This window comes from Acinetobacter sp. 231_lipA (assembly GCF_058243005.1).
This window is the reverse complement of the sequence record NZ_JBZAYU010000001.1, coordinates 1325751-1383421: the sequence shown is the minus strand read 5'-3', so window position 1 is coordinate 1383421 and position 57671 is coordinate 1325751. Positions and strand designations below refer to the sequence as shown.

Below are 57671 nucleotides of genomic sequence, written 5' to 3'. Positions count from 1 at the left end.
CTCGAAGCCTCTGTTGCACAGTGGCATTGGATTGAACAGGTCGAAAATATTGCAAACCGTGATCAGTTCAATAGCATTCATGAAAAGCTGATTGAGCGGTGGAAACAGCTCCATCCTGCGCGTAGCCGTGTCCATTTCGCAGCCTGCCAAGAAGCAGGACGTGAAGATTGGGGCAATTTAGAATACCTCATGGATACTGCTTTTCAGGCAGGCTTAAATGTCAGCGAACTGTCGATGGAAAACATCGGTTGGAATGGCACCGCCTTTGTCGATTTGCATCAGCAACAGATTCAGCATTTATTTAAGCTGTATCCGTGGGAATGGATTTGGGAAGAAAATTTTTCACAGTTTCTCAAACCTGAAACTGAATGGATTGAACCGTGTTGGAAAATGTTGCTCTCCAATAAAGCCCTATTGATCGAGCTATGGAAACGCTTTCCGAATCATCCATTGTTGTTAGAAACCCATGCTTATGATGCGCACGCCCACTATGCAGGGAAATGGTTGCGTAAGCCAATCTTAGCGCGCGAAGGCGCAAATATTCATATCTTACAAAACAATGTCGATTGCGGTGCAGCCTCAGGTAGTTTTTACTTCGATGACTACGACAAATATGGTTATGTCATGCAGCGCTGGGTAAAAACTCCGTTGCATGAAGGCATGCTGCCCACCTTGGGACTTTGGATGGTTGGAGATGAATGTGCGGGGATGTCACTGCGTGAAGATGTATTTGATGTGATCGGCAATGATGCGCATTTTGCTGCGCATTATTTTGTGGAATAAAGTGGCGCTCTAAATCGCCTATTTAAAATAAGTGTCCAAAGATTAATGCGGGTCTGTTCAGGCGTTTTAGTAGAAGCACTATCACTTTTAGGTTATTCACGGCGAAGTCTTATCTTTTTTAAGTTCGATACTGGGAGCTCAGTTATTCTTTTGTTTCGCCAAATGAGAAGTGAAGTTTCGTAAGAAAAGCATTTGTCCTCCGCAAAACCTGTTCACTTTCTATAATTAAAAAATTTGTGTTGCAAGAACAATCTATTCCAAACAATACGCAGATTGCGGATGACGCTTCCGTGTATCAAATAAAGTTTAAATTGAAAAAGAAAATGCCTGTCGACTCTAAAACTGACAGGCATACATTCGAAGACAATATTTTTTTTCAAGCTTAAATGGTATGCGCTTTAACCCGCTTCATATAAGACACCAAACGCGTGAAAAACAAGATTTGCAGGAAAATGGTAAACAGCGAAATAGTCCATTCATACCAATCATCAAACGCCGTGCCTTCTAGATTAAAAGCAAAATAAAGCCCCAATAACACTGCACCAAAGACAACACCAGCCACAGTGGTTTGTACCAAAATGGGAAAAGACAACGCTGTAATTCGACCTAAGAAATGCTCGCCATCATCGCCGCCATTGGCTTTGTAAGCGCTTTGAATCCCGATAAACATAATCAATAAAGTCAGAAGTCCCTCAACACCAATCACACGAACATCACCATAGGGCGAATACATGCCGTAGTAATACACCACTGAAACCAGTAAGGCGGTGACTAAGTAATAATTTTTATAATGCTTTTTATCGAGGGTGTTGCTAGATAATTCATGTGCTAATGCTTTGGTATTCCAAAAATACATGCCGGTCATTGTCTCTTATTTTATCAATGTCGACACTGTACTGACTCAGCATTTAAAGATAAAGACTTTCTCAACAAAATTTTGCGAATAGATTGAATCATTTAAGCTCAAAGCTTGTGCGTATGTATGACATAAAAAATCACGATCTTATCGATGGCACAGGTACATGTCTGGCCTTAAAACAGTTCAATTTTTAAGAAAATACTGCTCCAGTCTTTCATTTAAAATGTAGTGTTCACAACCCAAATAAAAACTTCAGTAAATAGCCGTGAAAAAAATCCAGTTTACGGTACAATCAATCGAAAAAAAGTCAAAACGCAGGTTTAAAATGTCTTCTGTAGTTGCAACGACGGCGGTTCGCGGTCGCTTCCTAGATATTCAGAATACGGTTGCCCAAGCGCGTGAAATTCACGACCAAGTGCGTTACGTAGAAGATGGTTTACTGATTAGCCAAAATGGCAAAATCCAATGGTTTGGATCTTGGCAGGAGGGGCAACAGCACCTTCCTGTTGGCGTCGAGGTTCAGCACTATCCTGAACAATTGATTGTGCCGGGCTTTATCGACACCCACATTCATTTTCCACAAACAGAAATGGTGGGGGCCTATGGTGAACAGCTACTTGAATGGCTCAATACCTATACCTTCCCAACTGAATTACAATTTTCAGATAAAGCCTATGCCGACCGGATTGCCCAATTCTTTGTGCAAGAACTGCTAAAAAATGGCACCACCACAGCCTTGGTCTTCTGTACTGTACATACCGAATCGGTAGATGCACTATTTGAAGCGGCAGGGCAGCACCAGATGCGTCTGATCGCAGGTAAAGTCATGATGGACCGTCATGCACCTGAAGATCTGTGCGACACACCTGACAGTGCTTATGCAGACTCTAAGGCACTGATTGAAAAATGGCATGGCAAAGGCCGTAACTTGTATGCGATTACGCCACGTTTTGCTCCAACCTCAACACCAGAGCAACTGGCTAAAGCAGGGCAGCTCAAAGCTGAATACCCAGATGTGTATGTGCATACGCATTTAAGTGAAAATAAAAATGAAATCGCTTGGGTGAAAGACTTATTCCCTGAGCAGCAAGGTTATCTGGATGTTTATCATCACTTTGGCTTAACCGGTTCGCATTCGGTCTTTGCCCACTGCGTGCATTTAGAAGAGGCTGAGTGGGACTGCATGCATCAGACTGACTCTGCCATTGCTTTCTGTCCGACCTCCAACCTATTTTTAGGCAGTGGTTTATTTCCATTGAATAAGACTTGGGACAAGCAGGTAAAAGTTGGGCTGGGTACAGACATTGGTGCAGGGACCTCTTTTAACCAACTACAAACCCTGAATGAAGCCTATAAAGTGCAGCAGCTTCAGGGCGATAAATTGTCTGCGTTTGAATCGCTCTACCACGCTACGCTGGGCGGTGCCAAAGCACTGAGCTTGGATGATAAACTCGGTAACTTTAATTTGGGCAAAGAAGCCGACTTTGTGGTGCTCGATCTCAAAGCAACCGCGCTGCAAGCATTACGTCAGCAACGTGCAAAAGGGATTGAAGATGCGTTATTTGCCCTAATGACCATGGGTGATGACCGTAATATTCATGCGACTTATATTTTTGGTCAGAAAGCCTATGTGCAAAACTAAGTAGCAAATAGCGAGAATTTAAGCAGCTAATCGAGTTTTGAAACAACTTTGATTTTCGCCTCTAAGCCAAGCTGCATCCCGTCTGCAATGAAATGATTACATTTTCAGCGGGCAAAAGGGGGTGCATCTCGTTTAGAGATATATTAAAATTAATGCATATATAGAGGTGTTGCAGGTCAACGCCTTTTTTATTTTTGATTTTTTTTAATTTTTAGGTATCTACCCATGACCGTTCAAATGAGCGTAATGATTTCTACTGAAGAGATTCAAGCGAAAGTAAAAGAGCTTGGTGCACAAATCGATGCGCATTATGCAAACAGTGATAAGGAACTCGTACTGATTGGTTTATTACGTGGTTCAGTCATTTTCATGGCAGACTTATGTCGTACCATTTCAAAACCCCATGAACTCGATTTCATGACGGTTTCGAGCTACGGTGGCGGTACGGTATCTTCACGTGATGTAAAAATTTTAAAAGATTTAGACGGTGAAATTCGCGGTAAAGATGTCTTGGTCATTGAAGACATCATCGACTCAGGCAACACCTTGAGCAAAGTATTAGAAATTTTAGAAACACGCTCTCCCAACTCAATTGAACTATGTACCTTAGTCAGCAAACCTTCACGCCGTGAAATTGAACTCGATGTGAAGTTTTTAGGCTTTAATGTCGAAGATCGATTCATTGTGGGTTATGGCCTAGACTACGACCAAAAGTACCGTCATTTGCCATTTATTGGTGAAATTGGTCTTTAAGATCAATCGATAAAAGAGTGGGCGAAGGCCACTTTTTTTATTTTTATCATAAGCTAAGTACATAAAACATACAGTTTTTAGCAGATTTGCTCTACTGCACAGCAGCATTATGCCCGATGATATTTTTGCACATGATGTAAAAACAAAGACATGATAAAAAAAGGAGCTGGCTCATGTGGTCACTTATCGTTGCAATCGTGATTGGTTTTATTGCAGGTCTCATCGCACGTGCTATCCATCCTGGCGATGACAAAGCAGGATTTATTGTCACCACTTTACTGGGGATTGCAGGTTCTCTCGTAGCCACTTATGGTGGTCGTTTACTTGGTCTCTATAGTGAAGGCTCTGCCGCAGGCTTTATTGCTTCAGTTATTGGGGCTATCGTTATTCTATTCATTTACAACATGGTCACCAAAAAAACCTAAACTCAGCCATTAAAAAAAGCACCGTTTCAGGTGCTTTTTTTATGCATCTTTGAACTCTTATAAGCCCAGTTCACGCCACATATTTTCAATGGTGGTTGAAGGCACAGCACCATTCACTTTAAAGCCATTTGAGAAAATAACCACAGGCGTCCCTTGTAAACCTAGACTACGACCGAGTTCAATGTTGCGCTCAATTGGATTGGCACACGGTTTTTTCGACGTTGGCTGAGTCCCTTTTGCAATCAAATTTTTCCATGCGAGGGCAGGATCTGCTTCACAAAACACTTGTTTCGACGGTGCAATCGATTGCGCCTTAATGGCATAAATAAAGGTGTAGATGGTCACATCATTTAGTTTATTCAGCTCAGCCTCTAACTGCTTACAGTAAGGACAGTTTGGGTCTGAAAAAACCGCCAATTGGCGTTTACCGTTGCCTTTAACGCTTTTAATGGCATCTTTTAGCGGCAACTTGTTCCAATCGAGCGAATTCTGTTGCACATATAAGGCAGCACTTAAATTTTTCTGATCTTTTAAGCGTACCATCGAACCAGCAATCACATGCTCAGCAGCTTCGCCTAAATACACAATTTCACCATCTAAAGATCCGCTATAAATGCCCGACATTTCTGTTTTTTGAATATTTTGAACATTAATATTTGGATAATTCTTTTTTAAGTTGGCTTGAACACTTTCTACGCTGGCCATACTCATGCTTGCAATTGCACTTGTGAGTAGTGCCAAACCCAGTTTTTTTATCATCACTTTTTGCTCTTTCAATCGGAGAACCACGGCGCTAGTGTAGAGCGTATTATTCAAGCATTGAATCATTTTTTCCACGGCTTTACCGAAACCCAACACGCCTAGCTTATGAACTGGCCAAAGTTTCACGTGGAACAGTTAGAGCCTTGCTATTAATTTCCACCGAGAGATGAACAATTTCCTCATGAATCGAGAGCATTGCCCGCACGCGATCCGCAGTTAAGTCTACCGTCGTTTCTAAAGCCAAAATGCAGGAAAACTTGCCTTTGCCTACTTTCCAAACATGTAAATCGGTCAAGGTCGTATGCGGTAGTTCTGCCAATACTTCGCGAATTTCATCCACCACATGATGATCCATTTCAGCATCTAACAAGGTTTTTCCCGTTTCTTGCATTAAGCTTAATGCCCATTTGGCTACCAATATTGATCCCACGATTCCAAGGGCAGCATCGAGAAAATCCCAGCCCAAATATTTACCAAAAATCAGTGCGATAATGGCAAAAATGGAAGTCACGGCATCTGCCACCACATGCATAAATGCAGCTTTCTGATTTAAATCATGATGATGGCTATGTACTTCTGATGCATGATCATGAGCGTGATGGTGATGGTGATGGTGATGGTCACCATCGTGCAGCAACCATGCACAGATTAAATTCACCAATAAGCCTAAAATCGCAATTGGAATCGCTTCGTTATAATGAATTTGTACAGGCGAGAATAGACGCTGAATCGAGTGAAAAGCCATAAAACCCGCCACCACCATCAGCAAAATAGCACTGCTGTAACCTGCAAGAATTTCAATTTTCCATGTGCCGAAACTAAAGCGCTGATCATGGGCATAATGCCGTGCAGCACGATAAGCAAAATAAGCCAAACCCAGTGCCAACATATGCGAACTCATATGCCAACCATCCGCCAGCAAAGCCATTGATTGGAAAATCCATCCACCAATCACTTCTAATAACATCATGACTGCCGTTAAAATGGTCGCCATTAAAATCCGTTTTTGTGCCAGTGGATTACCGTCATCAAAATGATGCGTATGCTGACGTGATGGGGTATTTTGCATTTAAAATCATTCACCAATATACTCCCCTTGAGTATATTTATTTTTGGAGCAAAGTGTTGAGCCATTTGCATGAAGATAAAAAAATTTTAAACCGTGTGAAACGCTTACAAGGGCAGGTCAACGCAGTTGAACTCTCGATCACACATCCCGATGCCAGTTGTATCGATGTTTTACAACAAGTCGCTGCTATTAAAGGCGCGGTCAATGGGCTGATGAATGAACTCGTTGAAGCACACTTACGCCATCATGTATTAGCACAAGCTGAACAGGTTAATGAAGAGGAGTTGGCTGAGTTCTTAAAACTGCTGAAACGCTATGGCTAAGTTTTATTGCGTTCTTTTTCAAGTTTTTAGTTGACCATTTTTTCCACAAACCGATACACTGTTGCTCTCTATCCTTTTTCTCTTGGGCATCAAAATATTCTTGTTTTGACCGAGAGAGCCGCATGGCATTTGCATGACAACAACCACTTCTTGGCGTCCATTTTGTATGGTCAGCCTCGCCTTAATGATGGGAACCATGGGGACTGCCTTAGCCAGTCCAATTTACCCGCTGTATCAAGCCTTATGGCATCTGGTGCCGAGTCAGATCACCTATATTTTTGTGGCTTATATGTTTGGTTGTCTCGCTACTTTACTGTTTCTTGGTCGAACCAGTAATAGCATTGGCTATTTACGCACCTTACAAGTGGGTTTGGTGTTTATTAGCATCGGGTTGGTGATTTCCGCTTATGCTTCTGATGCTCTCATTTTATCTTTGGGGCGCTTTATTATTGGTATTGCATCTGGTTTGATGACCACTTCTGCCTTACTGGGACTGATGTATACTGTGCCCAAAAGCCATCAACAGATTGCACCACAACTCAGTTCGATTATTACAGCAGTAGGCTTTGGCTTAGGCCCGCTGATTGGTGGCCTGATAGCTCAATTTTCAGAATACCCTTTGGTCAGCCCTTATCTACCGGTCATTCTTGGTGCTGTACTGTGTTTCTTTGGTTTATTTTGGGTTGAGTCCCCCACGTTTACCTCACAGCCCTTTAGTATCGCCCCAAAGCTACTCCGACCAGAAGTGCAATATCATCAGTTGTTTTTCATTGTTGGATTTACCGCATTTAGTGCCTTTGCCGCGTTTAGCTTGTTTGCATCCTTATCTCCTTCATTTGTGCGGGATATTTTGCCGTGGCACGGCCCCCTCATTAGCGGTTCTGCCATTACCAGTATTCTAATTGTCTCTGCCGTGGTGCAGTATTTTGCCAGAAGTATTCCTGCTTATAAGTGCCTCAACTATGGCTTAATTACCTTGATTGCAAGCTTAGGCATTTTGGCGCTGTGTATGCTATTTCAACTGAGTGCATTTTTCTTTATCAGTGATTTTCTCGTTGGTGTCGGACATGGCCTGACCTTGATTGGTTCCTTTGGTCTCATTCATGCTATGACCAGCTTAGAGAATCGTGCTGCAGTGATGTCAACTTATCTTTTTATTGGTTATTTGGGCACAATTGTGCCCATTGTAGCTGTGGGTTATCTGGCGGATCACTTTGGATTAAGTTTCGGGGTCATTAGCTTTTGCATTGTCATCGCTTTATTGTGTTTTTATCTGTGGTTTGCGCATAAGGGCAGTATACGTCTGGCTTAAAGATCAAAAGCCCTGATCAGAGGGCTTTTTTATCAATAGCAGTGTTATTTTCCAATACAGAAGGATCCAAAAATTTTCCCAAGCAAATCATCCGCACTAAAATCCCCTGTAATTTCACCGAGGGCATTTTGCGCCAAACGTAGCGACTCTGCGACCAACTCACCTGCGTTATACACCACCAATTGTTCACGCGCTTCAGCAAGGTAAAGCTGAGTGCGTTTCATTGCGTCTAAATGGCGTGTACGCGCAATAAAGGTATCTTCTTCAGGCTGGAAGCCTGCATGCGCTGTAATCGCTTCTATGAGCGCTTTAACTCCAGTTTCTTGCTTTGCCGAAACCATAATATGACGGAAGCCGTTAAAGTCTTCGATATGCGATGTCGTTGCCATCAAATCACACTTATTGCCTATCAGCATCAAACGTTTCGGTTCAATATGCTCAGCAAAATATTCTTGCGCCAGTTTAAGTGGGTCTTCGCCTTGGCTTAAGTCATAAACCAAAAGTAACAGATCGGCTTGCTCAATTTCTTTAATGGCACGACGAATCCCTTCTTTTTCTACAATATCGCCGGTTTCATGTAAACCCGCGGTATCGGTTAAGGTAATGGGTAAGCCATTCAGGGTAATTTTTTCATGTAAGACATCCCGCGTCGTACCTGCAATATCCGTCACAATGGCGCGTTCAATGCCCGCTAATGCATTGAGCAGTGATGACTTACCCGCATTCGGTTTTCCTGCAATTACCACTTGTAAACCTTCACGCAGCAACTGTCCTTGACGAGCCGATTGTTGCACTTGGTTCACAGCAGCAGTAACACCATCTAAAAGATTTAAAATTTTCCCGTCCGCGAGAAAATCAATTTCTTCTTCAGGAAAATCAATCGCAGCTTCCACATGCAAACGTAGATGAATCAATTGCTCCAACACACGATTCACTTTGGTTGAAAATGCGCCTTGTAGTGAACGTACCGCAGAACGTGCAGCGGCTTGAGACGTCGCATCAATCAAATCGGCGATCGCTTCAGCCTGTACCAAATCCAGTTTGCCATTTTCAAAAGCACGCATGGAAAACTCACCGGCTTTTGCTGCAATCGCTCCGAGCTCCAACAAACGGCCCAGTAAAGCATTTTGAATGACAGGGCCACCATGACCTTGCAATTCAACCACATCTTCACCAGTGAACGAGTTTGGGTTCGGAAAACAAATCGCTAAGCCCTCATCCATCACTTCGCCAGATGCATCATAAAACTGGCGAAAACCTGCAAAACGAGCTTTAGGTAAATCTTTTTGGGTCAAGGCCTGTGCAATCTCATAAGACTTGGGACCAGATAGGCGAATGACCCCCACACCACCACGCCCAGGTGGTGTTGCAATGGCAGCAATCGTGGTTCGGTTGTACATAACATTCACCTAAAATCTTAAAAGTCACACAATGAAAAATCCGCCTAAGATTACCATCTTAAGCGGATTTATTCAGCTTTTCGCGAAAAGTTGCTTCGATTAACTCGACGCACTTTCCTTATTCAAGCGGTCTTTTTCAACAGATTTGTTGATCAAGGTCTGCTGAATAATCGTGATACTGTTGTTGACAATCCAGTACAACACGAGACCCGCAGGGAAGAACAACATAAAGACTGTGAAAACAATCGGCATGATTTTGAAAACTTTCGCTTGCATTGGATCAGCAGGTTGGGGGTTTAAAGACTGCTGAATGAACATCGTTGCGCCCATTAACAGCGGTAAAATAAACCACGGATCCATCGCTGACAAATCTTGAATCCAAAGTAACCATGGCGCATGACGAAGCTCAACTGACTCCATCAACACCCAGTACAACGCAAGGAAGATTGGCATTTGTAATAACAATGGCAAACAACCCGCAAGCGGATTGACTTGTTCACGTTTATACAGTGCCATCATTTCTTGAGAGAAGCGCATGCGGTCTTCACCGAACTCTTCTTTCATACGCTGCATTTCAGGTGCAATGACACGCATTTTCGCCATTGAGCGATAGCTCTTAGACGACAATGGCCAAAGAATCAGTTTCACCAAGACCGTTAACAAAATAATTGCCCAGCCCCAGTTGCCCACTAAACCGTGGAAGAACTCAAGACCCAAGAACAATAATTTCGCAATTGGCCATAACCAACCATAATCAACAGTTTGGTTTAAACCTGTTGCGAGCTCTTTTAACTCAGATTGAACTTTAGGACCTGAATAGAAGGTCGCGTCAATCTCAGCCACTGTACCAGCAGGCACAGTAATCGTCGGTGAAGTAAAACCAATGATATTCATATCATCCGTTGACTTACGCGACTCTAATTTTGCAACATAAGGTTGACCATTGGCTTGCGTCAATTTTAAGTCACCTGGAATCCAAGCACTCACAAAGTAGTGCTGAACCATAGCAACCCAGCCGCCTTTCGCTTCAACATTCAATTTTTCTTCATTGAAGTTAGCAAATTTAAGCTTGTTATAATGTTCTTCAGGCGAACCCCAAGCACCACCTAAGAAAGTGCCCAGCGTGAAAATACCTTGATCCGATTTGCCTGGATCATCAGAGTTGTCACGTTTGAGTTGACCAAACATTTGACCCTGCCAGTTTTGACCACTGCGGTTCACCACTTTATGGTTCACAACAACAGGATATTCACCTTGCTTGAAGGTAAAGGTTTTAATGATTTCCACACCATCAGCTGTTTTCAGTACCATCGGTACAGTTAACACTTTGATGCTTTTTCCATCTTCAGTTTGAACCGCTTTGGCATCATTCAATGTATAAGCAGATTTTTCAATCTCATACATTGGGCGACCGCTACGGTTACTGTCTGGACCATTAAGACCAATTAAACCAGACTGCGCCACATAAGTACGTTTTGCATCACTTTCAAGCATGACAAATGCTTCGTTACTGTCTTTGCTCTTGTCATGGTTTAACAATTCAATACGAACAATATCACCACCTTTAGGATTAATCCAAAGATGATAAAGGTCAGTTTGTACTGAAATAAGCTGTTGATTTACAGATGCTTTTGCTTCTGTAGCTGGTTGCTGAGTCGCGATATTTGCTTGTGGCATATCAGACGCTGCTGAAGCCGTTTGGGCATTTGGCAAATCTGCAGATACTTCATGTGAAACTGCTGCAGCCTGTTGTGGCTGTGGCTGAGTCTCAGCATGTCCATAATCTTTTTGCCAAGCCAAAATGAGCAAATAAGCGACAACAAACATGGCCCCGAGAATGGCAAACCTGGCCCATTGTTGCATATCGATTACCCCAAGTGGTTAGAGTGATTTTGGTTCAAGAAACAATCACGAAAGGGTACAGCAACCAGATGCTTTTGAGAATCTATTTGCTGAAAAGAGATAAAACGAATCCTTTTGTTTGGAACAGGGTCATACCCCGATCCACCCCAAGGATGACAACGGCAAATACGTTTAGTAGCCAACCACACACCACGCACAGCACCATGTGTATGGACTGCTTCCAATGAATATTGAGAACATGTAGGGATATAACGACAACGCGGTCCAAGTAAAGGACTAATCGCAATTTGATAAAATCGAATTAACCAATGCAGTAACCGGACCATTGGCCATCTCTACTTTTGCAGGGAGGGAGCTATTTTTTGATGCTTTTTGGCAAGACGTTGTAATTTTTGCCAAGCAAATTGTAATTGCTGGTGCAACTCTGCATTAGGCACTGTTTCTATCCCCATTTTAGGCATAACCACAATATCTAAAGTTAATTGCTGTTGATGCAAGCGAAAACTTTCGCGAGCCAAACGTTTTACTCTATTTCTTTCGTGTGCACGACGCACTTTCTTTTTAGCAACAACAATACCCAAACGACTTTGAGGTTGTTCGGTCAGTTTTGCTAGAAATAAGAAATGGGGCTGATGCACTTTAAAAAGCGCACCATCGAAGACACTCTTATAATCGGCAGCACAGCGAATACGAACCTCTGTGCTGAAGCCATAAAGTGTAGTCATAACACCCAAAATCGTTTAAGCGTTAACTATTGATTAAACAGTTAAGCTGTGACGACCTTTTGCACGACGACGAGCTAATACTTGGCGACCAGCTTTAGTAGCCATACGAGCACGGAAACCATGAACGCGCTTACGCTTTAATTCAGATGGTTGGAATGTACGTTTCATATCGAAACTCCAAAAATGATCATTCAATGAAGGTTCGCGAGTTTAGTGTTCATTGCTTGAGCTGTCAATGGAAAACCGATTTTCTTGTGAAATTAAGCCTTTTTATTTGTAACAGCAGCTTGAGCTTGCTCTTTTCTCGATAACATTTAAACAACTGCACTTTTTTCTTATACACAACCTAGATTATTGTTTATTAAAGTGATATAAGTTACCAACAAGATTACCCACATAATTATCCACAAGTCTTTAAATTCACTTGCTGTGCATGTTTTTAAATTTAAATTCATTTTGGATCTCCAGTTATCCCCAGAAAACAGGTCTCTTATAAATAAATTCAAATTTATAAATTCAAATTTATTACTATTAGGGTGGCCTTTTTCTGTGGAAATGACACTTTTTTTATTATAAAACAATAGAATATGGTGTGGATAAGATTGTTTTTATAAAATTAATAGTTTGTGGATAACTTTGTGCTATATTCTATCCACAGTTTGCGGATAAACTTATCCACACCAGTATTTGAATTTAAATTTATTTTCATAAGCAGGCTTTTTGAGCAATATCTGCAGAATTTTCCATGACAGATGTGGATAACTTGGTTAGAATGGCGACCCGCTTCGGTGGGTACATAGTGTTTTTATTAATTATCGATGGAATGAATAGGGGTTTCACATGCTTTGGACGGACTGCTTAACTCGCTTGCGACAAGAGCTCTCTGGGAATGTCTTTACAATGTGGATACGCCCTTTAGTTGCAGAAGAGTTAAATGACACACTACGTCTTTATGCTCCCAATCCCTATTGGACACGTTACATTCAAGAACATCACCTAGAGTTGATTACAATTTTAGTGGAGCAGCTCTCTGAAGGGCGTGTACGTAAAGTTGAAATTTTAGTCGATTCACGCCCGGGTGCAATTTTATCTGCGAGTGAGCAACCTGCAACGACGACTGCAGCTTTAGAGTCTGCTCCAGCACCTGTTGTGCGTCCGAAAAAAGAAAAAGAAGAAGGGAATTCTAAAAACAGCCGTAAACGCCAGTTAAATCCTTTATTTTCCTTCTCACTTTTTGTGGAAGGTCGTTCCAACCAAATGGCTGCTGAAACGTGTCGTAAGGTTTTAACCCAGTTAGGTGCGTCTCAACACAATCCCTTATTTTTATATGGCCCGACTGGTTTAGGTAAAACACACTTAATGCAAGCAGTGGGCAATGCCTTGTTGCAAGCCAAACCGAATGCACGTGTCATGTATATGACGGCAGAAAGCTTTGTTCAAGACTTTGTCAGTTCTTTACAACAAGGCAAAGTGGAAGAATTTAAGAAAAATTGCCGATCTTTAGATCTATTGTTGGTCGATGATATTCATTTGTTGGCGGGTAAAGAGGCGAGTTTAGTTGAGTTTTTCTATACTTTTAACGCACTTTTAGACGAATCTAAGCAAATTATTCTGACCTCTGATCGTTATCCAAAAGAATTAACGGAATTAGATCCACGTTTGGTTTCACGCTTTTCTTGGGGCTTGTCGGTTGGAGTTGAGCCACCAGATATTGAAACCCGTATTGAAATTTTGCTGAAAAAAGCAGAAAGCAATGATGTGGAATTACCGCGAAACTGTGCGTTATTTATTGCGCAACAAGTGGTTGCAAACGTACGTGAATTGGAAGGTGCGCTGAATAAAGTGGTGGCCATTTCACGCTTTAAGGGTACAGCTATTGATTTGGATGTTGTGCGTGAGTCATTAAAAGACGTCTTGGCCATTCGTGCACGAAACATCAGTACTGAAAATATTCAACGTGTGGTGAGTGAGTACTTTAGAATCCCACTCAAAGAGTTGGTTGGGCCTAAACGGACCCGTATTTATGCTCGTCCACGCCAATTGGCAATGGGCTTAGCACGTGAGTTAACTGGGGACAGTTTCCCTGAAATTGGTATGGCCTTTGGCGGTCGAGATCACAGTACCGTCATGCATGCTTGTGAAAAAGTTTTAAGTCTGCGCGATGAAGATCCGATCTTCAATGAGGACTATAAAAACTTGCAACGCTTGCTGCAAAGTTAAGCAAAATTGCTCAAATTCTATTCTTGCAATGCGGCATGTTCTGACGCATAGTACACTGCTAAAAACACATTTATTTATTATTTTATCTTCAGTTTTTCGAGGAATGTATCGTGCGTTTAAAAATCGCGAAAGAAAGCTTACTTAATGTTCTATCACATGTCGTAGGAGCGGTTGAACGTCGCCATACTTTAAATATTCTCTCAAATGTTAAAGTACAAGTAAGCCAAGCGTCGTTGACGATCACAGGTTCAGACTTAGAAGTCGAATTGGTTGCAAGTACCCCTCTTGCTGAAGGGGCGTGTTTACAAGCGGGTGAAACGACCGTTCCTGCACGTAAGCTGATGGATATTTGCAAATCTTTACCGACTGCAGCACTGATAGACTTACAAATTACTGAAGATCAACGTTGTATTTTAAAGTCTGGTAATAGCCGTTTTGTGTTGGGGACTTTACCGGCTGAAGATTACCCGTTATTGACCACGGAGAACACGCAAGGCACGCAAGTTGCGGTGACACAGCGTGAATTAAAGCGCCTATTTGAAAAAACTGCATTTGCTATGGCAGTGCAGGATGTGCGTTTTTATCTCACGGGAACCTTGCTCGAAATTGATAATAATCAACTGCGTGCAGTGACCACAGACGGCCATCGTTTAGCTCTGTGTGAAACTGTTGCTAGCTCAAATGCCACTCAATTGATTCAAGCGATTGTTCCACGTAAAGCAGTGGGCGAATTACAGCGTTTATTGAGCATTGAAGATGAACAATTGGCGTTGTTGATTGGTCGTGAACTATTGAATGTGACCATTTCTATTGCCAGCCGTGACAAAGAACAAGGGGATACAACGGTTCGTTTCACCACGAAACTGATTGACGGTAAATTCCCTGATTATCGCCGTGTGATTCCACGTGGTGGGGATAAAAATGTCTTAATTGCACATGATGTCTTTAAGCAATCTTTACAACGTGTTTCGATTTTAAGTAATGAAAAACTACGTGGTGTGTTCTTAAACTTTGCCGCAGACACTTTGCAGCTGCGTGCCAATAACCCAGAGCAAGACGAAGCCGTAGAGGATTTGGCGATTCAATATAATAATGCGCCAATGGAAATGTCTTTTAATGCCCAATATATCTTGGAAGTCTTAGGTGCATTGGATGGTGATGATGTGTCAATGACGATGACCGAAGCAAATCAATCGGTTCTAGTGCAAGATCCAGCTCATCAAGATCAGACCTATGTGGTCATGCCAATGCGTGTTTAAGCCCTAGGTTCAGGCATGCAAATCACGCGTTTAAACATCGAACGTGTTCGAAATCTCAGAACGGTTGCTCTCCATGGATTGCAACCGTTTAATGTTTTTTATGGACAAAATGGTTCAGGTAAAACCTCAATTTTAGAAGCCATTCATCTGTTGGCGACAGGACGTTCCTTTCGGACCCATATTCCGAAACACTATATTCAAACCGATACCCACGACGCGATTGTCTTTGCCCAATCCAGTTCTGAAAAAATTGGGATGCAAAAGCTGTTGTCTGGTGAACAGCTCATCAAGGTCAATGGCGACAACATTGCCACTCAAGGTCAGTTGGCTAAGATTCTTCCTTTACAACTGATTGATCCGCAAAGTACCGATATTATTGATCATGGTGCCAAGCCTAGACGGCAACTATTAGATTGGCTGATGTTCCACGTGGAACCTGAGTTTTATCATGCATGGCAATATTATTCACGGGCATTAAAACAGCGTAATAGTTTACTGAAAACACGACGGAATCTAAGTCTGGCAGATTTGGAGCCGTGGAACAAAATGCTTGGTGATTATGGGGAAATGCTGCATTCGCAGCGCGTCAGCATTGTGGAGCAGTGGAAGGGCTTTTTTGAGCAAGATTTAAAACACCTGCTGCCAGATATCGAGGTTCAGTTAGAATATAGCCCTGGCTTTCATACCGAGTTAGGGTTACTGAATGACCTGCAAAGTCATCATCAAAAAGACCTTGAACGGCGCTATACCGAGTATGGTCCACACAAGGCAGATTTGCGTTTAAAAACAAGCCTTGGCGATGCCGATGTCGTGCTGTCACGTGGACAAAAAAAGCTGTTAATCATAGCCTTAAAACTGTCACAGATTGCAATGCTACATGCTTGTAATAAGGAAACTGTGGTATTATTAGATGATCTGACAGCAGAATTAGATTTAACAGCACAACAACGTTTAATTGAGCGATTGAGCCAACTGGGTAGTCAAGTTTTTATTACCACTTTAGAGTATGAATCAGTCAAAAATCACTTACATGATTTATCTATTTCTTATCAATTATTCTGTGTTGAAAACGGTCAAGTTCAAGTTGTCGCACAATGATTTTAGATTTTACCCATCACGGGATAGACCTATTTTTCGCTAGGGAGAAACCATGAGTTCAGAAGATCAACAAGCTGCTTCTCAAACGGAACAAACCACAGAAAAAGCTTATGATTCCTCTAGTATCAAAGTATTACGTGGATTGGACGCAGTACGTAAACGTCCGGGTATGTATATTGGTGATACGGATGATGGTTCAGGCTTACACCATATGGTGTTTGAGGTGGTGGATAATGCGATCGATGAGGCGCTTGCAGGTCACTGTGATGAAATTTTGGTGACGATTCACGAAGATGAATCTGTAAGTGTATCGGACAATGGGCGCGGTATTCCGACCGATATTCACCCTGAAGAAGGGGTTTCTGCCGCAGAAGTGATTTTAACCATTCTGCATGCAGGTGGTAAGTTTGATGACAATAGCTACAAGGTTTCAGGTGGTCTACATGGTGTGGGCGTATCAGTTGTGAATGCCTTGTCACGTAAGTTGGAACTGACCATTCATCGTGCAGGTCATATTCATCAACAAGAATATAAACACGGTGATCCGGTTTACCCACTGACTGTTGTGGGGGATACGGATACCACAGGAACAACTGTCCGTTTTTGGCCAAGTGCTGAAACTTTTAGCCAAACCATTTTCAATGTCGATATTCTAGCGCGTCGTTTACGTGAATTGTCTTTCTTAAACGCGGGCGTGCGCATTGTTTTGCGTGACGAGCGTATTCATGCAGAACATGTGTTTGACTACGAAGGCGGTCTGTCTGAGTTTGTGAAATATATTAACCAAGGCAAAACCCATCTGAACGACATTTTCCATTTCACCGTACAGGCTGAAAATGGCATTGGTGTTGAAGTGGCGTTGCAGTGGAATGATACCTATCAAGAAAACGTACGTTGCTTTACCAACAACATTCCACAAAAAGATGGTGGAACGCATTTAGCGGGTTTCCGTGCGGCATTAACGCGTGGTCTAAACAGCTACATGGAAAATGAAAACTTACTCAAAAAAGAGAAAGTAGCCGTTTCTGGTGATGATGCCCGTGAAGGTTTAACCGCGATTGTTTCAGTGAAAGTGCCTGATCCGAAATTCTCTTCACAAACCAAAGAAAAGTTGGTTTCAAGTGAAGTGAAACCTGCAGTTGAACAGGCAATGAACAAATCATTCTCTGAATATTTGCTTGAAAACCCGCAAGCTGCAAAATCGATTGCAGGCAAAATCATTGATGCGGCTCGTGCTCGTGATGCAGCACGTAAAGCGCGTGAAATGACGCGTCGTAAAAGTGCGTTAGATATTGCAGGCTTACCAGGTAAACTCGCAGATTGCCAAGAAAAAGATCCAGCATTGTCTGAATTGTATCTAGTCGAGGGTGACTCTGCAGGCGGTTCAGCTAAACAAGGTCGTAACCGTAAGATGCAAGCGATTTTACCGTTGAAAGGTAAAATCCTAAACGTGGAACGTGCGCGTTTTGACAAGATGATTTCATCTCAAGAAGTCGGCACGCTAATCACGGCATTGGGTTGTGGTATTGGTCGTGAAGAGTACAATCCGGACAAATTGCGTTATCACAAAATCATCATCATGACCGATGCTGACGTGGATGGTTCGCACATTCGTACCCTATTGTTGACCTTCTTCTTCCGTCAAATGCCTGAGCTGGTGGAGCGTGGGTATATCTATATTGCTCAGCCACCGCTGTATAAGCTTAAAAAAGGTAAACAAGAGCAGTATCTTAAAGATAATGATGCGCTTGAAACCTATTTAATTTCAAACGCGATTGATGAGCTTGAATTGCACATCAGCGATGCTGCACCTGCAATCCGTGGTGAAGCTTTAGCGAATGTGATTGCGGACTATCAAACGTCTCAGAAGAGCTTACAGCGTTTAACTGTACGTTATCCTGCCAGTGTCTTAGATGCGTTGATTTCGGTTGAAGGCTTTAAGCTGGATCAAAACCATGACCGAGCTTATGTTGAGCAGTGGGCTGAGCAAGTGCGCAGTGCTGTGGCAGAGATTCAACCGAGCTTGCGTCCAGAGTTAAGCTTAGAAACGTTTGAAAAAGAACTGGCGGATGGTCAAAAGATCGAGACTTACTTACCTCGTATCACCATCTATGTACACAATCTGCCGCACAGCTATTTATTAGATGCAGGTTTATTGGGTTCTGGTGAATATGCACGTTTGTTGAAAAACTCCAAGAGCTGGTTTACGTTGTTGGAAGACGGTGCTTACCTACAAAAAGGCGATCGCAAGATTGCAGTTACTAACTTCCATCAGGTATGGCAGCATATTTTATCTGATTCCCGTCGTGGCATGATGATTCAACGCTATAAAGGCTTGGGTGAGATGAATGCGGACCAGCTTTGGGAAACGACTATGGATCCTGAAAACCGCAACATGTTGCAAGTTACCATTCAGGATGCGATTGAAGCCGATCGTATGTTCTCTTGTTTGATGGGTGACGATGTGGAACCACGTCGTGCATTCATTGAAGAAAATGCATTGAATGCGGATATTGATGCCTAAGCGCTTTACAAAATAAGCCAAAAAAGCACCCTACGGGGTGCTTTTTTTTACAGCATTTCTTATGATTTTGAATAAAATATAAGCAATGCACACTGTTATTAAACTGACTTATAGCGATGTCATGATGTGAGTATCAAGTCTTTTGCACAGTGCAAAATGTGAGGTCATTATGATGGATAATCAACTAGAACAAGTACGCGACATTTGGGTGAATGCATTTTTTACGGGCAATTATGAAGTTTTAGCTCAATATGAAGATGAGCATTTTAAGGTGGTCTATGAGCAAGCTGATCGTGTGGAGAGTAACTATACGCGCTATGAAAAGATCGCACATGCTGTGAAAAATGGGGTTTGGAAACCTCAAAAACCCGATGTCGAATTTGAAGAATTTGAGTTTAACCGTGACCAAACACGCTGTCAGGTCTTGATCGGTTTGGTTGAAAATCGCCAACAAATCCAAGAAACATGGGTCTTCGATCAGGGATGGAAAATACAAGAATTACGTTTTTTAAAGGCGCAAAGAGCCGTATTAAATTAAGGAAAAAGAGCGCAAAAAAGAGGATGGATTTGCCTAAAACAACTGAATAAATAAACAACATTAGCCTGTGGATAAATAAAAATAGCACTTTATATCAGTTGCTAAAATACGTATAATTTTATCCACAGCTGCTTTAAGTGTGGTTTTAAATTTAAAACCATGCGTTATTTTTTAAATTTAAATCGGATCTTTTAAATTTATTCCCTCTTTTTAAATTCAAAACTTGTTGTGTTGAAAGGTGCGTGTCTGAACATGATGGATATTCGCTGTCTGTTGTGAAGGTTGTATTTGGCTTTAAGCTGTGAAATGCATGGAAATAGGGCTGTATATAGTTGAATATTCAATTAATTAAGCTAAATTAAACAATCTAATTTTTTGCTTTTTAAGAATATCTAAACAATAAGAAACAATCAATTTATTGATTTATTTATTAAGAAATAATTTTAATTTCAATCACTTATGATTTCTTAAAATGCTCAGACTATTTGGGTGCATTTCCTATTGAGTTATATGCATAGACCGAAAAGGCACGTTTTTCGAGATCGATTGGTGTTGCAGCAAAGTAAATCAATCAAAATGGTTAAGACATAAAAATGCCCGCCATGCATAAACAGAGCGGGCAGGGTGTATGAGGAAAGATTATTCGTTTTCGAATGAGCTTTCGAGCTCTTCAAGTTCCATCATCAGCTCTAGCATTTGTTCTTCAGCTTCACTGACTTGGTTTTTAAGTTCGGTTTGCTCATTCATCAGTTTCATGAGTTCATCTTTGCGTGCAGCGTCATATAGGCCAGCATCACCGAGTAAACTTTCAATTTCGAGTAAACGTGGCTGGTGTTTTTCCAGTAGGCTTTCACATTTTTCGATATTTTTACGAATCGGACGCGTTTGTTCACGGCGCTGTGCAGCTAATTTACGCTGCGCTTCTTTATCAACCTTTGAAACGATGGTTTTTTGAGTGCTGACTTTAGACACGATCGGCGCTACGATTCCGCCTTGTTTAATCATCTCTAGGCGCGCTTGGCGTAACCAGTTGGCATAATCGTGTAGATCGCCTTCAAATTCGGTCGATTTTCCAGCATGGACTAAAATGAGGTCATCACATACGCTGGCAATCAGTTGGCGTTCGTGTGAAACCAAGACCACAGCACCTTCATAGTCTTGTAAAGCCATGGTTAAGGCATGGCGCATATCTAAGTCTAAATGGTTGGTCGGTTCATCTAGAATCAAGACATTGGGACGTAACCACACGATTAAAGCCAATGCCAAACGGGCACGTTCACCACCAGAAAAACTCTCGCAAGGGGTATCCATTCGCTCGCCACTAAAGCCGAAACTGCCTAAAAAGGCACGTAAGGTCGCTTCACTGATTTTTTTATCCGCAATGCGTGCCAATTGCAGCATTGGGCTGGCCGACTCATCCAGTGAATCCATTTGATGCTGTGCAAAATAGCCAATATTCAGCAGTTCTGAGGCTTTGCGTTGTCCTGCCAATAAAGGTAAATCACCGACCAAGGATTTGATTAAAGTTGATTTACCTGCACCATTCATCCCCAATAAGCCAATCCGGCTCGTCGGGGTGATTTGTATGTTGATATTGGTGGCAATCAGTTTGTCGCCATAACCAATATCAGCCTGTTCTAGAGTGAGCAGTGGTGAACTCATTTTGGTGGGTTCACGGAAGCTAAAGGTAAATGGGGTATCGACATGTGCAGGAGCAAGCAGCTGCATCCGTTCCAGTTGTTTAATTCGGCTTTGTGCCTGACGCGCTTTAGTGGCTTGGGCTTTAAAGCGATCAATATATTTTTGAATATGCGCCCGTGTTTCGAGCTGCTTTTCATAGGCTTGTTGTTGTTGGGCTAAACGTTCAGCACGAGTGGTTTCAAAGGTGGAATAGTTGCCGCTATAGAGGGTGAGTTCTTGATTTTCGATATGCAAAATACGGTTGGTAATGGCATCTAAGAAATCACGGTCATGCGAAATTAAAATCAGGGTGCCCGTATAGGCATTTAACCAATCTTCTAACCATAAAATAGCATCGAGATCTAAGTGGTTGGTCGGTTCATCCAGTAATAATAGATCTGAACGGCTCATCAAAGTACGCGCTAAGTTTAAACGCATTCGCCATCCACCAGAGAAACTCGAAACCAAGAGTTGGTTTTGATGTTCCATAAAACCCAGACCCGCCATAAGCTGAGCGGCTTTAGCGGGTGCGGAATAACCGTTAATTTCGTCGAATCGGCCATGTAAATCAGCCAGTTCAGTGTCAGTTAACTGTTCAGGATGGTTGAGCTGTTGTTGAATGTTCCAATATTCTTCATCACCGGTCAGGACGAAATCAATTGCAGCCATATCTAAGGCTTTCACTTCCTGTGCCATGTGCGCCACCGTCCATACGGCAGGGCGGCTTAGGGTGCCATCATCAGGACCTATCGAGCCTAAGAGCGCAGCAAACAGGGTTGATTTTCCAGCACCGTTGACACCGGTGAGACCAACTTTCCAACCCGGATGGATTTGCATGGAGGCTTTTTGAAATAACACTCGTCCACCACGGCGCAATGAAACTTGATCAAGCTGAATCATGGAACTATCAAATATCAGAAAAAGGTGCGCCTATTCTAATGGATGCGTCCGCAAAAGACTAAACATTCAAAATTTATCTGAACTGAAATCTCTCAGCGTTTCTTTATAAGGGGGAGGATGAAACCATTTGACCTTTGGTCGGAAAGCTAAAAGTTGACCTTTTTTGACCTATATTGAGGAATAGCACACAGATATATTTCCCCAGTAAAACAAAAAATATGAAGGGATAATAATGAAAAGAAAAGGATTTTTTATTTTATCGACGCTAGCACTATGCGCTTTCTCCAGTATGGTGCAAGCGAAGCAGCAGGTGTGTGTCTTCGACCTATTAGGTAAAGCAGGGGAATCTTATAAATTCTTAGAAGAATGGGCTTTGGTCAGTAAAAAATGGGGTGCACAGGTACAATTGATTTCGTTTCAGGACGAAGACTTGGCCGATAAAGCCTTCCAAAATGATAAATGCGATGCGGTGTATATGACCTCAATGCGCGCGCGTACCTATAACAAGTTCGCAGGTTCGATTGATGCCTTAGGCGGAGTGCCAAGCAATAAAATTGCACAAAAGGCGGTGGAATATGTGTTGGATCTTAGAAATACCAAGCGTATGACCACCACATTACAAGGTGAAAACTATGAAGTGGCAGGTATCGGCTTGATTGGTTCAGCCTATATTTTTGTAAAAGACCGAAGTCTAAATACCATCGAAAAAGCACAAGGTAAAAAATTTGCCATCCTGCATTATGACCGGGCCCAACGGGTGATGGTAGAGCGAGTGGGCGCTGTACCTGTGATGTCGGATATTTCCAACTTTATAAAAAAGTTTAATACAGGCGAAGTCGATGTAGTTGCTGCACCTGCATATGCGTATAAACCCTTAGAAATTGAAAAAGGTCTAGGCTCTAAAGGGGCTATGCTTAACTTTCCCGTGGTCAATGTCACTGCAGATTTAATTGTCAGACCCGAGCGTTTTCCTGCTCAATTTGGCGAGCAATCACGGCAATGGTTTTTGCAAAAAATTCCGCAATCCTTTGCTATGGTGCAGCGACTTGAAGCTGCCATTCCCAGTAAAATCAAAATGCAGCTCAGCAAAGAAGACAAAGAAAAATATCAGCGCTTGCTACGGGAAGGGCGCATTGATTTAACCAAACAAGGGGTCTATGACCCAGGCATGATGCGCGTGCTGAAAAAAGCCCGTTGTACGGTTGAACGCACTAACTTTGAATGTTCATTGGGCGGTGAATAAGGCGAAAATCTGTATTTCTTTGTAATATTAAGCATCATTCATGTAAAACGAATGATGCAGGCTTTTTATTTTAATATAATGAATTTAAAATGTTTTTATAAATCCTTTGAAAATAAAAATGAGAGAAAAGAAAAAAATTTGCCCAATTGACAGTAATTTTTGAGTAAATGCTCTATTTTTTTAATTTTAACTTGCTTAATATTTTGCATGTGTATGGACACCTGTCAAACAACAAAACGAACAAGGACACAAGAATGAAAAAATTAACCCTCGCACTCGCTGCTTTTTCTGCTTTGGGTGTAGCGTCGACAGCACAAGCGGCTAAAGTGGACATCTGTGTATTTGACTTGCTTGGCAAATCTGGTGAGTCGTATCAAATGGCGCAAGAATGGGCTTTGGCGGCAAAAGGCTGGGGGGCTGAAATTAATTTAATCCCTCGTCAAGATGAAGCCGTTGCCGACAACGACTTTAAAGCAGGCAAGTGTGATGGCGTATTTATGACCGCTATGCGTGCGCGCCAGTACAATAAATTTGTCGGTTCTATTGATGCATTGGGCGGTGCCCCAAGCAATGCCATTGCACAACGTGCGATTACTTTTGCATTAGATCAGCGTAATGCGACCAAAATGGTGACCAATCTTGGGGGTAAAAAATATGAAGTGGCAGGGATTGCACCTTTAGGTTCAGCTTTTATTTTTGTACGAGATAAAAGTATTAATTCCATTGAAAAAGCGGCGGGTAAAAAGTTTGCAGTCTTGGGCTATGACGATGCCCAAAAAATCATGGTGCAACGCGTCGGTGCGCAAGCGGTGATTTCCGATGTGTCTAACTTTGTGGCGAAGTTTAATAACGGTCAAGTCGATATGGTCGGGGCACCGGCTTATGCTTATAAACCTTTAGAGATTTATAAAGGTTTAGGCACGAACGGCGCAATGTTTAACTTCCCTGTACTACAAGTGACAGCTGACTTTGTGATTCGCCCAGATCAATTCCCTGCAGGCTTTGGACAAAAATCGCGAGATTGGTTTGTGAAAAACCTACCGAAAAGCATCGCAATGATTGGTCGTTTAGAAGCAGGCATTCCTGCAAAATACAAAATGAATCTTACAGCAGAAGACAAAACTAAATATCAAAAAATGCTGCGCGATGGTCGGATGGATATGACCAAACGAGGCATTTATGATCCAGCAATGATGTCGGTCTTGAAAAAAGCCCGTTGCTCGGTGGATAAAGCCAACTTTGAATGCTCACTGGGCGGTGAGTAATTTGCCGAGTGTGATCAAAGAAAGCTCAGTTTAATTGAGCTTTCTTTTTTGCTTTTAAGCGACAGATTTAAATGGATTTGACGCAGCTAATTTGTATAGCGCGTAGGAAATGAGTGGTTTTGAACCGAGTGAAGTGTCATTCGGGGCATTAAAAATAACAAAGAGCACAAGTGAATGGCTCATCACAATAAACAACAATAAGTCAAAAGGAAGATACATGAAACAGTGGATGAAAAGCCTCAGTGTCGGGACATTAGTCATTTCTGCAACAGCGATGGCACAGGCCAAACAAGTGGTTTGTGTATTCGACTTGGTCGGTAAAAATGGTGATGTATATAGCTTGATGAAAGATTATCAGTTGGCGGCTAAAAACTGGGGCGCGGATATTGAACTGCGGGTCGGACAAAACGAAGCCGTGATTGCTGAGGATTTTAAAGCAGGAAAATGCGATGCCATTAGTGTTACAGGCATGCGTGGGCGTCAATTTAATTCGTTTACAGGCTCACTCGACGCAATTGGTGCGATGCCCGATCTCAATTTAGCGGTTAAAGTGATGCAAGGCTTGGCCAGCCCAACTTTTGCTAAACATATGGTCAATGGCAAGTATGAATTGGCAGGGGTGATTCCTGTGGGGGACGCCTTTTTATTGGTGAATGACCGTAGCATTAATACCGTAGCGAAAGCCGCAGGCAAGAAAATTGCGGTTTTAGACTATGATCAAGCGCAAAAAGTCATGGTTCAACAAATTGGTGCGCAAGCTGTGAGTGCCGATGTCACGAACTTTGGTGCAAAGTTTAATAACGGTCAAGTCGATATTATTGGTGCGCCTGCTGCGGTTTTTAAGCCCTTAGAGTTACATAAAGGCTTGGGGACGAAAGGGGCGATTGTAAATTATCCGATTTTACAGGTCACAGGTAATATCATTATTCGTCCAGATAAATTCCCTGCAGGTTATGGACAAAAATCACGGGAATGGGTCAAAGGCCAGCTGCCGCGTGCATTCGGTATTTTGGGTAAAATGAAAGCTGAAATTCCGCAAAAATATTGGATGCAGGTGCCCGCTGCAGATCAACCGGGTTATCAAAAGATGATGCGGGAAGCACGAATTGATCTCACCAACCGCGGTATTTACGATAAGCGAATGATGAAACTGTTATGGCAATTCCGTTGTAAGCAAGCGGCGAAAAACTTTGAATGTGGACTACAGGATGAAAATTACAAACAATCTTGAGAAAATTAGTCTGATTTGACTTTAAATATTCAAATAGGGACCATATATTGAGTATGCTATACTCGAAATATGGTCTTTTTGATTTGAAAGACAGCTGAACCGAACTGAGGAATCTAAGATGAATGCCCAAGCACTTGAACTAAGCGACAATGCCGCAAATAAAGTACGTCAATTACGTGACAGTGAAGGTAATCAAGATTTAATGCTTCGTGTATATGTCACGGGCGGTGGTTGTTCAGGTTTTTCTTATGGTTTTAACTTTGCTGAAAACCAAAATGAAGACGATGCAGAATTTATCAATGGTGATGTGAAAATGTTGGTTGACTCATTGAGTTATCAATATTTGGTCGGTTCAGTGGTGGATTATATTGAAGGTTTAGAAGGTTCACGTTTCATCGTGCAAAACCCAAATGCAACAACGACCTGTGGTTGTGGTTCATCTTTCTCGATCTAAACCTGATCTGATTAAAAAAGCCCTCATCATGAGGGCTTTTTATGTGCAATCATTCACTTTCAATCGAGTTTAATTGCATCGAGTAAGTCAAAAATAATCGTGGTGACATCTTGGCTTAAGTCACGGTTATTAAAAACTTCATAGGCAGTAATGGTGACATCGGTGTCACTCGGTAACAGTTTCTGTTCTTCTTCGATCAAGTCATTGATTGGTAAAAGCGTCTGTTTCACTTCTAGGTGTAAAACATCCTTAAACTCTAAATTTTCATCTTCAAGTTCTAACAGCTGCTCATTAAAATAGGGCAATAGAATAGAATGGAGATAAGGTTGAATCTCAACAATATCAAAGATTTCGATATCACGAGTTTCTTCAATCGTACTGATGTGGTCATTTACTTCGATTAAGATATGGTAGTAACTCACATTCGTCTCCAAAGCTTCTAGTGGATATTCAATTATTTACAATAACACGAACCCGAGTCAAGATGTGCTGTGATTGTATTTTATACACATATTGAAATTAGGGAATTGTTTTTAGCAATCCATCACTTCAACGGGCATTAAACAACGCAATATCGGCACTTTGTAAACGAAAATGCTGCATGTCTTGCTCTTCTAGCATTGGGTACATCAGGGCTTTCGGATCATTATGATGTTTCATGCCGAGGGCATGGCCAAATTCATGTGCTAAAGTCATACGTAAGTCTTCTTTGGACTCAAACTCATAAATATGAATTTCACGCCCATTGAACAGTCCTTTATCAAATAATCGAGGTTGAAAGCGCTGGTTGAACTGGTCGATGGCCAGATTGTGACCTTGATCCAAACGGTTCAGCTCATCTACCTTTTGGTTGTAGGCATTCACTTGCAGATTAAAGCTGGTAATTTGTTGGTCTAAAACGTGTTGCTGTTGATGCAGCTGCGCTAAACTCTGTTGTACGGCCGCTTGCTGCGAAGCAGGAACTCCGCCGTGCTGGTTATACTGACGGATCATGGCATTATAGTTTTGGCTAAGTTCTTGTAGACTCTGTTTTTGCACATCTAAGGCCCCTGAGTGACGTGCCAGATTTTGTTGCATGGCTTTGAGTTCATTATTTTTTTGACTCAGCCCGTGTTCATTTTGTGTCAGTTTAGACAGTTGATCGCGGCGTTGTAACGACTCATCTTGACGCTGGTCATAAATGAGTCGAATACTGAGCCGAGCATTAGGGTCATAGACAAAGTAGTCTTGGCCCAAACCCTGTTTCCAAATGTCCGTGGCTTGCTGGCTAATCTGCTTTAACTCATGTTCACTAAGAGCAAAACGTGGATCGACTTCCGCAATACGATAGCGAATACGCTGATCGAAAGGATGGGTGAGCCGATCCAGCAGTGGGTTGAGACGCAGCTGGGGCTGTTGTATATTTTGATACAGAATCAACCCTAAAAAGCCCAGTAAAGCAAACAAGAGACTTTGACGCATATTTCTTCATATATCTTTATTTTTAGCTACTTTAGCGTAAAAAATACCTTTGCAACATAAAAAATGCGTCTTCTCTGGGGGCTTAAATTATCCCCAGTGCTGTTAGACTTTGTTTGACCAGTTGCTCACGCACGCTGGCTGAAATTCCTGTTTTCATCTGCATATTCAAAGCAAAATACACTTTTTCACCTGTTGCTGTTTCGACCCAGCCTGTCCACCAGCCCACTTGCGGTTCTAGGTCCATGCCCCAACCAGATTTGGCGTAGAGTTTATAATTCGGTTTTTGTTCAATCAGCAACATGTCTTGTACGGTATGTTGCACATCTGGCTCAAAAGCGAGTTGTGTATTGGCCAGCTTCTCTACAAAAAGGACTTCTTGAACAGGTGTAATTTGCAGTGGACCGACTAACCAAAAATTATCGACAACGGTGCCAATCTGTTGATTGCCATATCCAATGCGCTGTACTTCTTTTTGCATCAGGTCTAGACCAATGCGCCGTGCAAGCTCCTGATAAACGGGAACAGCAGATGCTTGCATGGCTTGCCCTAAAGTCATGTCTTTTTCCCAGGCAGGGAAACTACGCTTTTGACCATCCCATTTAAACACCTCGGTGCTGGTTGCTTTACCATGTTCTAGTCCGATTAAGGCATTCAGCATTTTAAAGGTAGAGGCCGGTACATAGGGTGTCTGAGCACGGCTCAAGTCATTGCCGTAGCTGTGTAAGCCATACTTGTCCTTAATGACAATCACCCCAGTGGTTTGGAGTTGATCGAAGGCTTGTTGGATCTGCTGCTGCGCGCTTTGCTGATGTTGGTTTTTAGCTGTTTCTACGGAGGGGCTTATTGTTGTACATGCGGAACCGAAGGTTGTAATGAGGACGATGAGTCCCAACTGTAAATTTTTCATTGAAGGCTGAGATCTAAATTTTTTATCAGCCTAATGTAAAAGTGGAATGTGAAACAACAATATTTAGGTAATAAAAAAACCGCGCCTAAGCGCGGTTTTTTTATTAAAGAGACAAATTATTTTTTGTCATCTTTTACTTCAGTGAACTCAGCATCTACAACGCCATCGTCCGCTTTTTGTTGTTGACCAGCTTCACCACCGAATGCATTCGGGTCGAACCCTTCAGCACCGCCTTGACCTTGCGCAGCTTCATAAGCGCGTTGCGTGATCGGCATGATGATGTTTTGAAGTGCTTCAGTTTTCGCTTTGATGTCTTCTACATCATTTTCTTTAGTCGAAGTTTCAAGCTCAGCAACAGCAGTTTCAACAGCAGTTTTTTCGTCAGCAGTTACTTGCTCGCCTAGATCTTTTACTGCTTTTTGAGCAGAAGATACCAATGCATCCGCTTCGTTACGTGCTTTCGCAAGTTCTTCGAACTTACGGTCTTCTTCAGCATTCGCTTCAGCATCTTTGATCATTGCTTCGATTTCAGCATCAGACAAACCTGAGTTTGCTTTAATCTGGATTGATTGCTCTTTACCAGTGCTCTTATCTTTCGCAGATACTTTCAAGATACCATCAGCGTTAATGTCGAACGATACTTCAATTTGTGGCACACCACGTGGAGCAGGTGGAATGTCGCCTAATTGGAAGTTACCTAACAATTTGTTTTGCTGTGCCATTTTACGTTCACCTTGGAACACAGAAATGTCTACAGCAGGTTGGTTGTCCGCAGCAGTTGAGAACACTTGAGATTTCTTCGCAGGAATCGTGGTGTTTTTCTCAATAATTGCTGTTAACACGCCACCCATGGTTTCGATACCAAGTGTCAACGGAGTAACGTCAAGAAGAAGTACGTCAGTTTTGTCACCAGACAATACCGCACCTTGAATTGCAGCACCCATTGCTACCGCTTCGTCAGGGTTCACGTCTTTACGTGGTTCACGGCCGAAGAACTCTTGTACTTTTTGTTGTACAAGTGGCATACGAGATTGACCACCCACCAAGATTACGTCAGAGATGTCGCTTGTTGAAAGACCAGCATCTTTAAGCGCAATGCGGCAAGGTTCGATTGTACGTTCAACTAAATCAGCCACTAAACCTTCAAGTTTTGCACGTGTTACGTTAATCACTAAATGTTTAGGACCAGTCGCATCAGCCGTGATGTACGGAAGGTTAATTTCAGTTGCATTTGACGAAGAAAGCTCGATTTTTGCTTTTTCAGCTGCTTCTTTCAAACGTTGTAATGCAAGTGGATCTTGTTTCAAGTTGAAGTTTTGTTCTTTCTTGAACTCTTCAACCAAGAACTCGATTAAAGCGTTATCGAAGTCTTCACCGCCAAGGAAGGTATCACCGTTAGTTGATAACACTTCAATTTGTTGGTCGCCATCAAGATCAGCGATTTCAATGATAGATACGTCAAAAGTACCACCACCTAAGTCATAAACTGCGATTTTACGGTCGCCTTCTTTTTTGTCCATACCGAACGCAAGTGCAGCAGCCGTTGGTTCGTTGATGATACGTTTAACTTCTAAACCTGCGATTTTACCCGCATCTTTAGTTGCTTGACGCTGTGCATCGTTAAAGTAAGCAGGAACGGTAATCACCGCTTCAGTTACTGTCTCACCTAAGTAATCTTCTGCAGTTTTCTTCATCTTTTTCAAGATTTCAGCAGAGATTTGTTGTGGTGCAAGTTTCTTGTCGTTTACTTCAACCCAAGCATCACCATTGTCAGCTTTGATGATTTTGTAAGGGACAAGACCGATGTCCTTTTGAACTGCTTGGTCTTGATACTTACGACCGATCAAACGTTTGATTGCGAATAATGTGTTTTTAGGGTTAGTCACTGCTTGACGTTTTGCAGACTGACCCACCAAGATTTCGCCATCTTTATACGCAATAATCGATGGTGTTGTACGTGCACCTTCAGCGTTGTCGATCACTTTAACTTTGTCGCCTTCAAGTACAGCGACGCAAGAGTTTGTTGTACCTAAGTCAATACCAATGATTTTAGCCATTTGGATGATTCCTCAAAAATTTTTGCAATGTTTTTGCTTGTTATTCGATATGAGAGCCGTTCAATTTTTTTCAAGTGATAATCAAGAAAAAATTTTACAAACTCTCGAATTTATAGAGTTTATGCGCCAACCATGACCATTGCTGGACGAAGCAAACGACCATTTAAGGTATAACCTTTTTGTAATACCGTTCCGATCTCGTTGGCTTTTGCATTTGGATCAATCCCGACTGCTTGATGCAAGTCCGCATTGAAACCATTTGCTGTATCAACTGCGACCACACCAAATTTTTCCAGTGCAGTCAGTAGCGATTTCAACGTTAGTTCCACACCTTCAAACATTGGTGTTTTTTCCTCACCCGATGCGCTAAGGGCACGTTCTAAATTATCCACTGAGTCAAGTAACTCTTTTGCGAATTTTTCGAGAACGGTGTCTTTATGCTTATCGGATTCACGTTGAATACGCTCTACACTTTTTTGTGCTTCGTATACAGCATTTGCAGTGCGTGCTTTTTCAAGCTTTAGGCTTTCTTCAAGATTGGTAATTTGAGCTTGTAAATCCTCAACTGAAACTTCAGCTTGCTCCGTTTCAGCTTGAGTTTGCGCTGTTTGTGAATCCGCTTGCTCTTGCCCTAGATCTTGAGCTTCTTGATTGTGCTCAGTCGCCATTGATTTACTCCGTTTAAATGGGTTCTTAAACATGTACAGTCCTTCAGGCATCAGTGTTAACTGGGTTAATCTGAACTGCCATGCGTCATTGAATTCAGGATTACTATAAAAGGTCGGGGCAACAGCCAAAAATTCAAGCGGCTTCAGTGATTAATTCATTTATTTTTGGTAAAAATTTGCTGAAATCAGGCTTTCTTGGCACTTATTCTGTCTGAAGGTCCATTTCCAATCCTGCTTTAGTTTTTTTATGTTGAAAAAGTCTAATCGTTACATTGAATTATTTTAATTAAATTTATCTGTTTTACTAATTTTTCGCTTGACCACATAATGAGTTCATCAGCGGTGATCATACTTTGTGGAGAGAGCAAAGTATGGTGACTGGGACCTATTTGCATAGCTTGGGGAAATCTTCCTAATTTAGAGATTTAGGTTTTTGAATAATACGTCTCCCAAAAGTACTTTATTCAGTGCAAAGGTATAATGCTGTCAGGATGCTTCCAGCTTTGCGCTCAAAATTCGATTTTTAAGGCTGTGGTTTCTTTATTTTTGTATGCTTTCTCGAGCTTAATCCGCTTTGGGTTAAGCTTTTTTTGCTTAAACTTTAAAAATAACATTATTTAATCGTGTATCAGCATACAAGAGTTCTGCAATACTGAAGAGTTGATGGTCTAAGCATAGAGTTCCTATTTATGCTGCTCACCGAAGAAAGAAATAATGCAGAATCAGCATATTAACTTGAGCTGCTGTGGAGATGTAGTGCTAAGGCGGTATTTGTGCGCAATTAATAAAAAATTGCACAAGTTGTACTCGAGTCTGCAAAAACTACAACTCAGCACGTGTGTAAAAGTTTTCGGATTTGACAAAGATAGGCAGGGCAAAGTTTGGCTTTGCTATTTTGTATGACGTAAAAGGAAATGAAAGAATGTTAAATAAGAAAACTGCACTATTGTCTCTAGCGCTTTTAGGTTCAGCATTTGCCATTGTGGGCTGTAGCTCAAATGAAACCAATACAGCGCCTGAGTCCGCTCAAGTGACCACTGCACCGGATGCAACAGCAACCGTTGAGGGGAGTGCTGGAGTCGAGGTTCAAGCAGATCCTGCGGCTCAGATTGAACCCATCCAATCTACACCTGCGACAACACAACAATAAAGCTTAAAAGAGAACTTCTCTTACACTCGCTTTGTTAAAGACCTTCACAGGATGCCGTGAAGGTCTTTTTTTATAGGATAAATCACTAAAGCTGTTCAGCCGTGTTATTTCATCAGTCTGATGTGCGATGACGATTTTATCGCTCTTGACGTGAGTTATCCCAACCTTTGTTTTGATCGCGGCGTTGATCATCGGTACGTTGCTTACGATCGTTATTGGATTGTTTACGTCGATCTTCAGTTCGTTGACGCTCTTGCTCACGACGTTTGCGTTCGGCATTTTGTCGTTGCTGACGCTCAGCATCATAACGTTTACGTTCTTGGTTTAATCGCTCTTGCTCACGCTTTTTCTGTTGCCAGTCTTGATGACGTTGATGAGCGATCCGTTTGCGCTCAGCTTCAATACGTTGCCGTTCTTGTTCGCGGTTTTGGCGTTCCCATTCAGTATGTCTTTGACGGTTTCGGTCTGCCTCGCGGCGTTCGCGTTCAATGCGGTTTTGTCGTTGTTGGTATTCCCAACGTTGGCGGTCTCGTTCACGTTCATAGCGATCATGCTGGTCGTAGCGTCGATCGTCATAATCATAGCGGTGGTCATAGCGTCCGTCATAATAGCCATCCTCAGGAAAAGCCACACAACCAACAAACAAGGTGCTGATGAGTGAGAGGAATATTATTTTTTTAGTCATGGCAGGTCTCCTTCATAAAAACGGAGTAGCAAAACACTCCTAAATCGGCATAAAAATTGTCAATGACAAGCTCTTAAAAGAAGATTAGCGTATAGGGCGTATTGCTATGTATCTTGATGTGAAGACTTATATAAGAGAATGGTCACATAAGTGCTGATCATGTAGAGAATATGAAGAACGATAAAAGGATATTATTGACATGGGCGTGTTGAATCAAACTTTACAACAATGGATGGAACAAGGCCAAGGCAGTGCGGCACGAGTAATTGATCGCTTACCGACAGTAGCACAAGAAGGCTTGGTTAAAGCGCTGGGTTATCCTCACCAGTTTGAACAACTGGACCCCTTTATCAAATGCTTAATGGCAGCTCAATATAAGCAAGGCAAATCAGGCTTTATTTTTGAAGACTACCACCGTTCGCGTAAATTGTTTGATCATCAAATTCAAATGTTGACCGCCAAACCCAGCACGGTAAAACAAGTGGAGGATTTACGTCTACCTTTACAAAGTGGAACTGTGTTTGCGCGGCATTATCATCCTGCACCGAATAAGAAACTTCCGATGCTGGTGTTTTATCATGGCGGCGGCTTCGTGGTCGGCAGTCTCGACAGTCATGATGAAGTCTGTCGCTTACTGGCGATCCATGCCAAAGTGCAGGTGCTCAGTATTGATTATCCTTTGGCGCCAGAAGTTGGCCCGAATTTATTAATTCAATCTTGTGAAGATGCTTTGGCTTGGGTCTATCAAAACCGTCGTCAGTTCAAAATTTTGAAAAATCGAATTGCGGTGGCTGGCGATAGTGCCGGTGGTAATATCAGTGCCGTGGTGGCGCAGCGAACTGCTGCAAAAGCTTATGCGCCAAGTGCACAACTGTTAATTTACCCCGTGGTCGATTTCAAAAGTCGCCATCCATCGTTCTTTGCTTATAAAGATGGACTGACCTTAACGGGGCAAGATGTCGATAGAGTGACGTCGTTGTATGCTGAACAACATCAGGTAGCACTGGATGATCCTATTGTTTCGCCGACTTATGGTGTATTAAAAAGTGTCGCACCCGCTTTTGTCATCACCGCAGGTCATGATTTATTGCATGATGAAGGTGAAATTTATGCCATCAAATTAAAGCAGCAGAGCAATAAGGTTTATTATCAGAATTATCTAGATCAACCCCATGGGTTTGTGAACTTCACCATCATTTCTCGTCGGGCAAAAAAAATTACCATAGAAATGGCAAAGAATTTTAGAAAATTTTGGGATAAGAATGCCAAATAAAAAAGCATGGATTTTAAAAAGAATGTTTCACGTGGAACATTCTTTTTTTATTTAGGGCGGATTTTGGCTTCTGGAAAAACGAGCTGAAAACTCGGGACATAAAAACTTTGTAGAGCCTTGGCTTGGCCAAAGTCTGGGAAGAGGGTGGTATGGTTTTGCCATTCAAATTTTTTCAGTTTTATTAGCTTTGCGCGAAACTGTGGAGAAAACTCATAGCGTTGACCTTGCCATGCTTGTTGTATTTTGAGCATGGAACGTGGAATGTGATGACTATTAATATAAAACGGACGTGCCTTTTTGCATTGGGTGAGTGTTAAACACAGGGTTTGGTCTTGAGTGCTGAGTTGACATTGTGTTGTTTCGTGCTGCGTATGCCAGTCAAACTGAGCGAACTCTTTCGGAATGCCCCAAAGTTGTTGACCATGTTCAACTGAAATCTGTGTAGACACATAAATTTTAGGAATCGAGCTTAATCGCCGTTTGCTCAGTAAAGGGTGGTCGAGCAAAAGCAGTTCATCATAAGGTCCAACAGGGGATTGATGATAACGCACCAACATGACTTGAACCACACGACCAATCGGGGACGGGGCGATACGAAACGCTTTATATTGTCGGATAAATTGCGGACTGATCCAATAATTCAAAATAAAGGCTTCACCTTGTAAATGCCAAGGTGGAAATTGACTCAATTGAGACAGGGCTAAAGCTTCATTCATCGTTATTCTCGTTTTCTTAGAAGAAGTAGTGTTTTATTTATCCATTGGAGCGTAAAACCTCGGGGTTTAGCCCGAGGATATAAGCGAGTGGCGTAAGCCATTAATGCGGTGTTTGCTGTTGTTGAATATATTGTTTAACAATTCCAATTGGCGCACCGCCACATGAAGCAGCGAAGTAACTAGGCGACCACAAAGCACTGCCCCATAGCTTGTTTTTAATTTCAGGGTGTTTGGTTCTTACAATGCGACTTGAAGCACCCTTTAAACTATTCACTAAGCTAGAAATTGCTATTTTAGGTGGATAATTCACAAGCAAATGAACATGATCGTGTTCACCATCAAACTCTACCAACTCGGCTTCAAAGTCTAAGCAGATACGCTCAAACACTTCACGCATTGTTTCAAGCATTGCTTTGGTAAAAACATCTCTACGGTATTTAGCCACAAAGACTAAATGTACATGCATATTAAAAACACAGTGGCGACCTGTTCTAATCTCTTGACTATTGCTCATAGACCAAATATATTTTAATCATGAAAACACTTAAATTACGCATAAAAGACAAACATTACAAGGTACTAGACCAACTCGCATTGGAAGTAAATTTTGTTTGGAATTATGTGAATGATTTAGGATTTAAACATCTAAAAAGAAAAGGTGAATTTCTTTCAGCTTACGATATTGCTAAATACACGAAAGGCACATCTAAAGAATGCAATCTGCATAGTCAAACTGTTCAAGCGATAACAGAAGAATTGGTTACTCGAAGAAAGCAGTTTAAAAAAGCAAAGCTAAAATGGCGGGTGAGTAATAAGAAGTCTGCAAGACGTTCTTTGGGTTGGATACCCTTCAAAAAGGTTGCAATCAAATATGCTGATGGCTACGTGCAGTATGGCAAGCATCAATTCAAGCTATGGGATAGCTATGGACTATCAAAATACAACGTCAAAACAGGCTCATTTGTAGAAGACAGTCGTGGACGTTGGTATGTTTGTTTAGTTGTTGATAAGACAAAACAAGTTAAATCAAAGGGTAATACCTCAATCGGTATAGATTTGGGCTTAAAAGACCTTGCAACCTGTTCAGATGGCGTAAAGCTCAAAGCCCCTCAAATCTATCGGCAATACGAACAAAAACTTGGCATTGCTCAACGTGCTAGAAATAAAAAGCGTGTTAAAGCGATTCATGCCAAGATTAGAAACATACGTCAAAATACGCTACATCAATTCAGTCATAAATTGGTGAATAAACATGCAGCCATCTTCGTTGGTAATGTGAATGCAAAGGCATTAGCACGGACTAAACTAGCGAAGTCTGTATTAGATGCAAGTTGGACAACACTTAGAACCATGCTCAAGTATAAATGCGAGAACGCAAGTGTATGGTATAAAGAAGTCAATGAAGCCTATACCACCCAAACTTGTTCGAGCTGTGGCTCACGCTGTAGTAGTCCGAAAGGTAGAACGGGACTTGGAATAAGAGAATGGCAGTGCATGGAATGCGGTACATTCCATGATCGTTATATAAATTCCGCACTGAATATTCTTGCGCTCGGACATGAGCGTCTAGCAGTAGGAATCCCCGTCCTTTAGGTCGCGGAGGATGTCAAACTGAACGATTAATATACCGAAATCTAATAACATCTGAATGCTGTGAGTAACGAAATGTTAAAGAAGAGTTTAGTTGCAGTGGCGGCTACATGTATGAGTATGGCGGTCATGGCAAATAACACGATTGTTGAAATGAAAACATCAATGGGCAACATCGAAATTGAACTGTTTAATGATAAAGCACCAATCTCAGCAAAAAACTTTGAAGACTATACGAAAGCTAAGTTTTATAACGGCACGATCTTTCATCGCGTCATTCCGGGTTTTATGGTGCAAGGTGGGGGCATGACTGCTGACCTGATAGAAAAACCAACACGACCAGCCATTCAAAATGAATCAAGTAATGGTCTATCGAATAAACGTGGCACTTTGGCGATGGCACGAACCAACCTACCGCATTCTGCAACCAGTCAGTTCTTTATTAATGTGGTGGATAATAACTTTCTAGATAGAAGTACCAATAACGCAGGTTATGCGGTTTTTGGTCAGGTCACTAAAGGTATGGATGTGGTGGATAAGATCACTAAAGTACCGACAGGACGTGCAGGGCCACATCAAGATGTACCGAAACAACCTGTTAAAATTCTCAGTGTGAATATTAAAGCAGCAGCAGTGCAAAAGTAATGAAAAAAGATAGCAGAAATATTAAATCTATATTTCTGCTTTAAAATTATTGGGTTAGGTGTATGGTTGTGTGTTTTTGAACCTTTTTAGTGCATAAAAATACAACATCCGATAAAACAACCAGTTAAAAGCACTTGCAAAGCTTTAGAAATCCTCTAGAATGCACCCCATACCGACGAGATAGACGGAAACGAACGAAGCACGAAGTGCTGAGTTGTTAAGTATATTGAGTCCAGCTTCTAGCACTGACGAGGTGTTAGAAAGATCATTAAGAGATTATGAAGAACAACTTGTGTGGATTTTTACTGATTGATCGATCGAAAATATTTCATTGATTGAAGGTAAAAATTACTCGAAGTTTATTTGAGAAATATTTGTCAGAAAATTGATGAGCCAAGATTTGTAGCCATAAGCTACTAATGATTTTTAACTGAAGAGTTTGATCATGGCTCAGATTGAACGCTGGCGGCAGGCTTAACACATGCAAGTCGAGCGGGGAAGGGTAGCTTGCTACCTGACCTAGCGGCGGACGGGTGAGTAATGCTTAGGAATCTGCCTATTAGTGGGGGACAACATTCCGAAAGGAATGCTAATACCGCATACGCCCTACGGGGGAAAGCAGGGGATCTTCGGACCTTGCGCTAATAGATGAGCCTAAGTCAGATTAGCTAGTTGGTGGGGTAAAGGCCTACCAAGGCGACGATCTGTAGCGGGTCTGAGAGGATGATCCGCCACACTGGGACTGAGACACGGCCCAGACTCCTACGGGAGGCAGCAGTGGGGAATATTGGACAATGGGCGAAAGCCTGATCCAGCCATGCCGCGTGTGTGAAGAAGGCCTTTTGGTTGTAAAGCACTTTAAGCGAGGAGGAGGCTACTTAGATTAATACTCTAGGATAGTGGACGTTACTCGCAGAATAAGCACCGGCTAACTCTGTGCCAGCAGCCGCGGTAATACAGAGGGTGCGAGCGTTAATCGGATTTACTGGGCGTAAAGCGTGCGTAGGCGGCTTTTTAAGTCGGATGTGAAATCCCTGAGCTTAACTTAGGAATTGCATTCGATACTGGGAAGCTAGAGTATGGGAGAGGATGGTAGAATTCCAGGTGTAGCGGTGAAATGCGTAGAGATCTGGAGGAATACCGATGGCGAAGGCAGCCATCTGGCCTAATACTGACGCTGAGGTACGAAAGCATGGGGAGCAAACAGGATTAGATACCCTGGTAGTCCATGCCGTAAACGATGTCTACTAGCCGTTGGGGCCTTTGAGGCTTTAGTGGCGCAGCTAACGCGATAAGTAGACCGCCTGGGGAGTACGGTCGCAAGACTAAAACTCAAATGAATTGACGGGGGCCCGCACAAGCGGTGGAGCATGTGGTTTAATTCGATGCAACGCGAAGAACCTTACCTGGTCTTGACATAGTAAGAACTTTCCAGAGATGGATTGGTGCCTTCGGGAACTTACATACAGGTGCTGCATGGCTGTCGTCAGCTCGTGTCGTGAGATGTTGGGTTAAGTCCCGCAACGAGCGCAACCCTTTTCCTTATTTGCCAGCGGGTTAAGCCGGGAACTTTAAGGATACTGCCAGTGACAAACTGGAGGAAGGCGGGGACGACGTCAAGTCATCATGGCCCTTACGACCAGGGCTACACACGTGCTACAATGGTCGGTACAAAGGGTTGCTACCTAGCGATAGGATGCTAATCTCAAAAAGCCGATCGTAGTCCGGATTGGAGTCTGCAACTCGACTCCATGAAGTCGGAATCGCTAGTAATCGCGGATCAGAATGCCGCGGTGAATACGTTCCCGGGCCTTGTACACACCGCCCGTCACACCATGGGAATTTGTTGCACCAGAAGTAGGTAGTCTAACCGCAAGGAGGACGCTTACCACGGTGTGGCCGATGACTGGGGTGAAGTCGTAACAAGGTAGCCGTAGGGGAACCTGCGGCTGGATCACCTCCTTAACGAAAGATTGACGATTGGTAAGAATCCACAACAAGTTGTTCTTCATGACGATGTATCTGAGGGTCTGTAGCTCAGTTGGTTAGAGCACACGCTTGATAAGCGTGGGGTCACAAGTTCAAGTCTTGTCAGACCCACCAAATCTGACTAACAAGCATTATTAAATGCTGAATACAGAAAAACAGAGACATTGACTTATTGATAAGCTGGGGACTTAGCTTAGTTGGTAGAGCGCCTGCTTTGCACGCAGGAGGTCAGGAGTTCGACTCTCCTAGTCTCCACCAAATTTCAAGACAAGAAAACTTAAAGCACTGCTTTAAGGCTTTTCCTTGAAATTTAAGCAAGAAGCTATGCTTCGCGCAGATAGGTTGGATTATAGAATTTAGTAAGTTGAAGCTTATTAACTTCTGTGATTTATCACAGTTTCCTGACCTGACGAAGGCTGGAAAAATCATTAACAGAATATATTTGAGTTGAAATAATTTGTTCATACTCGTTTTTAAGATTGACATTAACAGTGATTTATTACTGATTGATGAAGATTGAAGAAATGAGTTACTAGCGAAATTAACTGAATCAAGCGTTTTGGTATGTGAATTGAATTGAAGCTGTACGGTGCTTAAGTGCACAGTACTTCAAACTGTAATGTTGAACGTTCTCACTTGTAGGAACGATCGACTGTTTGGGGTTGTATAGTCAAGTAATTAAGTGCATGTGGTGGATGCCTTGGCAGTCAGAGGCGATGAAAGACGTAATAGCCTGCGATAAGCTCCGGGGAGGCGGCAAATATCCTGTGATCCGGAGATTTCTGAATGGGGAAACCCACCTGTCATAAGGCAGGTATCGTATGATGAATACATAGTCATACGAGGCGAACGAGGGGAAGTGAAACATCTCAGTACCCTTAGGAAAAGAAATCAATTGAGATTCCCTCAGTAGCGGCGAGCGAACGGGGAAAAGCCCATTAAGTCATATCAGTTTTAGTGGAATGCTCTGGGAAGTGCAACCATAGTGGGTGATAGTCCTGTACACGAAAGGGCTGATATGATGATGTCGAGTAGGGCGGGGCACGTGAAACCTTGTCTGAATATGGGGGGACCATCCTCCAAGGCTAAATACTCCTGACTGACCGATAGTGAACCAGTACCGTGAGGGAAAGGCGAAAAGAACCCCTGTGAGGGGAGTGAAATAGATCCTGAAACCGCATGCATACAAGCAGTGGGAGCCGACTTGTTCGGTGACTGCGTACCTTTTGTATAATGGGTCAGCGACTTACATTCAGTAGCGAGGTTAACCGCATAGGGGAGCCGTAGAGAAATCGAGTCTTAATAGGGCGTTTAGTTGCTGGGTGTAGACCCGAAACCGGGTGATCTATCCATGAGCAGGTTGAAGGTTGGGTAACACTAACTGGAGGACCGAACCCACTGTCGTTGAAAAGCCAGGGGATGACTTGTGGATAGGGGTGAAAGGCTAATCAAACTCGGTGATAGCTGGTTCTCCCCGAAAGCTATTTAGGTAGCGCCTCGGACGAATACCATTGGGGGTAGAGCACTGTTTCGGCTAGGGGGTCATCCCGACTTACCAAACCGATGCAAACTCCGAATACCAATGAGTACTATCCGGGAGACAGACTGCGGGTGCTAACGTCCGTAGTCAAGAGGAAAACAATCCAGACCGCCAGCTAAGGCCCCAAAATTATAGTTAAGTGGGAAACGATGTGGGAAGGCATAGACAGCTAGGAGGTTGGCTTAGAAGCAGCCACCCTTTAAAGAAAGCGTAATAGCTCACTAGTCGAGTCGGCCTGCGCGGAAGATGTAACGGGGCTAAAACTATATGCCGAAGCTGCGGATTTGCAATTTATTGCAAGTGGTAGGGGAGCGTTCTGTAAGCCGATGAAGGTGTATTGAGAAGTATGCTGGAGGTATCAGAAGTGCGAATGCTGACGTGAGTAACGACAATGCGAGTGAAAAACTCGCACGCTGAAAGACCAAGGGTTCCAGTCCAACGTTAATCGGGGCTGGGTGAGTCGACCCCTAAGGCGAGGCCGAGAGGCGTAGTCGATGGGAAATTGGTTAATATTCCAATACTTCTATGTAATGCGATGAGAGGACGGAGAAGGTTAAGTCAGCCTGGCGTTGGTTGTCCAGGTGAAAGGTTGTAGGCATGTATCTTAGGCAAATCCGGGGTACTCTATGCTGAGAACTGATAGCAAGCTGTACTTGTACAGTGAAGTGGCTGATACCATGCTTCCAGGAAAAGTCTCTAAGCTTCAGTTACACAGGAATCGTACCCGAAACCGACACAGGTGGTCAGGTCGAGTAGACCAAAGCGCTTGAGAGAACTCTGCTGAAGGAACTAGGCAAAATGGTACCGTAACTTCGGGAGAAGGTACGCTGCCGACGGTGATAGGATTTACTCCTTGAGCTATTGGCAGCCACAGAAACCAGGCCCCTGCAACTGTTTATTAAAAACATAGCACTCTGCAAACACGAAAGTGGACGTATAGGGTGTGATGCCTGCCCGGTGCTGGAAGGTTAATTGATGGGGTTAGCGTAAGCGAAGCTCTTGATCGAAGCCCCAGTAAACGGCGGCCGTAACTATAACGGTCCTAAGGTAGCGAAATTCCTTGTCGGGTAAGTTCCGACCTGCACGAATGGCATAATGATGGGGGCGCTGTCTCCAGCAGAGACTCAGTGAAATCGAATTCGCCGTGAAGATGCGGTGTACCCGCGGCTAGACGGAAAGACCCCGTGAACCTTTACTGCAGCTTGACATTGAACTTTGATCTTACTTGTGTAGGATAGGTGGGAGGCTTTGAAACCGAGACGCTAGTTTCGGTGGAGCCAATCTTGAAATACCACCCTGGTAATATTGAGGTTCTAACTCTGTCCCGTTATCCGGGACGAGGACCATGTCTGGTGGGTAGTTTGACTGGGGCGGTCTCCTCCTAAAGAGTAACGGAGGAGTACGAAGGTGCGCTCAGCGTGGTCGGAAATCACGCGTAGAGTATAAAGGCAAAAGCGCGCTTAACTGCGAGACCCACAAGTCGAGCAGGTACGAAAGTAGGTCTTAGTGATCCGGTGGTTCTGTATGGAAGGGCCATCGCTCAACGGATAAAAGGTACTCTGGGGATAACAGGCTGATACCGCCCAAGAGTTCATATCGACGGCGGTGTTTGGCACCTCGATGTCGGCTCATCTCATCCTGGGGCTGAAGCAGGTCCCAAGGGTATGGCTGTTCGCCATTTAAAGAGGTACGCGAGCTGGGTTTAGAACGTCGTGAGACAGTTCGGTCCCTATCTACCGTGGGCGTTGGAAATTTGAGAGGATCTGCTCCTAGTACGAGAGGACCAGAGTGGACGAACCTCTGGTGTACCGGTTGTGACGCCAGTCGCATCGCCGGGTAGCTATGTTCGGAAGGGATAACCGCTGAAAGCATCTAAGCGGGAAGCCTACCTCAAGATAAGATTTCCCTAGGACTTTATGTCCTCTAAAGAGCCGTTGAAGACTACGACGTTGATAGGTTGGATGTGGAAGCATAGTGATATGTGAAGCTGACCAATACTAATTGCTCGTGAGGCTTGACTATACAACACCCAAACAGTTGGTGTTGTGGTTCAAATCACTGCAAACAACTTGATTTAGTTATAAAGCTAGATAAAATATCCAACTCAAATATACCTGTTAATAACTCATTTGATGAAAGTTAGGCATACACAATGTGTAAATAAGACCCAACGAATAGTCATAAACAGTTGTGCTGGCGACAATAGCAAGAGTGAACCACCTGATCCCTTCCCGAACTCAGAAGTGAAACCTCTTAGCGCTGATGGTAGTGTGGAGTTATCCATGTGAGAGTAAGTCATCGCCAGCTCATTAATTCTAAATCCCCCTCCGCTTAAGGCAGAGGGGGATTTTTTTATGATGAAAATATTAAATAATAAAGAAAAAGCGAAATATTAAGTGGGAAAGAAGAGAATTAGAGCGGAGAATACACGCTAAATTATACAAAAATACATTTATATAAATTAAAATTATGTGAAACATCTATTATTTATCAAAGAATTTGATGTAGTGCAAATTATTTTTCGTCATTTTTATACAACTTTAGTCTAGTTTTTCCAAAAAAAGCTGTTTCAATTGTTTTATTTATAGACAAAAACTGAATTATGATTCATTTTATGTAAAAGTGAATTTGGATTCACTTTTTATAATAAAGCTCACAATTGGAGGTGAGGGAAAAATGACAGCGACAACAATGAATGTAAATGCTGTAATCGATCAGGCTAAGTTTAAGCCTTTTCATTTAACGGTTGTTTTGTGGTGCTTATTCGTCGTCTTGTTTGATGGTTATGATTTAGCAATTAACGGTGTTGCTTTACCGCTTTTAATGAAAGAGTGGGGTATGACGGCTGTTCAAGCGGGAATGCTAGCCAGTACTGCCCTAGCAGGCATGATGTTTGGTGCAATGCTATTTGGGATGCTGGCCGATAAAATTGGTCGTAAGAAAGTCATTATTATCTGTGTTACGTTGTTCAGTGGGTTCACTTTTGCGGGCGGCTTTGCTTCAAACCCGACTGAATTTGGTATTTTACGCTTTATCGCGGGTCTTGGAATTGGTGGTGTGTTACCGAACTTGGTCGCTTTAACTTCGGAATATGCGCCGCAGAAGTTTCGTAGCACCTTGGTGACCGCGATGTTTAGTGGCTATGCAATGGGTGGGATTATGGCAGCACTACTAGGTGTTGCGTTTACGCCAACCTTTGGCTGGAAGATCATGTTTTTCATTGCGGGTATTCCATTACTGTTTATTCCTATTTTATGGAAATTCTTACCTGAATCAGTCACTTTTTTAGTGAAAGACCAGCAAACAGAAAAGGCACGCAGCATTATTCAACGTCTGGTACCTGAAGAGACTGTAACTTCAGATACTGTTCTAGTGCTGAATGAAGCAAAAGTCCCTGATGCATCTGTCGCTGCCTTGTTTAAAAATGGCCGTGGTATGGGTACAGTTTTATTTTGGTGCTGCTTCTTCATGTGCTTATTGATGGTTTATGCCCTAGGAAGCTGGTTACCAAAACTGATGATGGCTGCGGGTTATTCGATGGGCAGCAGTTTAATGTTCCTCCTTTCCTTGAACATTGGTGCGGTGATTGGCACTGCTGGTGGTGGTGTGCTTGCGGATCGTTTCCACTTGAAACCTGTCATTATTAGCATGTTGACTGTCGGGGCATTTGCATTGGTGGGTTTAGGCTTTAATTCACCACAACCTGTAATTTATTTATTGGTTGCACTTGCAGGAGCTGCTTCAATCGGTTGTAGTATTTTACTATATAGCTATGTGGCGCAATATTATCCATTGGCTGTTCGTTCAACTGGGTTGGGTTGGGCATCAGGAATTGGCCGTGTGGGTGCAATCGTGGGTCCAATTGTCATTGGTGTATTGTTGGGCATGGAATTACCACATAAGTTGAATTTTATTGCTGTGGCAATTCCTGCGGTACTTGCTGCGATAGCAGTTTCTTTTATCCGTTTAAATAGTGCTGAAGAAGCAGTTAAAACTCAGGTGAAAGTTTCAAGTTCAATCAAAGCATCTTCTTAGTTAAATCTTAAATAAATAAAAGGCTCTCGTTGTGAGGGCCTTTATTTTTTTCAAAATAGATGTACCGTTGGATGGTATTTGATCGTGTTTGAAGGAGAGTGCTATGCTAAAGGCAGCTTTAAATAGGGCAGTACAATAACAATGATTAAGCAGCAGAAAAAACTCGAACCTGAGCAAAGTGAACGTTTATTCAACATCCTAGAACAGCGTTTTCAGCAGTACACTGAACGTCATATGCAAATTAGTTGGGCATTTGTCCGAGAAAAACTTTTGCAGTCTCCGGAAAAATTATACGCCTTACAACAAATGGAAATGAGTAGAGGTGAGCCTGATGTCGTGGTTTTACCGAATACACAAGATGTGTATTTTTTTGATTGTTCGATTGAGTCACCGAAGGGGCGACGGAGCATGTGTTATGACCGAGAGGCACTATTGAGTCGCAAGGATCATCCGCCTGAAAATACAGTGCTCGATTGGGTACAGGCGTATGGCTTAAGCTTAGTGACGGAACAACAGTATTATCTTTTACAGCAGATCTTTAATTTTGACTTGAAAACATCCAGTTGGGTTGAGACTCTAGCTGAATTACGTCAGCAAGGCGGGGCAATTTTTTGTGATCAGCGCTATGGTCGTACGTTTACCTATCATAATGGCGCTGCTTCGTACTATGCGAGTCGAGGATTTCGGACTTATATTCAGCTTTAACTGTGGAAATATAGATAAAAAGAAACCCCGACATCCTGTCGAGGTTTCTTTGTATTTCAGTGTTTAGATACAACTTCTGTCATATCTCACATCCTGATGCTCAAACTGATTATTGTTGTTTTAAGTTTGGGAAACGTCCTGTTTCCTGATGATTTAAATATACATGGCGATGGCTGTTGTTCATACAGCATTTTAACCACGCTATTTGTAAGCCTAAGCTGACAAAAGTGAATGGCTTATAATTTTTGCTTAGTGCTTTAGATCAGCATCTTTTAAATAGTCTGATGAATGCTGGATTGATCTAGTGAAACTGATGATGTTCTACGCAATGACTGGCTTTGGTGGTTTCTCTTTTAAATATAGAGCATCACTGGTATCGCGCAGTTTTAAATACGACTGCGCGATAAATACAGAACAATATTAAAAAGTTGTATGCATGCATGTGATGTTCATCAGAAAGATGATCAATCTTTCTAGATGGAGTGAATATTTGAATAAAAATGTGAAAAGTAATGTTTTTATGCAGGAGATTGATAGCTTTAGCGTTATTTACATTGATTTTTTCAGTAGGTTGAGTATCGATACAGGATCTTCAAATTTTATGCAAGAAAATAGGCGCAATAAATCATTCCAAAAATTTTGTTAATTTATAACTAATTTTGTACAATAAATAAGCTGATTAATTGAACGGTTGAATCAGCACACATTATAAAAATGGAATATTTGAAGCAGAAATTACAGAATATTTTTATAAAAGTGAGTATTGTTGAACCATATAAAAGGGAAGTTTAATCGACACACTTTAACCAAGGTTTTGTGAAAACTCCTCTGTTTGTCATTTAGAACCTTGCACCCAAAAGGTCGAAGCTAAATCAAACACTCAAGATTAATATTAAATGGTTCTTTTTTGTTGCGAGATAACCAAATAAAAAGCAATTAAAAGGGACCTAGGTTTAGGTGTTTTATGTCAGGAACTCGTGAAAACTGGACATCACGATCTGGTTTTATTATTGCAGCTGTAGGTTCGGCTGTAGGTTTAGGTAATATTTGGCGTTTCCCTTATGTTGCTTATGAAAATGGTGGCGGCGCCTTTCTTATTCCTTATTTATTGGCTTTAATTACCGCTGGTTTACCACTGTTATTTTTAGATTATGCAACGGGACATCGTAATTCGGGGTCACCACCTAAAGCCTATCGGGCTTTGTTTAAAGGCGGTGAAACGCTGGGTTGGTGGCAAGTCTGTGTGTGTATCATCATTGGTTTGTATTATGCCAGCGTACTGACGTGGGCGGGTAGCTATGTTTACTTCTCGATTGGTCAGACTTGGGGCAGTGACCCTGAAAGTTTCTTCTTTAATACCTACTTACAAACTTCGAAAGCAACAGGTTTCGATTTACAGTTTGTAAGCCATTTATTTTGGCCAATCGTAGGAATTTGGGCGCTGACCTTAATTATTCTGTTTGGCGGGGTTAAAAAAGGTGTTGAATTATCGAATAAGATTTTCATGCCTTTATTGTTCGTTTTATTTACCATTTTAGTAGTGCAATCACTTCGTTTACCAGGTGCCGCAGAAGGCTTAAATGCATTCTTTACGCCAAACTGGTCTGCGATGATGGACTATAAAGTGTGGCTGGCGGCGTATGGTCATACCTTCTTCTCGCTTTCTGTGGGTTTCGGGATCATGGTGACTTATGCATCTTACTTAAAGCCAAAGACCAATTTGACAGGCTCAGGTTTAATCGTTGGTTTTGCCAATGCTTCAACTGAAATCTTGGCGGGTATTGGTATTTTTGCTGCATTAGGCTTTATGGCGCATGCCGCAGGCAAAGAAGTTCAAGATGTGGTGAGTGGTGGTATCGGTTTGGCATTTATTGCTTTCCCGAAAATCATTTCAAGTCTTGGTACAGGTGCTGATTTATTCGGTCTATTGTTCTTCTCATCATTATTTGTTGCCGGTATTTCTTCTATGGTTAGTATCTTGGAAGTGCCAATTGCAGCGATGCAGGATAAGTTAAAATGGAGCCGTAAAAAAGCAGTTACCATTATCGGTGGTGGTAGTGCACTGGTTTCAGTGATCTTATTCTCAAGTGTGAATGCGATTAAATTGGTAGATATCGTGGATCACTTTATCAATAACATTGGCATTGTGGGTGGCGCGCTTGTTTCTATTCTTTGTATTACTTGGTTTAAGCGTTCAGCATTGATTGAGCTGCGTGATCACGTAAACCGTATTTCTACCATTCAACTCGGTAAGGGTTGGGCATTTACCTTGACCGTGATTACTTCACTCGTGTTATTAACGACGTTGAGTATGACGTTATTTAATTTGGTGAAAAATGGTTACGATACTTATAGCATGAGTCTGCAAGGGCTATTTGGTTGGGGCAGTGTGATTTTCTGTGCCGTCGTCGCAATCGTACTCAGTAAAGTTAAAGATCGCTAGGAGAAAAAAATGAATACTTCAGCAATCGTAATGATGGTGATTTCGATGTTGTTTGTTTGGGGAGGACTTGTGTTGTCTATTCTCCACTTGATGAAAAATCCAGAAGAGCTCGATGATGTTCTTGAAGAAGTGAAAGACCAGCATACGTTGTAATACCTGATATAAAATTTAACCCTGAAAATAGGTATTTACCTATTTAAAATAACGCCCGATGAGCTTCATTGGGCGTTATTTTTTTCTATGGAGGTAAAGTGAGTTGGCAGCTTAGATAAGCTTTTTTTGATGAGTTGATTTGGAGCTTATTGTTCACGTCCATTTGGCTCGAAATAAATAAGAATTTAAACGACCAGAAAGCACAAAAAGTATGCTGTACAAATTTTATCTAATAAATATGCAATCACAATAACAACTATGATACAAAATAGTATAGAATTGTGACACAGTTTGTACTTTTGCTGGCTAATTCATATGAAAATTAACAAAAAGAAATTTTCTGCTCTGTCGTTTTTATTTTTTTTCATTAGAAGCACATGCATTTCCACAACCGGGAAGCTATATTTCTAACGTTGCATCTGGGGACTATACCGATGAGATGGGGAATGTTTTATTGGTCAATTCCAATCCCGTGGCATTGGAAGTGCAAAAAACGTACTCACTGACTTTAGTACAAAATCAAAACCAATATGGTGTGGTTGGTGGGGCGGTAAATCTGCCACATGTGTTAACCAATACAGGTAATACTGCTGATCGATATACATTGGGTCTAGTACAAAGTAGCACTGATAATTTTGATTTAAGTAATGTGAAGGTCTATGCAGACCGCGATAAAAATGGTTTACCAGATAATACCGAAGACTTATTGGTGGGATCAATTGAGCTCAATGCGGGTCAATCTTTAGCAGTTCTGCTTGTGGGCAGTATCTCGACCAATGTGTCTTTTAATCAGCTCAGTAGTTTAGACCTCATCTACTAGCGTCGAACCTTTGGGTTTCAGGTGGATATAACTTTGTGGGCTATCAAGATAAAGATCTGATTGATAGTGATACAACGATGGATGGAGCATATTTCCGTTTCCGCTTCAAATTTGACGAAAACTTATTTAACAAAAATAAGCCTTCAGTCAATAAAGCCTTGGAGCCTAAATAATGTTGAAACACCATGCTAAACATGTGTTGTGGCTTCTAGCTTTGGGTACTGTGGTGGCGCATGCTGCAGAGGTCCCTGTCAGCTCAAATTATCCAGTTTCGCAGCAGCAGGTGCATGAGCAATTGCACACTGCAATTGAGCAAGCGATGGACGTACGAGACAAGTACCAGTTAGAAAAAGCACGAACATGGCTGAGTTATGCTGACCATGAATATAGTGAAAAAGCGAAGCGTCAAAATATTGATCTGATCTATCAGCAGGTCTTAGACATTGTATATGCAGATCAGCGTGCAACGTTAAGTATAGAAACACCAATGCTACCGTTTTCCCAACTGATGCGCCGCGATTTATGGACGCGTGCCACAACCATAAAAACACAGACTGGATTTCAGTGTGCTTATAAAGAACTTGCATAGGCTGAAGTGAATTTGGTTTGGGCGGCTGCTGAGTACCGTGAATTAGGTTGGCATCATTCGCGTGAGATTTTTGCTTCTGCAGAACGGTTGATGGATCAAGCCACATATTTATCTGAAAACCGTGGCACACTTTAACTTAAAGCAGTTCACTTTTTAGAAAAATTGCAGTAACTGCAATCAGTACACACATGAAAAAAGGAGCCTTTCAGCCACTGCTGTCCCATAGTTAGATTTAAATAAAAAACCTGAGTCCAAAGTAGTTAAAATATAAGTGCGAACAAACACTTCAACTACAAGGATTCAGGTTTTGTCACATCAAAATACTGTATTTCATCAATTACTCAAACCCATTTTAAGACAAGATTTTGAACGTCTTGCAAAACAATACCATCAAGGACAAAAATTAAGATCTGCAACACGATGGGATCAATTTATTGCTATTTTGATGTCTCAATTATCATGTCGTCAAAGCTTGAGGGATATTGAGTCTAATCTCGAATCACAACAGGAAAAGCTTTATCACCTTGGTGCCAAAAGAATTGCACGAAGTACGTTGGCAAGAATCAATGAAGAACAACCAGCTAGCTTGTATCAGCAATTGTTTATCCAATTACTTCAACATTGTGAAAATTCCAAGATTGCTCATAAATTTCGATTTAAAAATCCATTATATTCACTTGATGCGAGTCATATTGATCTTTCACTGTCATTGTGTGAATGGGCAAAAGTACATGAGTCCAAAGCCAGTATAAAACTTACAGTTGGGTTAAATCATAGTAATACCATTCCTGAATTTGTTGCGCTTGGTGATGGTATTGAAAATGACATGGTACAAGGTCTACGACTCAAATTCCCACCTGGAAGTATCATTGTATTTGATAAAGGGTATGTTGATTATCAGTGTTTTGTAGAAATGACCAACCAAAAAGTCAGCTTTGTCACTAGGCTGAGACCAAAGACAGTTTATGAGGTGAAATCAAAACAAGATGTGTTAGTCAGTAAGGGGATTCTTGCGGATGAATATATTGAGTTGAGTAGCGATTATGCTAAAAAGCGTGGTGCACCGAAGCGATTAAGACGTATAGAATTTTATGATGAAAAAAAGAAAAGAACGTTTGAGTTTTTAAGTAATAACTTTCATTTAGCTGCATCAACCATTGCTGCAATTTATAAAGATCGATGGAAAGTAGAACTATTTTTTAAAGCGATCAAGCAAAACCTAAAGTTGAAATCGTTTTTAGGCCGTAGTCGCAATGCGATACAAACACAAATATGGATTGCACTAATCGCGTATTTATTGGTGAGTTTTGCGAAACATATGGCGCAGGAAGGATGGAGTGTTCAAAGATTATTAAGAATTATTCAGGTGAATTTATTTGAAAGGAAACCATTGAAGGCTTTGTTTTTACCTGACAAAAAGTGGAATAAACAAGAAGAACCTCAACTGAGGTTCTTCTTGTGATATTTATGGGACAGCAGTGGCCTTTCAGCTCCTTTTATTTTTAAATTTTTTCAATGCGACAATAATAAAAACCATCGCCACGCCCTACTTGTGGGAGTAGTTGGCGACCATGAATCTGCTCAACACCCCAATCGGCATCAATTTTAATTTCTTTCGCATCCGTATGTTCAGCAAAGAAGTCGACCATTTGCTGTTCATTTTCGGCTTTCAAAATCGAGCAGGTGATGTAAAGCAATGTGCCGCCGACTTTGAGTTGTTGCCACATATTTTCAAGAATTTGCTTTTGCAGCTGTACTGTTTTAGCAATATCGCCCGACTGACGCAGTAAACGAATATCGGGATGGCGACGGATTACTCCAATGGCAGAACAGGGTGCATCGAGAACGATACAATCCGCCAGTTCAGGCGATGTCCATTTCACTGCATCGGCAGTGATAATGTCGACATACTTTTCATTTAAAGCCAAACGCTCTAAGTTTTCAGAGACACGTTTTAAGCGCTTTTCATCTTGGTCGAGTGCAATCAGTTTTTTCGGCTGATACATCTCTAAAATATGCGCTGTCTTGCCGCCAGGTGCTGCACAGGCATCAATTACGAATTTGCCATTTAAGTCAGGTAACAATGTTGCACAGAGTTGCGCATGTTCATCTTGTACTGAAAAACCACCTACTTCAAAACCTGGTAGGCTTGGGATATGCAGACTGTCATCCAGCACAATGCCGACATTTGAAAGTTCACAGGCATGTGCTTCAATGCCTTCATCTTCTAAAATTTCCAGATATTCGTCACGGCTAACTTGCAAGGTGTTGACGCGCAAGGTTAAGGGTGCAACTTGTTTCAGCTCGTAGCTAATTTCAGCCAGTTGCTCGCCCCAGTCTTTTTTCAAACGCTTTGCTAACCAACTTGGCAAATTTGAAGCTTGTTCTAGAACATCGTAGAACTGTTCCGTTTCACGTGTTGCACGGCGCAAAATAGCATTCACCACACCACTTAAGCTTTCCATCCCCAATTGTTTAGCTGCTTCTACCGTTTCAGAAATCGCGGCATGCGCTGCAACGCGGGTACACAGCAATTGGTATAGACCCACATATAAACAGGTTTCAACGACTTGGTTTTCCAGTGGCTTAGTCAACAACGGTAAAGTCACTTGTTTAAGCGCATGCCATTGGCGTAAACAGCCAAGAACTAATTCATGGTACAAGGCACGGTCTTTGTCAGACACAATCGCCATGTGTTGCTGAAGCACCGATGCCAGTGATTGACCATTTTGGACAGCCAATAACGTTTTAACAACCTGAGCACGTAAGTTTAGGGTCTTACCTGAGGCGTGGGGAGATTGTTTCATTATAAAATTTGTCCAATATTCAGTTTTTGGGTTTGTAAAATTTGTACGGCATTTAGGGGTTTACCCCCCGGCCATTGCAGAGAGCTTAAACACACGGCTTGTTCATCGCCACAAGCCACATGAACACCGTGTTTATCAATGGCTAAAATGGTGCCTGCAGCTTGAGCTTGGGCATTTTCTTGAGACAACATCGAACCCCAAACGCGCAGATTATTGCTTTCATCCAGTGCGATAAATGCGACAGGCCATGGGTTAAATGCGCGAATATTACGGTCGATTTGCACCGCTGTTGAAGTCCAATCAATTTGCGCTTCAGCTTTAGAGAGTTTGTGTGCATAGACTGTCAAAGCTTCATCTTGCACTTCGCGGTTGTCTAAATAGTGCTGCAATGTGCTTTCAGAGGCTAAAACTTTGACCGTCGCTTCGGCCCCTTGTTGTGCCAATTTGTCATGCAAGCTTGCAGAGGTATCTGTAGCTTCAATCGGGCAGTAGGTTTTATACATCATATCGCCCGTATCCAAACCTGCGGCCATTTTCATAATGGTGACCCCAGTTTCGGTATCTCCAGTAGAAATTGCGCGTTGAATAGGCGCTGCACCTCGCCAGCGTGGCAACAGTGAACCGTGAATGTTCAAACAGCCATATTTAGGCGTATCCAAAACCACTTGCGGCAAGATCAGGCCATAAGCAGCCACCACCATCACATCTGCATTTAAGGCCTTGAGTTCAGCTTGAGCAGCCAGACCTTCTTCAGTTGAGGACTTAAAATGCAGCGGTTGATAGACGGCAATATCATGCGCTAAAGCCAACTGCTTCACGGCTGAAGCGGTAAGTTTCTGCCCACGACCTGCTTTACGGTCAGGTTGCGTATAGACGGCTACAATTTCATGTTCTGTTTTTAGGAGAGCGTCTAATGCCACAGCCGCAAATTCGGGCGTGCCTGCAAAGATGATTTTCAAGAAATACTCGGAAAAAAAGAGAAGATTAAAACAATTATAGCAAAACTCGAGCAGCTACAGATTTATCCTGCATAAAAAGCCGATAGAGCAGTTCTAACTGAATGATGTGCGAGAGTATTATTCAAAAAATAGCGTAAGGATCCTTGATAGCATATCGCTCAAAATTTGTAATTCATATAAATAAAACTCATGCAAAATTTAAAAATTATTCATAGAAGTTTTGTATTGCAAGGCGATTGAACGGGTTATAGTAGTTTCCATATGCAATTGAATGTCAGCTCATCGGTTAAAATGTAGCGCGCAAATATACTGCCGTCCGTATTTTAGGTCGAGATACCTAAAAACAAGATTTACGCAGAATGTGAATATGTTATGTTTAAATTTTTGACAGTTTGACACTCTCAGAACTCAGATTTTAGCCAGAGTGAATGTGGACATTCATCTCAAGCACAACTATGTTGGAAAAGTACAATGCCTGACTATCGTTCAAAAACATCAACACACGGAAGAAACATGGCGGGTGCGCGTGGCTTATGGCGCGCAACGGGGATGAAAGACGAAGACTTTGGTAAGCCGATTATTGCGGTAGTCAACTCATTCACTCAATTTGTACCGGGTCACGTTCATTTAAAAGACTTAGGTCAACTTGTGGCACGTCAAATTGAGAAAGCAGGTGGCGTAGCTAAAGAATTTAATACCATTGCGGTCGATGATGGGATCGCGATGGGACACGATGGCATGCTGTATTCATTGCCTTCACGTGACTTGATTGCGGACTCGGTGGAATACATGGTCAATGCACACTGTGCTGATGCGATGGTGTGTATTTCAAACTGTGACAAAATTACCCCGGGCATGTTGATGGCATCTATGCGTCTGAACATTCCTGTGGTGTTCGTCTCTGGTGGGCCGATGGAAGCGGGTAAAGTGAAAATCCGTGGCAATGAACACGCGATTGACCTTGTTGATGCCATGATCGTCGCAGCAGATGACAGCTTCACTGATGAAGAAGTGGCTGAATACGAACGTTCAGCTTGTCCAACCTGTGGTTCATGTTCAGGCATGTTCACTGCAAACTCAATGAACTGTTTAACCGAAGCGTTGGGACTATCGCTTCCGGGCAATGGTTCAACTTTAGCGACACATGCGAATCGTAAAAAACTATTCGAGCGCGCTGGTCAGTTGATTGTTGAAATTACCAAACGTCATTACGAACAAAATGATTACAGTTTGTTGCCACGCTCAATTGCCACCAAAGCAGCCTTTGAAAATGCCATGACGCTTGATATTTCAATGGGCGGTTCAACCAATACCGTTCTACACTTGTTGGCAGCGGCGCATGAAGCAGAAGTTGACTTTACCATGACCGACATTGACCGTTTGTCACGTAAAGTGCCTGTACTGTGTAAAGTTGCACCTGCAAAACAAGATGTGCACATGGAAGACGTACACCGTGCAGGTGGCATCATGTCGATCTTGGGTGAATTAGACCGTGCAGGTTTGCTGGATACTTCTGTACCGACTGTGCATGAAAAAACCTTAAAAGATGCTTTGGACAAATGGGATATCATCCGTACTGAAGATGAAGATGTTTACCAATTCTTCCGTTCAGCACCGGGTGGTGTACCGACGCAAACCGCATTTTCACAAGACCGTTACTACTCTCGTTTAGATGGTGACCGTGACAATGGCGTGATTCGTAATGCTGCGCATGCCTTCTCTCAAGATGGTGGTTTGGCTGTCCTGTACGGTAACATTGCACTTGAAGGCTGTATTGTGAAAACAGCGGGTGTAGATGATTCCATCTTAAAATTCAACGGCACGGCCCGTGTGTTTGAAAGCCAAGATGCTGCAGTAGAAGCGATTCTAGGGGGCAAAATCATTGCTGGCGATGTGGTGGTGATTCGTTACGAAGGTCCGCGTGGTGGTCCGGGTATGCAAGAAATGTTGTATCCAACCAGTTACTTAAAATCGAAAGGCCTTGGTAAAGACTGTGCTTTACTCACCGATGGTCGTTTCTCGGGCGGTTCATCAGGTCTTTCTATTGGTCACGTGTCTCCTGAAGCGGCTGAAGGCGGTGCAATTGGTTTGGTGGAAGATGGCGACCGTATCGAAATCGATATTCCAAACCGTAGTATTCACTTAGCGGTGGATGAAGCAACCATGGCTGCGCGCCGTGAAGCACAAGAAGCCAAAGGCTGGCAACCTGCTGAGCAGCGTCCACGTAAAGTGTCTAAAGCCTTAAAGGCTTATGCAATGCATACCACCAGTGCGTCTAAAGGCGCAGTACGTGAAATTTAATCGGTAGGTTTTACGGATAAGAAAGAGCACTCCTTTGGGGGTGCTTTTTTATTGATTAATGAAAATAGCACAGTCACATTTTACAGTACGGTTTGTACTGTTATTGCGTAGATGAGATTTTACTTTTGACGACACAAAAGTAATAAAATGCCTTTGCTCCCCTGATATGGCATCCCTGTCATACAGTGAAACAGCGACATCCATATTGCTTCATCATGTGATCTGATTTGGTAGAAAAAACAATAAATGGGTTCATGTAATACCCAGCGAGTCGCTTTCATGTCTAGCCTGCTTTCTATACAATAAAAACAGAAAAAATTGCCAAGACTGTAGAGCAATACGCAGCCATCGCTAAGGACAAATACAATGAGTAAAGACAATATCCGCGAACATTCAGCTCCTGTTTATGAAGGAATTGAAAATGCACCCGCACGTTCCATGATGCGTGCCACAGGCTTTAAAGATTCAGACTTTACTCGTCCCTTTGTCGGTATTGCTTCGACGTGGGCCAATGTCACGCCGTGTAATATGCATATTAATGAACTGGCACGTGAGGCCGAAAAAGGGGTCAATCAAGCAGGTGGTAAAGGTATTATTTTTAATACCATCACCATTTCAGATGGTATTTCTAACGGCACCGAAGGTATGAAGTATTCTTTGTTGAGCCGTGAAATTATTGCGGATTCGATAGAAGCGGTGGTGGGATGCCAAGCCTATGATGGGGTGATCGCGATTGGTGGCTGTGACAAAAACATGCCGGGTTGCATCATGGGCTTGGCCCGTTTAAACCGTCCGGGGTTGTTTGTCTATGGCGGTACAATTAAGCCGGGCGCAGGGCATACCGACATGATTTCTGTCTTTGAAGCTGTGGGTCAGCACGCCAAAGGTGAAATCAGTGCCATTCAGGTCAAACAGATTGAAGAAGTGGCGTTGCCGGGGCCGGGTTCATGTGGTGGCATGTACACTGCAAACTCGATGGCCTCTGCGATTGAAGCCTTGGGCATGAGTTTGCCGGGCTCCTCTGCACAAGAGGCGGTTTCGGATGACAAGCGGATCGACTGTCAAAAAGCAGGTGAAGCGGTGATGAATTTGCTGCGCTTAGACCTAAAGCCGCGCGACATTATGACCAAAGCTGCATTTGAAAACTCAATTAAAGTGCTGATTGCCTTGGGTGGTTCAACCAATGGCGTGCTGCACTTACTGGCAATGGCACATACTGCTGGGGTTGAACTGAGTTTGGATGATTTTGTCCGTATTGGGCAAGATATTCCCGTGGTGGCCGATGTGCGTCCATCTGGCAAATATTTGATGTCTGAGTTGATCGCGATTGGGGGCATTCAACCGTTGATGAAACGCATGCTGGATGCTGGCATGCTCGATGGTTCATGTTTAACCGTAACCGGAAAGACCTTGGCGGAAAATTTGGCTGAGGTTGAAGACTATCCAGAAGGTCAGCAGATTATTTTACCGTTCGACGCGCCAATTAAAAAAGACTCTCACTTGGTGGTGCTTAAAGGTAACCTGTCTCCAACAGGTGCTGTGGCTAAAATTACCGGCAAAGAAGGTTTGTATTTCGAAGGGCCTGCGCGTGTCTTTGAGGGTGAAATCGGTGCGATGCGTGGCATTTTAGATGGTGAAGTTCAAGCGGGTGAAGTGGTGGTGATTCGTGGTGAAGGACCTAAAGGTGGTCCGGGTATGCCTGAAATGCTGAAACCGACCTCAGCGATTATTGGTAAAGGTTTGGGTAAATCTGTGGCGCTGATCACTGATGGTCGTTTCTCTGGCGGCAGTCATGGTTTTGTCATTGGTCATGTGACCCCAGAAGCCTATGAAGGTGGGCCAATTGGTTT

Annotated in this window: 48 protein-coding genes, 2 tRNA genes, 3 rRNA genes and 1 pseudogene (2 of these 54 cut by a window edge); 35 read left to right on the top strand and 19 right to left on the bottom strand. The window is 42.5% G+C overall.

Annotated features, from left to right (window positions below):
• On the top strand, window positions 1-783 hold the 3' portion of the coding sequence (locus AC4CUX_RS06990) for a glutathionylspermidine synthase family protein (protein ID WP_490792253.1). It extends 378 nt beyond the left edge of the window; only the last 783 of its 1161 coding nucleotides appear in the window; the start codon falls outside the window, past its left edge; its stop codon occupies window positions 781-783.
• Between the two features lie 382 nt (window positions 784-1165).
• On the opposite strand, the gene AC4CUX_RS06985 is transcribed toward AC4CUX_RS06990, so the two are convergent.
• The gene (locus AC4CUX_RS06985; RefSeq protein WP_039890864.1) at window positions 1166-1639 is read right to left on the bottom strand and encodes a hypothetical protein; all 474 of its coding nucleotides are present in this window, start codon (window positions 1637-1639) and stop codon (window positions 1166-1168) included.
• A gap of 328 nt (window positions 1640-1967) precedes the next feature.
• On the opposite strand from AC4CUX_RS06985, the gene guaD reads away from it, so the two are divergent.
• The 3 genes from guaD (at window position 1968) to AC4CUX_RS06970 (ending at window position 4462) form a co-directional block, all read left to right on the top strand.
• Entirely contained in the window at window positions 1968-3284 is a 1317-nt protein-coding gene (gene guaD, locus AC4CUX_RS06980) for a guanine deaminase (protein WP_490792252.1), read from the top strand.
• Between the two features lie 225 nt (window positions 3285-3509).
• Window positions 3510-4037 (top strand): hypoxanthine phosphoribosyltransferase, encoded by a 528-nt coding sequence (gene hpt / locus AC4CUX_RS06975; protein WP_004697480.1) that lies wholly within the window; start codon window positions 3510-3512, stop codon window positions 4035-4037.
• A 173-nt stretch (window positions 4038-4210) separates the two neighbouring features.
• Window positions 4211-4462 carry a GlsB/YeaQ/YmgE family stress response membrane protein gene (locus AC4CUX_RS06970; RefSeq protein ID WP_004977734.1) on the top strand — a complete coding sequence of 84 codons (252 nt, stop codon included), beginning with the start codon at window positions 4211-4213 and terminating at the stop codon, window positions 4460-4462.
• A 57-nt stretch (window positions 4463-4519) separates the two neighbouring features.
• Here AC4CUX_RS06970 and AC4CUX_RS06965 read toward each other — a convergent pair whose 3' ends face one another.
• Both AC4CUX_RS06965 and dmeF read right to left on the bottom strand, forming a co-directional pair.
• Window positions 4520-5221, bottom strand: coding sequence for a DsbC family protein (locus tag AC4CUX_RS06965; protein WP_005401779.1), 702 nt, complete (start codon window positions 5219-5221; stop codon window positions 4520-4522).
• Window positions 5222-5327: 106 nt separating this feature from the next.
• Window positions 5328-6293, bottom strand: coding sequence for a CDF family Co(II)/Ni(II) efflux transporter DmeF (gene dmeF / locus AC4CUX_RS06960; protein WP_201952986.1), 966 nt, complete (start codon window positions 6291-6293; stop codon window positions 5328-5330).
• A gap of 56 nt (window positions 6294-6349) precedes the next feature.
• On the opposite strand from dmeF, the gene AC4CUX_RS06955 reads away from it, so the two are divergent.
• A complete protein-coding gene (locus AC4CUX_RS06955) occupies window positions 6350-6616 on the top strand; it encodes a metal/formaldehyde-sensitive transcriptional repressor (RefSeq protein WP_004697473.1) in 267 nt (88 codons plus the stop codon).
• Between the two features lie 133 nt (window positions 6617-6749).
• A complete protein-coding gene (locus AC4CUX_RS06950) occupies window positions 6750-7928 on the top strand; it encodes an MFS transporter (RefSeq protein WP_457807406.1) in 1179 nt (392 codons plus the stop codon).
• Between the two features lie 44 nt (window positions 7929-7972).
• On the opposite strand, the gene mnmE is transcribed toward AC4CUX_RS06950, so the two are convergent.
• The 5 genes from mnmE to rpmH all read right to left on the bottom strand — a co-directional run bounded on the left by mnmE (window position 7973) and on the right by rpmH (window position 12084).
• Window positions 7973-9328, bottom strand: a complete 1356-nt coding sequence (gene mnmE, locus AC4CUX_RS06945) for a tRNA uridine-5-carboxymethylaminomethyl(34) synthesis GTPase MnmE (protein ID WP_490792251.1) — start codon at window positions 9326-9328, stop codon at window positions 7973-7975.
• A gap of 99 nt (window positions 9329-9427) precedes the next feature.
• Window positions 9428-11191, bottom strand: coding sequence for a membrane protein insertase YidC (gene yidC, locus AC4CUX_RS06940; protein WP_004697434.1), 1764 nt, complete (start codon window positions 11189-11191; stop codon window positions 9428-9430).
• A gap of 5 nt (window positions 11192-11196) precedes the next feature.
• The gene (yidD, locus tag AC4CUX_RS06935; RefSeq protein WP_004977726.1) at window positions 11197-11517 is read right to left on the bottom strand and encodes a membrane protein insertion efficiency factor YidD; all 321 of its coding nucleotides are present in this window, start codon (window positions 11515-11517) and stop codon (window positions 11197-11199) included.
• 9 nt (window positions 11518-11526) lie between these two features.
• On the bottom strand, window positions 11527-11916 hold the full coding sequence (rnpA, locus tag AC4CUX_RS06930) for a ribonuclease P protein component (RefSeq protein ID WP_039890852.1): 390 nt from the start codon (window positions 11914-11916) through the stop codon (window positions 11527-11529).
• 33 nt (window positions 11917-11949) lie between these two features.
• Window positions 11950-12084, bottom strand: coding sequence for a 50S ribosomal protein L34 (gene rpmH / locus AC4CUX_RS06925; protein ID WP_000831329.1), 135 nt, complete (start codon window positions 12082-12084; stop codon window positions 11950-11952).
• 672 nt (window positions 12085-12756) lie between these two features.
• On the opposite strand from rpmH, the gene dnaA reads away from it, so the two are divergent.
• The 5 genes from dnaA to AC4CUX_RS06900 all read left to right on the top strand — a co-directional run bounded on the left by dnaA (window position 12757) and on the right by AC4CUX_RS06900 (window position 19555).
• Window positions 12757-14136, top strand: a complete 1380-nt coding sequence (dnaA, locus tag AC4CUX_RS06920) for a chromosomal replication initiator protein DnaA (RefSeq protein WP_490792250.1) — start codon at window positions 12757-12759, stop codon at window positions 14134-14136.
• Window positions 14137-14246: 110 nt separating this feature from the next.
• Window positions 14247-15395 carry a DNA polymerase III subunit beta gene (gene dnaN / locus AC4CUX_RS06915; protein ID WP_159127930.1) on the top strand — a complete coding sequence of 383 codons (1149 nt, stop codon included), beginning with the start codon at window positions 14247-14249 and terminating at the stop codon, window positions 15393-15395.
• Between the two features lie 15 nt (window positions 15396-15410).
• Window positions 15411-16493 (top strand): DNA replication/repair protein RecF, encoded by a 1083-nt coding sequence (gene recF, locus AC4CUX_RS06910; RefSeq protein WP_291389383.1) that lies wholly within the window; start codon window positions 15411-15413, stop codon window positions 16491-16493.
• A gap of 52 nt (window positions 16494-16545) precedes the next feature.
• Window positions 16546-19017: a DNA topoisomerase (ATP-hydrolyzing) subunit B gene (gene gyrB, locus AC4CUX_RS06905; protein ID WP_004697421.1), complete on the top strand. Its 2472-nt coding sequence runs from the start codon at window positions 16546-16548 to the stop codon at window positions 19015-19017.
• Between the two features lie 169 nt (window positions 19018-19186).
• Window positions 19187-19555: a hypothetical protein gene (locus tag AC4CUX_RS06900; RefSeq protein WP_005401770.1), complete on the top strand. Its 369-nt coding sequence runs from the start codon at window positions 19187-19189 to the stop codon at window positions 19553-19555.
• A gap of 639 nt (window positions 19556-20194) precedes the next feature.
• Here the strand turns inward: AC4CUX_RS06900 and AC4CUX_RS06895 are convergent.
• Window positions 20195-22135 (bottom strand): ATP-binding cassette domain-containing protein, encoded by a 1941-nt coding sequence (locus tag AC4CUX_RS06895; protein WP_058951452.1) that lies wholly within the window; start codon window positions 22133-22135, stop codon window positions 20195-20197.
• A 232-nt stretch (window positions 22136-22367) separates the two neighbouring features.
• Between AC4CUX_RS06895 and AC4CUX_RS06890 the strand changes: the two genes are divergently transcribed.
• From AC4CUX_RS06890 to erpA, 4 genes are all read left to right on the top strand, one after another.
• Window positions 22368-23378 (top strand): putative solute-binding protein, encoded by a 1011-nt coding sequence (locus AC4CUX_RS06890; protein ID WP_058951453.1) that lies wholly within the window; start codon window positions 22368-22370, stop codon window positions 23376-23378.
• A 254-nt stretch (window positions 23379-23632) separates the two neighbouring features.
• The gene (locus tag AC4CUX_RS06885) at window positions 23633-24643 is read left to right on the top strand and encodes a putative solute-binding protein (protein ID WP_058951454.1); all 1011 of its coding nucleotides are present in this window, start codon (window positions 23633-23635) and stop codon (window positions 24641-24643) included.
• 229 nt (window positions 24644-24872) lie between these two features.
• Complete coding sequence (locus AC4CUX_RS06880) at window positions 24873-25874, top strand: putative solute-binding protein (protein WP_371746435.1); 1002 nt, start codon at window positions 24873-24875, stop codon at window positions 25872-25874.
• A 118-nt stretch (window positions 25875-25992) separates the two neighbouring features.
• The gene (erpA, locus tag AC4CUX_RS06875) at window positions 25993-26328 is read left to right on the top strand and encodes an iron-sulfur cluster insertion protein ErpA (RefSeq protein ID WP_004697409.1); all 336 of its coding nucleotides are present in this window, start codon (window positions 25993-25995) and stop codon (window positions 26326-26328) included.
• A gap of 59 nt (window positions 26329-26387) precedes the next feature.
• Here erpA and AC4CUX_RS06870 read toward each other — a convergent pair whose 3' ends face one another.
• The 5 genes from AC4CUX_RS06870 to grpE all read right to left on the bottom strand — a co-directional run bounded on the left by AC4CUX_RS06870 (window position 26388) and on the right by grpE (window position 31421).
• Window positions 26388-26762 carry a hypothetical protein gene (locus tag AC4CUX_RS06870; RefSeq protein ID WP_005401765.1) on the bottom strand — a complete coding sequence of 125 codons (375 nt, stop codon included), beginning with the start codon at window positions 26760-26762 and terminating at the stop codon, window positions 26388-26390.
• A 115-nt stretch (window positions 26763-26877) separates the two neighbouring features.
• A complete protein-coding gene (locus AC4CUX_RS06865; protein ID WP_159151798.1) occupies window positions 26878-27789 on the bottom strand; it encodes a matrixin family metalloprotease in 912 nt (303 codons plus the stop codon).
• Window positions 27790-27871: 82 nt separating this feature from the next.
• The gene (locus AC4CUX_RS06860; RefSeq protein WP_058951457.1) at window positions 27872-28696 is read right to left on the bottom strand and encodes an OXA-211 family carbapenem-hydrolyzing class D beta-lactamase OXA-652; all 825 of its coding nucleotides are present in this window, start codon (window positions 28694-28696) and stop codon (window positions 27872-27874) included.
• Between the two features lie 116 nt (window positions 28697-28812).
• The gene (gene dnaK, locus AC4CUX_RS06855; protein ID WP_058951458.1) at window positions 28813-30753 is read right to left on the bottom strand and encodes a molecular chaperone DnaK; all 1941 of its coding nucleotides are present in this window, start codon (window positions 30751-30753) and stop codon (window positions 28813-28815) included.
• A gap of 119 nt (window positions 30754-30872) precedes the next feature.
• Window positions 30873-31421, bottom strand: coding sequence for a nucleotide exchange factor GrpE (gene grpE, locus AC4CUX_RS06850; protein ID WP_058951459.1), 549 nt, complete (start codon window positions 31419-31421; stop codon window positions 30873-30875).
• Between the two features lie 922 nt (window positions 31422-32343).
• Here grpE and AC4CUX_RS06845 point away from each other — a divergent pair.
• Window positions 32344-32571 (top strand): hypothetical protein, encoded by a 228-nt coding sequence (locus AC4CUX_RS06845; protein WP_039890835.1) that lies wholly within the window; start codon window positions 32344-32346, stop codon window positions 32569-32571.
• A gap of 136 nt (window positions 32572-32707) precedes the next feature.
• On the opposite strand, the gene AC4CUX_RS06840 is transcribed toward AC4CUX_RS06845, so the two are convergent.
• A complete protein-coding gene (locus tag AC4CUX_RS06840; RefSeq protein WP_058951460.1) occupies window positions 32708-33256 on the bottom strand; it encodes a hypothetical protein in 549 nt (182 codons plus the stop codon).
• Between the two features lie 199 nt (window positions 33257-33455).
• Between AC4CUX_RS06840 and AC4CUX_RS06835 the strand changes: the two genes are divergently transcribed.
• The gene (locus AC4CUX_RS06835; protein ID WP_058951461.1) at window positions 33456-34529 is read left to right on the top strand and encodes an alpha/beta hydrolase; all 1074 of its coding nucleotides are present in this window, start codon (window positions 33456-33458) and stop codon (window positions 34527-34529) included.
• A 47-nt stretch (window positions 34530-34576) separates the two neighbouring features.
• On the opposite strand, the gene AC4CUX_RS06830 is transcribed toward AC4CUX_RS06835, so the two are convergent.
• Window positions 34577-35245, bottom strand: a complete 669-nt coding sequence (locus AC4CUX_RS06830) for an acetoacetate decarboxylase family protein (protein ID WP_005401739.1) — start codon at window positions 35243-35245, stop codon at window positions 34577-34579.
• 100 nt (window positions 35246-35345) lie between these two features.
• Complete coding sequence (gene tnpA / locus AC4CUX_RS06825) at window positions 35346-35759, bottom strand: IS200/IS605 family transposase (protein ID WP_005402021.1); 414 nt, start codon at window positions 35757-35759, stop codon at window positions 35346-35348.
• A 20-nt stretch (window positions 35760-35779) separates the two neighbouring features.
• Between tnpA and AC4CUX_RS06820 the strand changes: the two genes are divergently transcribed.
• The 16 genes and pseudogenes from AC4CUX_RS06820 to AC4CUX_RS06745 all read left to right on the top strand — a co-directional run bounded on the left by AC4CUX_RS06820 (window position 35780) and on the right by AC4CUX_RS06745 (window position 51216).
• The gene (locus AC4CUX_RS06820) at window positions 35780-36838 is read left to right on the top strand and encodes an RNA-guided endonuclease InsQ/TnpB family protein (RefSeq protein WP_490792249.1); all 1059 of its coding nucleotides are present in this window, start codon (window positions 35780-35782) and stop codon (window positions 36836-36838) included.
• Between the two features lie 72 nt (window positions 36839-36910).
• Window positions 36911-37480: a peptidylprolyl isomerase gene (locus AC4CUX_RS06815; protein WP_058951463.1), complete on the top strand. Its 570-nt coding sequence runs from the start codon at window positions 36911-36913 to the stop codon at window positions 37478-37480.
• A gap of 427 nt (window positions 37481-37907) precedes the next feature.
• Window positions 37908-39445, top strand: a 16S ribosomal RNA gene (locus tag AC4CUX_RS06810).
• Between the two features lie 61 nt (window positions 39446-39506).
• A tRNA-Ile gene (locus AC4CUX_RS06805) sits at window positions 39507-39583 on the top strand.
• A gap of 68 nt (window positions 39584-39651) precedes the next feature.
• Window positions 39652-39727 (top strand) — tRNA-Ala (locus tag AC4CUX_RS06800).
• 410 nt (window positions 39728-40137) lie between these two features.
• Window positions 40138-43031 (top strand): 23S ribosomal RNA (locus AC4CUX_RS06795).
• 170 nt (window positions 43032-43201) lie between these two features.
• Window positions 43202-43316: ribosomal RNA gene (gene rrf / locus AC4CUX_RS06790) — 5S ribosomal RNA — on the top strand.
• The 16S, 23S and 5S rRNA genes sit together here with 2 tRNA genes alongside, the layout of an rRNA operon.
• 369 nt (window positions 43317-43685) lie before the next feature.
• Window positions 43686-45044 carry an MFS transporter gene (locus tag AC4CUX_RS06785; protein ID WP_004691886.1) on the top strand — a complete coding sequence of 453 codons (1359 nt, stop codon included), beginning with the start codon at window positions 43686-43688 and terminating at the stop codon, window positions 45042-45044.
• Between the two features lie 144 nt (window positions 45045-45188).
• A complete protein-coding gene (locus AC4CUX_RS06780) occupies window positions 45189-45749 on the top strand; it encodes a DUF4256 domain-containing protein (RefSeq protein WP_026056492.1) in 561 nt (186 codons plus the stop codon).
• 964 nt (window positions 45750-46713) lie between these two features.
• Entirely contained in the window at window positions 46714-48192 is a 1479-nt protein-coding gene (locus AC4CUX_RS06775) for a sodium-dependent transporter (RefSeq protein ID WP_490792248.1), read from the top strand.
• A gap of 9 nt (window positions 48193-48201) precedes the next feature.
• Window positions 48202-48345: a methionine/alanine import family NSS transporter small subunit gene (locus AC4CUX_RS06770; protein WP_004691882.1), complete on the top strand. Its 144-nt coding sequence runs from the start codon at window positions 48202-48204 to the stop codon at window positions 48343-48345.
• A 439-nt stretch (window positions 48346-48784) separates the two neighbouring features.
• Window positions 48785-49165: a hypothetical protein gene (locus AC4CUX_RS06765; RefSeq protein ID WP_004691880.1), complete on the top strand. Its 381-nt coding sequence runs from the start codon at window positions 48785-48787 to the stop codon at window positions 49163-49165.
• Window positions 49156-49338 (top strand): annotated as a pseudogene (locus AC4CUX_RS06760) (hypothetical protein); the annotation flags it as partial. The gene AC4CUX_RS06765 and the pseudogene AC4CUX_RS06760, both read left to right, overlap by 10 nt.
• The gene (locus tag AC4CUX_RS06755; protein ID WP_004691877.1) at window positions 49338-49754 is read left to right on the top strand and encodes a hypothetical protein; all 417 of its coding nucleotides are present in this window, start codon (window positions 49338-49340) and stop codon (window positions 49752-49754) included. The pseudogene AC4CUX_RS06760 and the gene AC4CUX_RS06755, both read left to right, overlap by 1 nt.
• Before the next feature lie 6 nt (window positions 49755-49760).
• Complete coding sequence (locus tag AC4CUX_RS06750) at window positions 49761-49889, top strand: hypothetical protein (protein WP_017396977.1); 129 nt, start codon at window positions 49761-49763, stop codon at window positions 49887-49889.
• Window positions 49890-50061: 172 nt separating this feature from the next.
• Complete coding sequence (locus AC4CUX_RS06745) at window positions 50062-51216, top strand: IS4 family transposase (RefSeq protein ID WP_058951466.1); 1155 nt, start codon at window positions 50062-50064, stop codon at window positions 51214-51216.
• 40 nt (window positions 51217-51256) lie between these two features.
• On the opposite strand, the gene rsmB is transcribed toward AC4CUX_RS06745, so the two are convergent.
• Window positions 51257-52561 carry a 16S rRNA (cytosine(967)-C(5))-methyltransferase RsmB gene (gene rsmB, locus AC4CUX_RS06740; protein WP_004978440.1) on the bottom strand — a complete coding sequence of 435 codons (1305 nt, stop codon included), beginning with the start codon at window positions 52559-52561 and terminating at the stop codon, window positions 51257-51259.
• Entirely contained in the window at window positions 52561-53520 is a 960-nt protein-coding gene (fmt, locus tag AC4CUX_RS06735; RefSeq protein ID WP_058951467.1) for a methionyl-tRNA formyltransferase, read from the bottom strand. Before fmt ends, rsmB begins: the two co-directional genes overlap by 1 nt.
• Before the next feature lie 471 nt (window positions 53521-53991).
• On the opposite strand from fmt, the gene ilvD (AC4CUX_RS06730) reads away from it, so the two are divergent.
• A complete protein-coding gene (gene ilvD / locus AC4CUX_RS06730; RefSeq protein WP_130235515.1) occupies window positions 53992-55821 on the top strand; it encodes a dihydroxy-acid dehydratase in 1830 nt (609 codons plus the stop codon).
• Between the two features lie 366 nt (window positions 55822-56187).
• A protein-coding gene (gene ilvD / locus AC4CUX_RS06725) for a dihydroxy-acid dehydratase (RefSeq protein ID WP_005401430.1) crosses the window boundary here: on the top strand, window positions 56188-57671 show its 5' portion. 202 nt of this gene lie beyond the right edge of the window; 1484 of the gene's 1686 nt are visible here — the first part of the coding sequence; the start codon lies at window positions 56188-56190; the stop codon falls past the right edge of the window.

What these genes read in the sequence shown, in the direction of transcription:
- dmeF (WP_201952986.1), bottom strand. Translation starts at nt 6,293, where the DNA reads ATGCAAAATACCCCATCACGTCAGCATACGCATCATTTTGATGACGGT.
- yidD (WP_004977726.1), bottom strand. Translation starts at nt 11,517, where the DNA reads ATGGTCCGGTTACTGCATTGGTTAATTCGATTTTATCAAATTGCGATT.
- AC4CUX_RS06970 (WP_004977734.1), top strand. Translation starts at nt 4,211, where the DNA reads ATGTGGTCACTTATCGTTGCAATCGTGATTGGTTTTATTGCAGGTCTC.
- rsmB (WP_004978440.1), bottom strand. Translation starts at nt 52,561, where the DNA reads ATGAAACAATCTCCCCACGCCTCAGGTAAGACCCTAAACTTACGTGCT.
- gyrB (WP_004697421.1), top strand. Translation starts at nt 16,546, where the DNA reads ATGAGTTCAGAAGATCAACAAGCTGCTTCTCAAACGGAACAAACCACA.
- AC4CUX_RS06895 (WP_058951452.1), bottom strand. Translation starts at nt 22,135, where the DNA reads ATGATTCAGCTTGATCAAGTTTCATTGCGCCGTGGTGGACGAGTGTTA.
- AC4CUX_RS06845 (WP_039890835.1), top strand. Translation starts at nt 32,344, where the DNA reads ATGTTAAATAAGAAAACTGCACTATTGTCTCTAGCGCTTTTAGGTTCA.
- AC4CUX_RS06840 (WP_058951460.1), bottom strand. Translation starts at nt 33,256, where the DNA reads ATGACTAAAAAAATAATATTCCTCTCACTCATCAGCACCTTGTTTGTT.
- AC4CUX_RS06820 (WP_490792249.1), top strand. Translation starts at nt 35,780, where the DNA reads ATGAAAACACTTAAATTACGCATAAAAGACAAACATTACAAGGTACTA.
- grpE (WP_058951459.1), bottom strand. Translation starts at nt 31,421, where the DNA reads ATGGCGACTGAGCACAATCAAGAAGCTCAAGATCTAGGGCAAGAGCAA.
- AC4CUX_RS06890 (WP_058951453.1), top strand. Translation starts at nt 22,368, where the DNA reads ATGAAAAGAAAAGGATTTTTTATTTTATCGACGCTAGCACTATGCGCT.
- AC4CUX_RS06755 (WP_004691877.1), top strand. Translation starts at nt 49,338, where the DNA reads ATGTTGAAACACCATGCTAAACATGTGTTGTGGCTTCTAGCTTTGGGT.
- rpmH (WP_000831329.1), bottom strand. Translation starts at nt 12,084, where the DNA reads ATGAAACGTACATTCCAACCATCTGAATTAAAGCGTAAGCGCGTTCAT.
- tnpA (WP_005402021.1), bottom strand. Translation starts at nt 35,759, where the DNA reads ATGAGCAATAGTCAAGAGATTAGAACAGGTCGCCACTGTGTTTTTAAT.
- AC4CUX_RS06815 (WP_058951463.1), top strand. Translation starts at nt 36,911, where the DNA reads ATGTTAAAGAAGAGTTTAGTTGCAGTGGCGGCTACATGTATGAGTATG.
- AC4CUX_RS06950 (WP_457807406.1), top strand. Translation starts at nt 6,750, where the DNA reads ATGACAACAACCACTTCTTGGCGTCCATTTTGTATGGTCAGCCTCGCC.
- mnmE (WP_490792251.1), bottom strand. Translation starts at nt 9,328, where the DNA reads ATGTACAACCGAACCACGATTGCTGCCATTGCAACACCACCTGGGCGT.
- AC4CUX_RS06770 (WP_004691882.1), top strand. Translation starts at nt 48,202, where the DNA reads ATGAATACTTCAGCAATCGTAATGATGGTGATTTCGATGTTGTTTGTT.
- ilvD (WP_130235515.1), top strand. Translation starts at nt 53,992, where the DNA reads ATGCCTGACTATCGTTCAAAAACATCAACACACGGAAGAAACATGGCG.
- yidC (WP_004697434.1), bottom strand. Translation starts at nt 11,191, where the DNA reads ATGCAACAATGGGCCAGGTTTGCCATTCTCGGGGCCATGTTTGTTGTC.
- AC4CUX_RS06900 (WP_005401770.1), top strand. Translation starts at nt 19,187, where the DNA reads ATGATGGATAATCAACTAGAACAAGTACGCGACATTTGGGTGAATGCA.
- AC4CUX_RS06885 (WP_058951454.1), top strand. Translation starts at nt 23,633, where the DNA reads ATGAAAAAATTAACCCTCGCACTCGCTGCTTTTTCTGCTTTGGGTGTA.
- AC4CUX_RS06765 (WP_004691880.1), top strand. Translation starts at nt 48,785, where the DNA reads ATGGGGAATGTTTTATTGGTCAATTCCAATCCCGTGGCATTGGAAGTG.
- recF (WP_291389383.1), top strand. Translation starts at nt 15,411, where the DNA reads ATGCAAATCACGCGTTTAAACATCGAACGTGTTCGAAATCTCAGAACG.
- erpA (WP_004697409.1), top strand. Translation starts at nt 25,993, where the DNA reads ATGAATGCCCAAGCACTTGAACTAAGCGACAATGCCGCAAATAAAGTA.
- AC4CUX_RS06830 (WP_005401739.1), bottom strand. Translation starts at nt 35,245, where the DNA reads ATGAATGAAGCTTTAGCCCTGTCTCAATTGAGTCAATTTCCACCTTGG.
- AC4CUX_RS06865 (WP_159151798.1), bottom strand. Translation starts at nt 27,789, where the DNA reads ATGCGTCAAAGTCTCTTGTTTGCTTTACTGGGCTTTTTAGGGTTGATT.
- dnaK (WP_058951458.1), bottom strand. Translation starts at nt 30,753, where the DNA reads ATGGCTAAAATCATTGGTATTGACTTAGGTACAACAAACTCTTGCGTC.
- AC4CUX_RS06880 (WP_371746435.1), top strand. Translation starts at nt 24,873, where the DNA reads ATGAAAAGCCTCAGTGTCGGGACATTAGTCATTTCTGCAACAGCGATG.
- AC4CUX_RS06775 (WP_490792248.1), top strand. Translation starts at nt 46,714, where the DNA reads ATGTCAGGAACTCGTGAAAACTGGACATCACGATCTGGTTTTATTATT.
- AC4CUX_RS06965 (WP_005401779.1), bottom strand. Translation starts at nt 5,221, where the DNA reads ATGATAAAAAAACTGGGTTTGGCACTACTCACAAGTGCAATTGCAAGC.
- AC4CUX_RS06985 (WP_039890864.1), bottom strand. Translation starts at nt 1,639, where the DNA reads ATGTATTTTTGGAATACCAAAGCATTAGCACATGAATTATCTAGCAAC.
- hpt (WP_004697480.1), top strand. Translation starts at nt 3,510, where the DNA reads ATGACCGTTCAAATGAGCGTAATGATTTCTACTGAAGAGATTCAAGCG.
- AC4CUX_RS06860 (WP_058951457.1), bottom strand. Translation starts at nt 28,696, where the DNA reads ATGAAAAATTTACAGTTGGGACTCATCGTCCTCATTACAACCTTCGGT.
- AC4CUX_RS06835 (WP_058951461.1), top strand. Translation starts at nt 33,456, where the DNA reads ATGGGCGTGTTGAATCAAACTTTACAACAATGGATGGAACAAGGCCAA.
- AC4CUX_RS06785 (WP_004691886.1), top strand. Translation starts at nt 43,686, where the DNA reads ATGACAGCGACAACAATGAATGTAAATGCTGTAATCGATCAGGCTAAG.
- guaD (WP_490792252.1), top strand. Translation starts at nt 1,968, where the DNA reads ATGTCTTCTGTAGTTGCAACGACGGCGGTTCGCGGTCGCTTCCTAGAT.
- rnpA (WP_039890852.1), bottom strand. Translation starts at nt 11,916, where the DNA reads ATGACTACACTTTATGGCTTCAGCACAGAGGTTCGTATTCGCTGTGCT.
- dnaA (WP_490792250.1), top strand. Translation starts at nt 12,757, where the DNA reads ATGCTTTGGACGGACTGCTTAACTCGCTTGCGACAAGAGCTCTCTGGG.